Source organism: Glycomyces sp. NPDC050141 (assembly GCF_055586545.1).
On sequence record NZ_JBVJHZ010000042.1, the window covers coordinates 1 to 51,991 of the forward strand.

Annotated in this window: 42 protein-coding genes and 2 pseudogenes; 22 read left to right on the forward strand and 22 right to left on the reverse strand. The window is 70.3% G+C overall.

The genetic code is table 11. The features are described from left to right. Positions 1–317: 317 nt before the first annotated feature. Positions 318–2,315, forward strand: a complete 1,998-nt coding sequence (locus ACZ60M_RS21085) for a glycosyl hydrolase (protein WP_465420520.1) — start codon at positions 318–320, stop codon at positions 2,313–2,315. A 37-nt stretch (positions 2,316–2,352) separates the two neighbouring features. Here ACZ60M_RS21085 and ACZ60M_RS21090 read toward each other — a convergent pair whose 3' ends face one another. Continuing rightward, the gene (locus ACZ60M_RS21090; protein WP_465420522.1) at positions 2,353–3,624 is read right to left on the reverse strand and encodes an ROK family protein; all 1,272 of its coding nucleotides are present in this window, start codon (positions 3,622–3,624) and stop codon (positions 2,353–2,355) included. A 101-nt stretch (positions 3,625–3,725) separates the two neighbouring features. Between ACZ60M_RS21090 and ACZ60M_RS21095 the strand changes: the two genes are divergently transcribed. From ACZ60M_RS21095 to ACZ60M_RS21115, 5 genes are all read left to right on the forward strand, one after another. Beyond that, positions 3,726–5,396 (forward strand): glycoside hydrolase family 13 protein, encoded by a 1,671-nt coding sequence (locus ACZ60M_RS21095; protein ID WP_465420524.1) that lies wholly within the window; start codon positions 3,726–3,728, stop codon positions 5,394–5,396. Between the two features lie 227 nt (positions 5,397–5,623). Then, positions 5,624–6,781 (forward strand): L-rhamnose isomerase, encoded by a 1,158-nt coding sequence (rhaI, locus tag ACZ60M_RS21100; RefSeq protein ID WP_465420526.1) that lies wholly within the window; start codon positions 5,624–5,626, stop codon positions 6,779–6,781. Positions 6,782–6,796: 15 nt separating this feature from the next. After that, positions 6,797–8,818 carry a bifunctional aldolase/short-chain dehydrogenase gene (locus tag ACZ60M_RS21105; RefSeq protein WP_465420528.1) on the forward strand — a complete coding sequence of 674 codons (2,022 nt, stop codon included), beginning with the start codon at positions 6,797–6,799 and terminating at the stop codon, positions 8,816–8,818. Then, complete coding sequence (locus ACZ60M_RS21110; RefSeq protein WP_465420530.1) at positions 8,815–10,245, forward strand: rhamnulokinase; 1,431 nt, start codon at positions 8,815–8,817, stop codon at positions 10,243–10,245. Before ACZ60M_RS21105 ends, ACZ60M_RS21110 begins: the two co-directional genes overlap by 4 nt. Position 10,246: 1 nt before the next feature. Beyond that, positions 10,247–11,479, forward strand: a complete 1,233-nt coding sequence (locus ACZ60M_RS21115) for an alpha-hydroxy acid oxidase (RefSeq protein ID WP_465420532.1) — start codon at positions 10,247–10,249, stop codon at positions 11,477–11,479. A 44-nt stretch (positions 11,480–11,523) separates the two neighbouring features. Here ACZ60M_RS21115 and ACZ60M_RS21120 read toward each other — a convergent pair whose 3' ends face one another. Further along, entirely contained in the window at positions 11,524–12,996 is a 1,473-nt protein-coding gene (locus ACZ60M_RS21120; protein ID WP_465420534.1) for an RICIN domain-containing protein, read from the reverse strand. Positions 12,997–13,285: 289 nt separating this feature from the next. Between ACZ60M_RS21120 and ACZ60M_RS21125 the strand changes: the two genes are divergently transcribed. Continuing rightward, positions 13,286–13,759 (forward strand): hypothetical protein, encoded by a 474-nt coding sequence (locus ACZ60M_RS21125; protein WP_465420536.1) that lies wholly within the window; start codon positions 13,286–13,288, stop codon positions 13,757–13,759. On the opposite strand, the gene ACZ60M_RS21130 is transcribed toward ACZ60M_RS21125, so the two are convergent. From ACZ60M_RS21130 to uxaC, 10 genes and pseudogenes are all read right to left on the reverse strand, one after another. Continuing rightward, entirely contained in the window at positions 13,756–14,484 is a 729-nt protein-coding gene (locus ACZ60M_RS21130) for an HAD family hydrolase (RefSeq protein WP_465420537.1), read from the reverse strand. The genes ACZ60M_RS21125 and ACZ60M_RS21130 overlap by 4 nt on opposite strands. A 2-nt stretch (positions 14,485–14,486) precedes the next feature. Next, on the reverse strand, positions 14,487–17,102 hold the full coding sequence (locus tag ACZ60M_RS21135; protein ID WP_465420539.1) for a family 78 glycoside hydrolase catalytic domain: 2,616 nt from the start codon (positions 17,100–17,102) through the stop codon (positions 14,487–14,489). Positions 17,103–17,110: 8 nt separating this feature from the next. Next, positions 17,111–18,412, reverse strand: coding sequence for an MFS transporter (locus ACZ60M_RS21140; RefSeq protein ID WP_465420541.1), 1,302 nt, complete (start codon positions 18,410–18,412; stop codon positions 17,111–17,113). A gap of 97 nt (positions 18,413–18,509) precedes the next feature. Then, a complete protein-coding gene (locus ACZ60M_RS21145; protein WP_465420543.1) occupies positions 18,510–19,070 on the reverse strand; it encodes a gluconokinase in 561 nt (186 codons plus the stop codon). Continuing rightward, complete coding sequence (manD, locus tag ACZ60M_RS21150) at positions 19,067–20,305, reverse strand: D-mannonate dehydratase ManD (RefSeq protein WP_465420545.1); 1,239 nt, start codon at positions 20,303–20,305, stop codon at positions 19,067–19,069. The genes ACZ60M_RS21145 and manD overlap by 4 nt, the downstream gene beginning before the upstream one ends. A 9-nt stretch (positions 20,306–20,314) precedes the next feature. Next, entirely contained in the window at positions 20,315–22,108 is a 1,794-nt protein-coding gene (uidA, locus tag ACZ60M_RS21155; protein ID WP_465420546.1) for a beta-glucuronidase, read from the reverse strand. Positions 22,109–22,142: 34 nt separating this feature from the next. Next, on the reverse strand, positions 22,143–22,961 hold the full coding sequence (locus tag ACZ60M_RS21160) for an SDR family NAD(P)-dependent oxidoreductase (protein ID WP_465420548.1): 819 nt from the start codon (positions 22,959–22,961) through the stop codon (positions 22,143–22,145). Positions 22,962–22,970: 9 nt separating this feature from the next. After that, positions 22,971–24,179 carry a family 1 glycosylhydrolase gene (locus ACZ60M_RS21165; RefSeq protein WP_465420592.1) on the reverse strand — a complete coding sequence of 403 codons (1,209 nt, stop codon included), beginning with the start codon at positions 24,177–24,179 and terminating at the stop codon, positions 22,971–22,973. Positions 24,180–24,323: 144 nt separating this feature from the next. After that, positions 24,324–25,481, reverse strand: a pseudogene (locus tag ACZ60M_RS21170) (mannitol dehydrogenase family protein); the annotation flags it as partial. Further along, positions 25,478–26,872: a glucuronate isomerase gene (gene uxaC / locus ACZ60M_RS21175; protein WP_465420550.1), complete on the reverse strand. Its 1,395-nt coding sequence runs from the start codon at positions 26,870–26,872 to the stop codon at positions 25,478–25,480. The gene uxaC and the pseudogene ACZ60M_RS21170, both read right to left, overlap by 4 nt. 186 nt (positions 26,873–27,058) lie before the next feature. Here uxaC and ACZ60M_RS21180 point away from each other — a divergent pair, with 186 nt between their 5' ends. Further along, positions 27,059–28,081 (forward strand): LacI family DNA-binding transcriptional regulator, encoded by a 1,023-nt coding sequence (locus tag ACZ60M_RS21180; protein ID WP_465420552.1) that lies wholly within the window; start codon positions 27,059–27,061, stop codon positions 28,079–28,081. Here the strand turns inward: ACZ60M_RS21180 and ACZ60M_RS21185 are convergent. Continuing rightward, positions 28,078–28,971, reverse strand: a complete 894-nt coding sequence (locus ACZ60M_RS21185; protein ID WP_465420554.1) for a LysR family transcriptional regulator — start codon at positions 28,969–28,971, stop codon at positions 28,078–28,080. The genes ACZ60M_RS21180 and ACZ60M_RS21185 overlap by 4 nt on opposite strands. 99 nt (positions 28,972–29,070) lie before the next feature. Between ACZ60M_RS21185 and kdgD the strand changes: the two genes are divergently transcribed. The 6 genes from kdgD to ACZ60M_RS21215 all read left to right on the forward strand — a co-directional run bounded on the left by kdgD (position 29,071) and on the right by ACZ60M_RS21215 (position 35,742). After that, entirely contained in the window at positions 29,071–29,988 is a 918-nt protein-coding gene (kdgD, locus tag ACZ60M_RS21190) for a 5-dehydro-4-deoxyglucarate dehydratase (protein WP_465420556.1), read from the forward strand. A 59-nt stretch (positions 29,989–30,047) separates the two neighbouring features. Further along, positions 30,048–31,346, forward strand: coding sequence for an enolase C-terminal domain-like protein (locus ACZ60M_RS21195; RefSeq protein ID WP_465420557.1), 1,299 nt, complete (start codon positions 30,048–30,050; stop codon positions 31,344–31,346). A gap of 37 nt (positions 31,347–31,383) precedes the next feature. After that, entirely contained in the window at positions 31,384–32,382 is a 999-nt protein-coding gene (locus tag ACZ60M_RS21200; RefSeq protein WP_465420558.1) for a Bug family tripartite tricarboxylate transporter substrate binding protein, read from the forward strand. Between the two features lie 14 nt (positions 32,383–32,396). After that, the gene (locus ACZ60M_RS21205; RefSeq protein ID WP_465420560.1) at positions 32,397–32,897 is read left to right on the forward strand and encodes a tripartite tricarboxylate transporter TctB family protein; all 501 of its coding nucleotides are present in this window, start codon (positions 32,397–32,399) and stop codon (positions 32,895–32,897) included. A gap of 24 nt (positions 32,898–32,921) precedes the next feature. Continuing rightward, positions 32,922–34,439 carry a tripartite tricarboxylate transporter permease gene (locus tag ACZ60M_RS21210; protein WP_465420561.1) on the forward strand — a complete coding sequence of 506 codons (1,518 nt, stop codon included), beginning with the start codon at positions 32,922–32,924 and terminating at the stop codon, positions 34,437–34,439. A 259-nt stretch (positions 34,440–34,698) separates the two neighbouring features. Continuing rightward, the gene (locus ACZ60M_RS21215; protein ID WP_465420563.1) at positions 34,699–35,742 is read left to right on the forward strand and encodes an NAD(P)-dependent alcohol dehydrogenase; all 1,044 of its coding nucleotides are present in this window, start codon (positions 34,699–34,701) and stop codon (positions 35,740–35,742) included. Positions 35,743–35,790: 48 nt separating this feature from the next. On the opposite strand, the gene ACZ60M_RS21220 is transcribed toward ACZ60M_RS21215, so the two are convergent. Both ACZ60M_RS21220 and ACZ60M_RS21225 read right to left on the reverse strand, forming a co-directional pair. Beyond that, positions 35,791–36,669: a helix-turn-helix transcriptional regulator gene (locus tag ACZ60M_RS21220; RefSeq protein ID WP_465420564.1), complete on the reverse strand. Its 879-nt coding sequence runs from the start codon at positions 36,667–36,669 to the stop codon at positions 35,791–35,793. Continuing rightward, positions 36,666–37,430, reverse strand: coding sequence for a GbsR/MarR family transcriptional regulator (locus tag ACZ60M_RS21225; protein WP_465420566.1), 765 nt, complete (start codon positions 37,428–37,430; stop codon positions 36,666–36,668). The genes ACZ60M_RS21220 and ACZ60M_RS21225 overlap by 4 nt, the downstream gene beginning before the upstream one ends. Before the next feature lie 150 nt (positions 37,431–37,580). On the opposite strand from ACZ60M_RS21225, the gene ACZ60M_RS21230 reads away from it, so the two are divergent. Continuing rightward, on the forward strand, positions 37,581–38,759 hold the full coding sequence (locus tag ACZ60M_RS21230) for a cytochrome P450 (RefSeq protein WP_465420567.1): 1,179 nt from the start codon (positions 37,581–37,583) through the stop codon (positions 38,757–38,759). A gap of 5 nt (positions 38,760–38,764) precedes the next feature. Beyond that, positions 38,765–39,571: pseudogene (locus tag ACZ60M_RS21235) on the forward strand (oxidoreductase); the annotation flags it as partial. Between the two features lie 6 nt (positions 39,572–39,577). Here the strand turns inward: ACZ60M_RS21235 and ACZ60M_RS21240 are convergent. The 3 genes from ACZ60M_RS21240 to ACZ60M_RS21250 are packed head-to-tail and all read right to left on the reverse strand — an operon-like array spanning position 39,578 to position 42,674. Continuing rightward, positions 39,578–40,621: a type III polyketide synthase gene (locus tag ACZ60M_RS21240; RefSeq protein ID WP_465420569.1), complete on the reverse strand. Its 1,044-nt coding sequence runs from the start codon at positions 40,619–40,621 to the stop codon at positions 39,578–39,580. Beyond that, positions 40,615–41,802 (reverse strand): acyl-CoA dehydrogenase family protein, encoded by a 1,188-nt coding sequence (locus tag ACZ60M_RS21245; protein WP_465420571.1) that lies wholly within the window; start codon positions 41,800–41,802, stop codon positions 40,615–40,617. Before ACZ60M_RS21245 ends, ACZ60M_RS21240 begins: the two co-directional genes overlap by 7 nt. Before the next feature lie 47 nt (positions 41,803–41,849). Beyond that, entirely contained in the window at positions 41,850–42,674 is an 825-nt protein-coding gene (locus ACZ60M_RS21250) for a UbiA family prenyltransferase (RefSeq protein WP_465420573.1), read from the reverse strand. Between the two features lie 25 nt (positions 42,675–42,699). On the opposite strand from ACZ60M_RS21250, the gene ACZ60M_RS21255 reads away from it, so the two are divergent. The 4 genes from ACZ60M_RS21255 (at position 42,700) to ACZ60M_RS21270 (ending at position 47,079) form a co-directional block, all read left to right on the forward strand. After that, a complete protein-coding gene (locus ACZ60M_RS21255; protein ID WP_465420575.1) occupies positions 42,700–43,410 on the forward strand; it encodes a methyltransferase domain-containing protein in 711 nt (236 codons plus the stop codon). Between the two features lie 137 nt (positions 43,411–43,547). Further along, the gene (locus ACZ60M_RS21260) at positions 43,548–45,218 is read left to right on the forward strand and encodes an extracellular solute-binding protein (protein WP_465420577.1); all 1,671 of its coding nucleotides are present in this window, start codon (positions 43,548–43,550) and stop codon (positions 45,216–45,218) included. A 5-nt stretch (positions 45,219–45,223) separates the two neighbouring features. Beyond that, the gene (locus ACZ60M_RS21265) at positions 45,224–46,192 is read left to right on the forward strand and encodes an ABC transporter permease (protein WP_465420594.1); all 969 of its coding nucleotides are present in this window, start codon (positions 45,224–45,226) and stop codon (positions 46,190–46,192) included. Next, the gene (locus ACZ60M_RS21270) at positions 46,189–47,079 is read left to right on the forward strand and encodes a carbohydrate ABC transporter permease (protein ID WP_465420579.1); all 891 of its coding nucleotides are present in this window, start codon (positions 46,189–46,191) and stop codon (positions 47,077–47,079) included. Before ACZ60M_RS21265 ends, ACZ60M_RS21270 begins: the two co-directional genes overlap by 4 nt. An 18-nt stretch (positions 47,080–47,097) precedes the next feature. Here the strand turns inward: ACZ60M_RS21270 and ACZ60M_RS21275 are convergent, their stop codons facing one another. The 4 genes from ACZ60M_RS21275 to ACZ60M_RS21290 all read right to left on the reverse strand — a co-directional run bounded on the left by ACZ60M_RS21275 (position 47,098) and on the right by ACZ60M_RS21290 (position 49,638). Next, entirely contained in the window at positions 47,098–47,499 is a 402-nt protein-coding gene (locus ACZ60M_RS21275; protein ID WP_465420581.1) for an arsenate reductase ArsC, read from the reverse strand. Beyond that, complete coding sequence (arsB, locus tag ACZ60M_RS21280) at positions 47,492–48,553, reverse strand: ACR3 family arsenite efflux transporter (protein WP_465420583.1); 1,062 nt, start codon at positions 48,551–48,553, stop codon at positions 47,492–47,494. The genes ACZ60M_RS21275 and arsB overlap by 8 nt, the downstream gene beginning before the upstream one ends. Further along, entirely contained in the window at positions 48,550–48,915 is a 366-nt protein-coding gene (locus ACZ60M_RS21285) for an ArsR/SmtB family transcription factor (RefSeq protein ID WP_465420584.1), read from the reverse strand. The genes arsB and ACZ60M_RS21285 overlap by 4 nt, the downstream gene beginning before the upstream one ends. Positions 48,916–49,005: 90 nt before the next feature. Then, a complete protein-coding gene (locus ACZ60M_RS21290; RefSeq protein ID WP_465420586.1) occupies positions 49,006–49,638 on the reverse strand; it encodes a GTP cyclohydrolase II in 633 nt (210 codons plus the stop codon). 92 nt (positions 49,639–49,730) lie between these two features. Here ACZ60M_RS21290 and ACZ60M_RS21295 point away from each other — a divergent pair, with 92 nt between their 5' ends. Together ACZ60M_RS21295 and ACZ60M_RS21300 are read left to right on the forward strand one after the other, a co-directional pair. Continuing rightward, on the forward strand, positions 49,731–50,210 hold the full coding sequence (locus tag ACZ60M_RS21295; protein ID WP_465420588.1) for a MarR family winged helix-turn-helix transcriptional regulator: 480 nt from the start codon (positions 49,731–49,733) through the stop codon (positions 50,208–50,210). A 157-nt stretch (positions 50,211–50,367) separates the two neighbouring features. Beyond that, positions 50,368–51,882, forward strand: coding sequence for an alpha/beta fold hydrolase (locus ACZ60M_RS21300; protein ID WP_465420590.1), 1,515 nt, complete (start codon positions 50,368–50,370; stop codon positions 51,880–51,882). Positions 51,883–51,991: the final 109 nt, after the last annotated feature.

Genomic DNA, 51,991 nt, shown 5'->3' on the forward strand with positions numbered 1-51,991 from the left:
CCGGCAACCCCGCCGCAGCACACCCCCTCCCCCCCCCCCCCTCTCCCATCCCCCCCCCCCCCCCCCCCCCCCCCGCCCCCCCCAACCCCCCCCCCCCCCCCCCCCCCCCCCCCCCCCCCCCCCCCCCCGCTCGCGCGTCACGGACCCGATGCGCCCTGCCGAACCGATTCAGTGGCATCCGAGCCGTTGACATCGATGAATTCCTATGGATATCCTGTGGTCGGCTTAACCGATTCAGTTTCCGAAACCCCAGGTCAGAGCCGAATACCGGATCCAACCCCCTCCTGCGAGGGCCCTTCGTTCCAAAGGAGACGCAAGTGCCTTTCTCCGCATTCCGCGCGCCCCGGCGCGCCGTGATCACCTTGGGCGCCGCCGCCGTCGCGGCCGCCAGCATGCCGCTCGCCGCGAGCGCCGAGACCGCCCGGGCCGCCCGGGTGAAGATCGCCGACAGCTGCGCGACCCCCGAGACCCGCGCGCTCTTCCAGTACATGCTCGACCAGCAGGGCCAGGGCATCCTGTTCGGCCACGAGCACTCCCTCACCGACGGCTTCACCTTCAGCGAGTTCACCGAGACGACCTCCGATGTGGAGGCCACCACGGGCGACTACCCGGCCGTGTTCGGCTGGGACACCCTGGTGCTCGAAGGGTTCCAGAAGCCCGGCGTCTACGGCGGCACGATCGAGCAGAACATCGAGGCCATGAGCTGGGCCTTCGAGAAGTCCGACGCGCTCGGCGGCATCAACGTGCTCAGCGCGCACATGTCCAACTTCGTCACGGGCGGGAACTTCTGGGACACGGCGGGCCGCGTCGTCAGCCAGATCCTCCCCGGCGGCGCGAAGCACGCGGACTACAACGCGTTCCTCGACCGGATCGCGGCATCGGTGCTGGGCGCCAAGCGCGCCGACGGGACGCTCATCCCGGTGGTGTTCCGGCCGTTCCACGAGAACACCGGCGGCTGGTTCTGGTGGGGCGCAGGGCACTGCACCTCCGCCGAGTTCATCGAGATCTTCCGCTATACCGTGGAGTACCTGCGGGACACCAAGAAAGTGCACAACCTCCTGTACTCGTACTCGCCGAACTCCAGCTTCGGCGGCGACCCCGCGAACTACATGAAGACCTACCCGGGCGACGAGTTCGTGGACATCCTCGGCTACGACGCCTACGACAACTCGGCCGGTTCGGCGGAGTGGCTGGCGGGCACCATGAAGGACCTCGCGATGATCGTGGGCCTCGCCGAGGCGCGCGGGAAGGTCCCGGCGTTCACCGAGTTCGGCGAGTCCGGGGACGAGGGCCGGGACCTCACCTGGTTCACCGACCTCCTCGGCGCGCTCAAGGCCGACCCGGCTGCGAGCCGCGTGTCGCACATGCTCACCTGGGCGAACTTCGGCGGGAACAACCGCGCGTACGTCCCGTTCCCGGGGCACGCGATGGAACCGGACTTCGTGTCCTACTACGAGGACCCGTACTCGCTCTTCGCCTCCGACCTCGAGGACGTGTTCGACGCCGACACGTACGCGGTCCCGGCCGCGCCGTACCTGCACCTGGTGACCCCCACCGACCGCCAGCGCATCACGACGGCCGAGACCACGATCCGGCTGCGCCTGACGGGCGCCACCTCGCGGAAGGCGACGTACTCGGTCAACGGGGGCGCGCCGGTGACGCTGACGCGGGACGCGGCCGGGTTCTACTCGGGCAAGTGGGCGATCGATCCGTCCTGGTTGGACAACCGGACGGTGACGGTGGCGGTGAGCGCCAAGGTCGGCACGAAGACGATGACGGACTCGGCGCTGGTGTTCCTCGGCGAGGTCGAGCCGCTGCCTGCGGGGTGGATCGACGACTTCGAGGGGTACGCCGGAGACGACCTGACGTTGAGCGAGGCGTACAGCCACGTCAACGCCAACACGACCCAGCTTTCTGCGGAGCACAAGGCAACGGGCGCTTACGGTCTGGCGTACTCGTACGACTTCGCGAACGCCGGTTACACGGGCATCGGGAAGTCGGTGGGCGCGGACTGGACGGCGTTCGGGGCGTTGAAGCTGTGGCTCAAGGGTGACGGCTCGACGAACGGGATGACGATCCAGGTGGTGTCGAAGGGCGCGTACTTCGAGTACAACACGGGCCTGTCGAACACGGCGGGTGCCGAGGTCGTGGCGCCGTTCAGCGAGTTCAAGCCCGCGCCTTGGGATACGGGGCACGCGGACCAGCTGCTGGACGCCGAGCACCTGGCGGAGGTGTCGGCGTTCAACCTGTACCTGGGTTACGGCGGGTCGACGGCGAGCGGCACGGTCTATGTGGACGATATCCGCGCCGAATAGCCGCTAGTGGAGGGGCCGGGGCCGGTGCTCCGGCCCTTCAGTGCGCCAGGGGTTCTTCGGCCGTGGCGGGTTCGAGGGCGATGGCGTCGGCGCGCACGATCTGGAGGGCGCGGACGAGGGCGCCGGTGCTGACCACGCCGCCGTGGAGGGTGGAGGCTACGAGTTCGGGCGCGGGCGGGTGGGTCAGGTCGTCGAGGCGCTCGGCGGTGCGGGGCAGGAGCAGGCCGAGGGAGTCGGCGACGGCGCCGGTGAAGATGATGCGCTCGACGTCGAGGAGGCCGCCGAGGACGGCGCAGATGCGGGCGAGGCGTTCGGCCATGCGGTCGAGGAGCGTGAGCGCGGCCGGGTCACCGGATTCGGCGGCTTGGAAGACGAGTTCGGCGCCGAGTTTTGCTTTAGGGGTCTTCATGATCGGGCTGTCGGCGTCCACTGTGCCTGAGGTGCGGAGTTCGAGGGCCCAGGTGCGGAGGAGGGCCGCGATGCCGTGGGTGGAGCCGACGCCTTCGATGAGGGACAGGAGGCGCAGTTCGCCTGCCGCGCCGCGTTTGCCGCGTACGAGGTGGCCGTCGACGACGTAGCCCGCGCCGAAGCGCTCGCCGGACATGAGCGCGATGTAGGAGGAGGCGCCGACGCCCGCGCCGAGGGCGCCTTCGGCGAGGGCGGCGAGGTTGGCGTCGTTCTCGACCTCGGTGAGCCAGCCGCGCTCGCGACCCTGCTTCTGCTTCCGCTCGCGGCCCTGCTTCTGCTTCCGCTCGCGGAAGTGCGCGGCGAAGCCGGGGTTCATGCGGGACCAGAACTCGAACTCGCCTACGGGCGAGTTGCCGTCGAGGTCGGTGGGAGCGGGCACGCCGACGCTGACGCAGAGGACCTCGTTCGCTTGCACGCCTGCGTCTTCGAGGGCTTCGGCGATGACGGCGTCGGCGACGGCCGTGCGCGGTTCAGTGCCGTCGGGGTCGAGCGTTCTGTAGGCGCGGGCGAGTTCGCGGCCGCGCATGTCGGCGACGGCGGCGGTGAGGCAGTGCTCCCCGGCGTCGACGCCGACGACGACTCCGGCGCTCGATCGCAGCTCGTAGCGGCGGGCGGGGCGGCCCTTGCTGTACTCCCCCGCCGCGCGGGCGTTGGGGAGTTCGCAGAACCAGCCGCGGGCCACGAGGTCGTCGCACAGGGCGATGACGGTGGAGCGGGTCAGGCCGGTGGCACTGATCGCTTCGGTCGCGGTGAACGCGCCGGTGTCCCAGGCGTAGTCCAGCACGGCGGCGGCGTTGGCCCGCTTCTGCGAGTACGCCTGCTTCTCATCTTCTCGGGGCAAGTCCCTTGACACCTCGGCTCTCCGTGGTTCAGTATTGCAGAGCGAGTTGATTTTCAAACTAGATTTAATCAGGGTATCAATATTCCGAAGGGCGCAACTCAATGACCGAGCTGCTGACCAGCACCACCGACACCACACCGCCGCAGCGCCTCGACGCCGACTGGTGGCGCCAGGCCACCGTCTACCAGATCTACCCGCGCAGCTTCGCCGACGCGAACGGCGACGGCATCGGCGACCTCCCCGGCATCACCTCCCGCGTCGACTACCTCGCCCGGCTCGGCGTCGACGCCGTGTGGCTCAGCCCGTTCTACCCCTCCGAACTGGCCGACGGCGGCTACGACGTCGCCGACTACCGCAACGTCGACCCGCGCCTGGGCACCCTCGCCGACTTCGACGCCATGATCGCGGCCCTGCACGCGGCGGGCATCAAGCTCATCGTCGACATCGTCCCCAACCACTCCTCCGACCAGCACGAATGGTTCAAAGAGGCGCTGGCCGCGCCGAAGAGCTCGCCCGAACGGGACCGGTACGTCTTCCGCGACGGCCTCGGCGAGCACGGCGAACTGCCGCCCGCCGACTGGAAGTGCATGTTCGGCGGCCCCGCCTGGGACCCGGTCGGCGACGGACAGTGGTACCTGCACCTGTTCGCCCCCGAGCAGCCGGACTTCAACTGGCACAACGAAGACGTGCGCGCCGACTTCCTCAAGACCCTCCGCTTCTGGTCCGACCGGGGCGTGGACGGCTTCCGCGTCGACGTCGCCCACGCCCTCGCCAAGGACCTCCCCGCGCAGCTGCCTTCGGAGGCCGAACTCGCCCGGATGGACACCGCCACCGGCACCCACCTGCTGTGGGACCGCGACGAAGTGCACGAGATCTACGCCGCCTGGCGCGGCGTCTTCGACGAGTACGACCCGCCGCGCATCGCCGTCGCCGAGGCCTGGGTGAACCCGCCCTCGCGCCGCGCCCGCTACGCCAGCGCCGCCGGGCTCGGCCAGGCGTTCAACTTCGACCTGCTCGAAGCGGACTTCGACCCCGAGGCGTACCGGCGGATCATCGTCGACAACCTCGACCAGGCCGCGGCCTCCGGATCCTCCACGACCTGGGTGTTCTCCAACCACGACGTGGTGCGCCACGCGACCCGGTACGGCCTGCCGCCCAACGGGGACCGGCCGCGCCACTACAACCGGACGTGGCTGCTCTCGGGCGGCACCGAGCCCGCGGTCGACACGGCCGCCGGGCTGCGCCGGGCCCGGGCCGCGACGCTGTTCATGCTCGCGTTGCCCGGCAGCGCGTACCTCTACCAGGGCGAAGAGCTCGGTTTGGGCGAGGTCGCGGCGATCCCGGACGCGGCCCGGCAGGACCCGACGTTCTTCCGCAGCCCGGGTGTGGACGTCGGCCGCGACGGCTGCCGCGTCCCGCTCCCATGGAGCAAGGAAGGCTCGTCGTACGGGTTCGGCGACGCGAAAGCGCATCTGCCGCAACCGGAGTGGTTCGGCGCGGCCTCGGTCGAGGCGCAGTCGGAGGACCCGGCCTCGACGCTCAACCTGTACCGGGACGCGCTGGCGCTGCGGCGGGAGCTGCAGACCGGAGAGACCCTGACGTGGGCGCCCTCGGAGCCGCAGGTGCTGCACCTGCGCCGGGCGAACGGGTGGGAGGCCGTGGCGAACTTCGGCTCGACCGCCGTCCCGCTGCCCGCCGGTGAAGTGCTGCTCGCGAGCGGACCGATCGACGGTGAGCTGCCGCCCGAGACCACGGTCTGGGTGCGCAACTAGCAGCTCCCCTGCCTCCGGTGCGCGGGTGCCGGAGGCAGGGGCTGGTGCCTTCGCGGTGCTTGGGGTACGCTCATGCTCGGCAGTTGAATGAATCGATTCAATGAATGGTTCGGATTTCAAGTAACAATTGGCATCAGCAGGCTTTTCAAGGCCTGTTGAGAGTCGGTTTACTAGATTGAATCGTTCAAATCATCTCCGGTTCGGGCCGGAGGGAAGGAGCACGGGTCATGGACGCCCCGCAAGTGAAGGCAGCGCTGCGCGAGCTGAGCATCGAGGTGCCCTCTTGGGCCTACGGGAACTCGGGCACCCGCTTCAAGGTCTTCGGCCAGGCCGGCGTGCCGCGCGATCCGTTCGAGAAGCTCGCCGACGCCGCCGAGGTCCACCGCTACACCGGCGCGGCCTCTACGGTCTCTCTGCACATCCCCTGGGACAAGGTCGACGACTACACGGAGCTGGCCGCCCATGCCGCCGAGCGGGGCGTCGCCATCGGCGTCATCAACTCCAACACGTTCCAGGACGACGAGTACATGCTCGGCTCGGTCTGCCACCCCCAGGCCGCTGTGCGGCGCAAGGCGATCGACCACTTGCTGGAGTGCGTCGACATCATGGACGCCACCGGGTCGCAGGACCTGAAGCTCTGGTTCGCCGACGGTCTCAACTACCCCGGCCAGGACGACCTGCGCGCCCGCCAGGACCGCCTCGCCGAAGCGCTCGACGAGGTGTACGCCCGCCTCGGCGACGACCAGCGCATGATCTTGGAGTACAAGTTCTTCGAGCCCGCGTTCTACTCGACCGACGTGCCCGACTGGGGTACCGCGTACGCGCACACGCTTCGCCTGGGCCCCAAAGCAGCAGTGGTGGTCGACACCGGGCACCACGCCCCTGGTACGAACATCGAGTTCATCGTCGCGTTCCTGCTGCGTGAGGGCAAGCTCGGCGCGTTCGACTTCAACTCCCGGTTCTACGCCGACGACGACCTCATCGCCGGTGCCGCCGACCCGTTCCAGCTCTTCAGGATCATGCACGAGGTCGCGCGCGGCGGCGGCCTCGATGCTGGCGTCAACTTCATGCTCGACCAGTGCCACAACATCGAGCCGAAGATCCCCGGCCAGATCCGCTCCGTGATGAACGTGCAGGAAGCGACCGCGAAGGCGCTCCTGGTCGACACCGACGCGCTCGGCAAGGCGCAAGCCGACGGGGATGTCCTGGGCGCCAACGCGGTCCTCATGGACGCCTACAACACCGACGTGCGCCCGCTCCTCGCCGAGCTGCGCGAGGAGCAGGGCCTCGCGCCCGACCCGATGCGGGCGTTCGCCGCCTCCGGGTACGCCGAGAAGATTGCCGCCGAACGCGTCGGCGGCGCCCAGGCCGGTTGGGGGGCTTAAGGAATGGGAGACAGTATGAAAGACCTCATCGCGCGCTCGAACCGGCTCGGGGCCGACAAGCGCAACACCAACTACGCGGGCGGCAACACCTCCGCGAAGGGCACCGACACCGACCCGGTCACGGGCGAGCCGGTGGAGTTGCTGTGGGTCAAGGGCTCCGGCGGCGACCTTGGCACCCTGACTGAGGCCGGGCTCGCGGTGCTGCGGCTGGACCGCATGCGCGCCTTGGTGAAGACGTATCCGGGCGAGGAACGCGAAGACGAGATGGTCGCCGCGTTCGACTACTGCCTGCACGGTCGCGGCGGCGCCGCGCCGAGCATCGACACGGCGATGCACGGGCTCGTCGAGTCCGCTCATGTCGACCACCTCCACCCGGACGCCGGGATCGCGCTGGCGACCGCCGCCGACGGCGAGGCCCTGACCCGCGAATGCTTCGGCGACCGCGTCGTGTGGGTGCCATGGCGCAGGCCCGGGTTCCAACTGGGCCTTGACATCGCGGCCGTCAAAGCCGCAAACCCGCAGGCCATCGGCTGCATCCTCGGCGGCCACGGCATCACCGCGTGGGGCGAGACCTCCGAGGAGTGCGAGGCGAACTCGCTGGAGATCATCGCGAAGGCGCAGGCGTTCATCGAGGAGAGCGGCAACACCGAGCCCTTCGGCCCGGCGGTCGCAGCCCACGCGCCGCTGCCCGAGGGCGAACGGCGCGAACGCGCTGCTGCGCTCGCCCCGGTCATCCGGGGCTTGGCGTCCACCGACGCCCGGCAAGTCGGGCACTTCACCGACGATGCGGAGGTCTTGGACTTCCTCGCCTCGGAGCGGATGCCTGAACTCGCGGCCCTCGGCACCTCGTGCCCGGACCACTTCCTGCGCACCAAAGTACGGCCGATGGTCCTCGACCTCGCGCCGACCGCGTCCCTTGAGGACACCGTGGCGCGGTTGAAGGAGCTGCACGAGGCCTACCGAGCGGACTACCGGGCCTACTACGAGCGGTTCGCCACCGAGGACTCCCCCGCGATGCGCGGGGCCGACCCGGCGATCGTGCTCGTCTCGGGCGTCGGCATGTTCTCCTTCGGCAAGGACAAGCAGACCGCACGCGTCGCGGGCGAGTTCTACGTCAACGCCATCAACGTCATGCGCGGCGCGGAGTCGATCTCGACGTACGCGCCCATCGCGGAGTCGGAGAAGTTCCGCATCGAGTACTGGGCCCTTGAAGAGGCCAAGCTCCAGCGGATGCCGAAACCGAAGGCCCTGGCCACGCGGGTCGCGCTCGTCACCGGCGGCGGCTCCGGGATCGGCCGGGCCATCGCCCACCGCCTCGCCGCCGAAGGCGCGTGCGTCGTCGTCGCCGACCGCGACGCCGAAGCCGCCGCGAACGTGGCCGCCGAGCTCGGCTCGACCGACGTGGCCATACCGGTCACCGTGGACGTCACCGACGAAGCCGCGATCGCTGCTTCGATCAACCAGGCCGCCTTGGCGTTCGGCGGAGTGGACCTGATCGTCAACAACGCCGGCCTCTCACTCTCGAAGCCGCTCCTGGAGACCACGGCGGCGGACTGGGACCTCCAGCACGACGTCATGGCCAAAGGCTCCTTCCTCGTCTCCCGGGAAGCCGCACGGCTCATGATCGCCCAGGACATGGGCGGCGACATCATCTACATCGCCTCCAAGAACTCCGTGTTCGCCGGCCCCAACAACATCGCCTACTCCGCCACCAAAGCCGACCAGGCCCACCAAGTCCGCCTCCTCGCCGCCGAACTCGGCGAACACGGCATCCGCGTCAACGGCATCAACCCCGACGGCGTCGTCCGCGGCTCCGGCATCTTCGCCTCCGGCTGGGGCGCCAACCGCGCCGCCGTCTACGGCGTCGAGGAAGAGAAGCTCGGCGAGTTCTACGCGCAGCGGACCCTCCTCAAGCGCGAAGTGCTGCCCGACCACGTGGCCGACGCGGTCTTCGCGCTCACCAGCGGCGACCTCTCGCAGACCACCGGGCTCCACGTCCCCGTGGACGCCGGCGTCGCGGCGGCGTTCCTGCGATGAGCAGCAAGCGTTACGCCGCAGTCGACCTGGGCGCGTCCTCCGGGCGCGTCCTGGTCGGCGCGGTCACCGACACCACTGTGGAAGTCCAGGAGGTCCACCGGTTCGCGAACGAGCCCGTGCACCTCCCGGACGGCCTCCACTGGGACATACTCAGGCTCTATCGGAACATGCGGGAAGGCCTGGCGAAGGCCGGGCCCGTGGCCTCGGCCGGGATCGACTCGTGGGCCGTGGACTACGGGCTCCTCGACGAGCACGGCTCGCTCCTCGGCCTCCCGTTCCACTACCGGGACGAGCGAACCGTCGGCCTTCCCGACTGGCCCGACCCTGTGGGCCTGTGGCGGGCCACCGGCATCGCCCACCAGCCGTTCAACACCCTGCACCAGTTGCGGGCCGAACGGCGGCTCGGCGAGGCCGCGCACCTGCTCATGATCCCCGACCTCCTCGGCTACTGGCTCACCGGCGAGATCGGGGCCGAGCACACCAACGCCTCCACGACCCAGTTCTACGGGGTCGACGGCGGCTGGTCCTCCGAGCCAGCGATCGCTGCAGGGATTCCCCCGCGGATCCTGCCGCCGGTGCGACAGCCTGGGGACCTGATCGGCGAGACCGACCTCGGGATGCCGCTCGTGGCCGTGGCCTCGCACGATACGGCCAGCGCTATCGCGGCCGTGCCCGCAGAGCATGAGCGGTTCGCGTACATCTCTTGCGGCACTTGGTCATTGGTCGGACTGGAGTTGGATGCGCTGGTGCTGAGCGAGGACGCGCGGCTGGCCGGGTTCACCAATGAGGCCGGGGTCGACGGCACGGTCCGGTTCCTGCGCAACGTGATGGGCCTGTGGCTGCTGCAGGAGTGCCAGCGGTTCTGGGGCGCCGCTTCGGTGGAGCGGATGCTCGCCGAGGCGTCCGGCGCGAAGCCGTTCACGGCGCTGATCGACCCGCAGGACCCGGCGTGGCTGCCCCGCGGGGACGAGCCGGGCGGAATGCCCGCGCGGATCGCCGCGAAAGCCGATGGGCCGCTGGAGACTCGCGGTGCGGTCGTCCGGTGCGTGTTGGAGAGTCTGGCGCTGGGGCACCGGAACGCGGTCGCCGAGGCGGCCGCGCTCGCGGGACGCCCGGTCGAGGCGGTGCACCTGGTCGGCGGCGGCTCGCAGAACGCGCTGCTGTGCCAGTGGACGGCCGACGCGACCGGGCTGCCGGTGCTGGCCGGGCCGGTCGAGGCGACCGCGCTCGGGAACCTCCTGGTGCAGGCCCGCGCCGACGGTGTGGTCTCCGACCTCGCGCACCTGCGCGACCTGGTGCGCCGCACGCAGTCGGTCGTCCGGTACGAGCCGCGTGCGTCTGCCGAATGGGACGCGGCCGCGGCGCGGATCGCCGGGCAGGCCCGCTCATTACGATGCTCTCACCCATTACATATCGATAGGCCCTGATATGACTCAGCGACAATTTCCACGGCCCAAGGACCTGCTGCCCTTGGTGAAGTTCAAGAAGCCGGACTTCAACGCGAAGCGGCGGCGGCTCAAGGCCGCGCTCACGATCGAGGACCTGCGCCTGATCGCGAAGCGCCGCACCCCGCGCGCCGCGTTTGACTACACCGAGGGCGCGGCCGAGGCCGAGCTCTCGCTGGCGCGGGCGCGGCAGGCGTTCAAGGACATCGAGTTCCACCCGGCGATCCTGCGCGACGTCTCGCAGCTCGACACGGGCTGGGACGTGCTCGGACAGCGCACCGAGCTGCCGTTCGGCATCGCGCCCACCGGGTTCACGCGGATGATGCACACCGAGGGCGAGCGCGCCGGGGCCGGTGCGGCGGCGGCCGCGGGCATCCCGTTCGCGCTGTCCACGATGGGCACCACGCCGATCGAGGACGTGGCCGAGGCCGGTGGGCCGAACGGCCGCAACTGGTTCCAGCTGTACATGTGGAAGGACCGGGACCGCTCGATGGCCCTGGTCGACCGGGCGGCGGCGGCCGGGTTCGACACGCTGCTGGTCACTGTGGATGTGCCGGTCGCGGGCGCGCGGCTGCGCGACAAGCGCAACGGGTTCGCGATCCCGCCGGAGCTGACGGCGAAGACGTTCTTCGACATGGCGAAGCACCCGAACTGGTGGTTCGACATGCTCACGACCGAGCCGCTGTCGTTCGCTTCGCTGAGCCGCTGGTCGGGGACCGTGGCCGAGCTGCTGAACACGATGTTCGACCCGACGGTGGACTACGAGGACCTGGCCTGGATCAAGGAGCAGTGGCCCGGCAAGGTGGTCGTGAAGGGCGTCCAGACCGTCGCCGACGCGAAGCGCTTGGCGGGCATGGGCGTCGACGGCATCACGCTCTCCAACCACGGCGGCCGCCAGCTCGACCGGGCGCCGATCCCGTTCCACCTGCTGCCGGAGGTGGTGCGCGAGGTCGGCAAGGACACCGAGGTGCACGTCGACACGGGCATCATGTCGGGCGCGGACATCGTCGCTTCTATCGCGCTCGGCGCGCGGTTCACGATGATCGGCCGGGCGTACCTCTACGGGCTCATGGCGGGCGGGCGCGACGGCGTGGACCGCACGATCGCGATCCTCAAGGAGGAGGTCGAGCGCACGATGCGGCTGCTCGGCGTCGCCTCCCTCGAAGAGCTGGAGCCGGGCCACGTGACCCAGCTCCAGCGCCTCATCCCCCGCTAAGCGGTTTGCCTAGGAGCCCCTGACCTCGGTCGGGGGCTCTTTCGCTATACGCCGAGCCAGGACTGGGGCCCGGCGTAGGCGTCGAGGAGGTTCGGCACCGCACTGGCGGCGTCGAGGGTGTAGCCGTAGAAGTCGGACGGGTTGAAAGCGGTGCCCCGGGCGATCTGGTCGCCGGTGCAGTCGACGAGGATGCTGCCGCTCTGGCGCAGCTGCGCGGCCGCGTCGGGGTAGAACGGGTCGTTGACGCTGTCGAAGTAGGAGTTCTCCAGGACCATCTTCGTGGCGCCGCGCGCGTAGTTCCCGTAACCCGAGATGTCCTGCAGGTAGTTGTTGTACAGGTGGGCGTAGGCGACGTTGTCGGTGCTGGGGTTGCGCTGGTTCGTGCCGTGGATCCAGTTGTGGTGGATGGTCATCCGCGCGGTGACGTTCTCGGTCCAGCCGATGCCGAAGGACTTGTTGTTCGGGCCCAGCTCGTTCCAGGAGACCGTGAGGTTCGTGGTGTCCTTGCGGGAGTCGATGAGGCCGTCGTTCATGTTGTAGAGGCGGTTGTGGTCGATCCAGACGTTGCTGGCGGTGTCCATCTGGATCGCGTCGTAGTCGTACGCGTCGTCGCCGGGGTCGTCGTCGGCCATGAGCGTGTCGCGGATCGTCAGGTTCCGGATGATCACGTTGTTCGTGCCCGCGCCGAGGAAGAACCCGCCGCCGACGATCTGCCCGGCGGTGCCGACGCCGATGATCGTCTTGTTCGAGCCGACCTTGACCTCCTTGCCCTTGGGGCTGATGTTGATCGTGCCCGCGACCTTGATGATGTGGGAGCCGGAGGCCGCCGCATACTGCTCGAGTTCGGCCTGGGTGGTGACGGTGACGGTGGTGCCGCCCTGGCCGCCGGTGGTGCCGTTGCCGAAGCCCTCGAGGTCGTCCACGTGCGCGGGGCGGGTCGAGGTGCCGACCGGGACGAGCGCCCACTGCTGGTTGGTGCCGCCGGTCGCCGTGTACTGGGAGACCCTGCCGCCCTGGGCGGTCGACCACTCCCAGACGTCGAGGGCCTTGCCGGAGGCGCGGTTCACGAAGGTGGCGTAGCCGCCGCTCTCGGTGATCTTCCACTGCTGGTTGGTGGAGTTCGCGTCGCCCCACTGCTGCACTTTCGCGCCGTCGGCGGTGGAGCCGCTCTCGACGTCGAGGACCTTATTCGAGTGCCGGGCTTGAATACGGTAGTAGCCGCCGCCTGAGTCGACGAACCTGAACTGCTGGTCGTAGGAGCCGTTGGAGGCCCATTGGACGGCCTCGGCGCCGTTGTCGAGCGAGGCGGCGCGGATGCCGAGGACGAGGCCGGAGTGGCGGGACTGGAGGTTGTACCAGGTGCCGACCTCGAAGGCGTCGGCCTGCTGGGTGTGCCAGACGCTGATGCCGGTGGCGGCGAGGACGGCGCTGACGAGGACCGCGAGCGCCAGCGCCAGGCGCCTGCCTCGGGTCGCGGGTGCCCGCGGCGGTGCGCTCGCGGGCGTGGTGGTGGACATGGCGGTGCCTTTCGGTCGGAGGGGGCGGCGGCCCGATATCGATGACCGTCACATTTATTTTCATCAATTTACATAACCCGGCCGGGCTCTGGCAAGGACCCGGCTGGATTGAAGGCAGGGTTGAAGGCGGGGTTGAAAAGGCGGGGTTGAAAAGGCGGAGTCGAATGCGGACGGTGAGCACTGTCGGTCGCCGCGCTCCTGCGATACCGTTATCAAGCCCGTGTCACCATGGGCCCCACGCTCACCGCGGAACGGCACCGCTCAGCACGCTAGGACTGCCCAGCCCCACATGGAAGACCCCGCTCTCGGCGACCTGCCCGCCTCCACCCGCGCCGCCGTGCTCACCCTCGGCGGCCTCTGCGGCCTCGGCCTCCTCTGCGCCGCAGGCCTGTTCCTGGCCATCGTCAGCGTCGCGCACCTGCGCTCCTCGGGCGCGCCCGTGCCCGAAGGGGCCGCGCCTGCGCTCTACCGCTTCGCCGCCGGCACGGTCGCCGTGGCCGTCTGCCGGGGCGCGCTCGCGTCGATGGTCATGCGCCGCAGCGCGGTCGCCCGCCGCCTCGCCTGCCTGGTCGAGGCCGGGGTGATCGCGCTGGGCCTGCTCTCCTGGTACAACGGCCCCGGCTTCGAAGGCCCCCGCGCAGGCCAGACCGCCCTGACCGCCGACCTCGCCTCCTGGTTCGGCGCCACAGCGGGCATCGCCGTATCGTTCGCGATCGTCCTGCTCCTGTGGACCCGGGCCTCCGAAGCCTGGTGCGACCGCTAGGACAGGAAGTCGAGGACGTGGGCGAGGCCGCGTTCGCCGGTTCCGGGCCTGGCCGGGAGGATATAGGCCCGCGCGCCAATCGCGGCCGCGCCGCCGTCGCGGGCGGCGTTGTCCCCCACCATGAGCGTCGCCTTCGGGTCGGCACCGAGTTGCTCGCAGGCCAGCCCGAACAGCTCCGGGTCGGGCTTCTCCCTGCCGTGCTGGTAGGAGATGACATACGCCTGGACGAGGTCGCCCAGGCCGTGGTGGTCGAGGTGGACGCGCAGGTCCCAGGCGAAGTCGCTCACGATGCCGACCTTGATGCCCTTGGCGCGCAACGCCCTCAGCACGGGTTCGGTGTCGGGGAACGGGACCCACGAGTCCGGGGCCCGGAGGGTCGCGTAGGCCGCGTCCTCCTCGCCCCGGATGAACGCGACTTCCTTCCACCACGCGTAGATCGCCGCGCGGTGCTGCTCGGCCGAGAGGTCGCGGCCCGCCTGGGCCGCCACAACCTCGGGGAGGCGGTAGGCCTCGGTGAGGTCCCGGGCGATCGCCTCGAAGCCCAGGGCCTCAAGGCGATCGGTCCGGTCGGCGGCCTCGGCGAAGCGGCGCACCCACTCCTCCAGGTCGATCAGGCGGAAGATCGTGTTGCTGAAGTCGAACAGGACCGCCTCGACCCTTGGGACCGGCCCGATCGGCTCGGCGGGGCGGAGGAAGTCGGCTGCGCGGTCGTGGAGGCTGCTCACCTCTACACCTTAAGCGGGCGAACGAAACTGAACACCCCTTGCGTGACCGTGGACTCCTCGCCGTTCGGGAAGACGATGCGGCCCTTGGTCCCCGGCGGGACTTCGACGTCGAGGTGGAACTCGCCGCCTTCGGTCCGCCACTCGACGCTGATGCGGCCCTGCGGCGTCTCGTAGGAACCCTTCGCCCAGGTGAGGGAGGCGTGCGGAACGGGCGCGACGACAAAGGACTGCCAGCCGACGCCTTCGGCCTGCCGCAGGCCGAGGGTGTGGGTGTGCAGGAAGCGGACCACGCCGCCCTTGCTGTAGTGGTTGAGCGAGTCGTGGGCGTCGCCGCGCTCGTCGACGCCGTCCCAGTCCTCCCAGATCGTCGTCGCGCCCTGGTCGGTCATGCCGAGCCACGACGGCGACGTGCGCTGGAGGAGCAGGTCGTAGGCGACATCGGCGTGGCCGGAGTCGGCCAGGACCGGCAGGAGGTCTGCGGTGGAGAGGAACCCGGTCGCGAGGTGGTTCCCCTTCTCGCGGATGAGCTCCACGAGGCGGTCGGCGGCCTGCTCACGGAGGCTGTCCGGCATCAGGCCGAAGGTGAGTGCGCGGACGTAGCTCGCCTGGTCGTCGGACTGCGTGCGGCCGTCGGCATCGAGGTACTCGGTGCGCCAGGCGTCGCGCACCGCTTCGGCGGTGGCGTCGTAGCGGCGGGCGTCCTCCTCGCGGCCGAGGACGGCGGCGCCCTGCGCGAGGGTGGACACCGAGCGGTACAGGTAGGCGGTGCCGATCTCGCCCTTGTCCGCCATGAACCAGGCCATCGGGTTCGTCTTGATCGGGTCGATGAACGTGCCGTCGGCGGCCCGCTCCTTGGGTTCGCACCACTCTCCCCAGTGGAAAGAGCCGTCCCAGAGGTACTGCTCGTGCGCGGCCGGTTCGGGCGAGCGCTCGATGCGGGACTGGTGGCGAGCCGAGGCGGCGGTCTGGAGCTGCCACGAGACCCAGCGGACCATCGCGTCCCAGTTCTCTTCCAGCACTTGCACATCGCCGTAGGCCGTGAAGAGCTCCCACGGGACGGCGGTGATCGCGTCGCCCCAGCCGGCGGAGCCGGTCATCATCGCGAACTGGGTGTCGAGATGGGACTTGATCTGGCGGCCGTCCGGCGAGAAGTTCGCGATCCGGCCGTCCGGCAATTGGTCGTCGCGCACCGATCGCAGCCACTTGCGGCTGAAGCCGAGCACGTCGTACAAGCGCGTCGCGGTAGGCAGGAAGACCTGGTAGTCGCCGGTCCAGCCGAGGCGCTCGCGGGTCGGGCAGTCGGTCGGGACGTCGACCGCGTTGCCCTGGAAACTCCACTTCGCGACCTCGTGCAGGCGGTTCAGATCCTCGTCGCTGCAGGCGAACTCGCCCGCCGGGGCGAGGTCGGTGTTGACGACCTGCATGCGGAGGTCGCCGGGGTCGAGCGGGGCGTCGCGCTGGATGCGGGCGTACTGGAAGCCGTGCACGGTGTGGCGGGGCTCGAAGGCCGCACCGGACCCGTCGGAGACGACGACATCGCGCTGCACGAACGTGATCGGCGGTTCACCGGGTTTGAACGAGTCCAGATTGGAGGTCGAGAGGTCGCCGTCGGGGCCGACGTGCTCGCCGTAGTCGATCACCGTGCGGGTCCCGGCCGGGCCGAGGTCGGTGAGGGTGATCCAGCCGGAGGCGTTCTGTCCGAAGTCGGCGACCCACACGCCGTCCTTGACCTCGGAGACCTTGACGGCGGCGCGGGACTCGACGGTGCGGATCAGCGGCGCGGGCGACCAGTCGATCGCCGGACCGCTCACCTGGTCGACCAGGACCGGGACCGGTTCAGCCTGGGGCGCTTGAAGATCGAGGGTCTGGCCCTCCATGAGGTCGGCGCGCGTGATCGGGGACGGCGTGCTCGTCCACGAACCGTCGGTCCCGATCACCTCGCCCGTGCCGTCTTCGTATTCGAGGTGGAGTTCGGCGCGGGCACCGAGGACCGCGCCCCACTGGGCGGGCTCGCGGAACGCACCGACCTGGCCCCGGTACCAGCCGTCCGAGATGACGATCTCGATCCGGTTGCCGCCCGAACGGATCGCCTCGGTGACGTCGGCGGCCTGGGCGTACAGGGTCCGGTCGTAGGAGGTCGAGCCGGGCGAGAGTTCGGCCGTGCCCGCGCGCTCGCCGTTCACGAAGGCCTCGTAGACGCCGAGCGCGGTGGCGTAGAGCCGGGCCGAGCGGACCTCGCGGGCGTTGAAAGTAACCGCGAGGGTGTGGGCCCCGCGCTTGCCGTATCCGGGGTCCTCGGTCTCGACCGGAGAGATCCACCGGGCGGTCCAGTCGTCCTCGAGGAGACCGGATTGGAAGGCGTGCCGGGCGGACCAGTCGCCGCCCAGCGCGCGCACGCGCCATTCGACCCGCTGGGCGCTGGCGAGCGGGGCCCAGGGCCAGGCCACAAGGTGGTGGCCGCTGGCCTCGGCCGTGCGGGTCTCGCCGTCGACCACGGCTTCGAGTTCGTAGCCGGAGGCGTCCGCTGCGGGCTTCCAGGACAGACGCGGCGCGGGCCCGGAGACCGGGAACTGGTCGCCGCCGCCGTCGATACGCAGGTCGTAAGGCGCTGAGTGCATCGTCTTCCCTACCGGACCGATTTGATCTTGAACATGATGATGAGGCCGCCGATCATGGCCAGCGCCGCACCGGTGAGGTACAGCAGCGTGTAGTTCTTGTCGCCGCCGTCCGCGACGCCGAAGGTGATGATGAACGGCGCGATCAGCGGCGCGACGGCGCTCGGGATCTTCTGCGCGAATGCGACCACGGCCATGTAGCGCCCGGCCTGGGCCCGGTCGGGCAGGACCGCGAAGACGATCGCCTGGTCGACGGCGGCGAACACGGCGATGGCGAGCTGCATGAGCACCGCGCCGACGATCAGCTGCGGCATCGAGTACGCGAAGGCCTCTGCGATCGCACCGCCCATGAACAGGAGCGCGCCGATGAACGTGAACAGCTTGCGGCGCTGGAGCTTGTCCGAGAGGAACCCGCCCGCGATGGCCCCGGCGGTGGCCGCGACGATGCCGAGCATGCCGATGGTCGCCACGATCCCGGCGACCTCTTTGACGGGCATGTCGAGTCGCTGGGCGTAGAAGAAGGTGCCGAAGGCGGTGTTGAAGTACAGGCCCATGAAGAAGATGAACCGGCCCAGCCAGTTCCACCCGAAGTCGGGGTACTTGCGCGGGTTGAAGCCGTAGCTGGCGACCAGGCTCTTGACGGTGACGCGGTTGCCCTCGCCCACGAGCTCGCGGGAGTCGCCTTCGGGCTTGAAGATCGGGAACAGGACGAGCAGGACCGCGCCGACGAGGCCGGGCACGACGAACACCAGGAGGGTGCTGGAGGCGACGGCGTAGGCGATGCCGATGCCGAGCACGGGCGCGATCTGGGTGGAGACGTTCGCCAGCGCCGAGACCTTGCCGCGCTGCTCTTCCGGGACGCGGTCGGCCTGGAGGTTCTGGACGGCCTGTCCGGCGGTGGACCAGCCGATCATGCCGACGACCCAGGCGAGGCCGACGGTGAGGAGGCTCGGGGAGGCGGCGATGGCGACGAGGCCGATCATGCCGAGGGCGGTGCCGGCGAGCATGAAGGGCGTCCGGCGGCCGAGCTTGGAGCGGATGCGGTCGCTCCAGAGCCCGATGAGGGGGCTGATCACGAGGTACACGAACTGGGCGGAGCCGGTCACGTAGCCGAGAAGTTCTTCGCGGCCGGGGGCGAGCTCGTCGATCCGCACCGCGAGGGAGTACGAGATCGGGACCATGATGGCCATGGAGGCGCCGAAGCTGGCGAGCATGATCCAGGCCAGGTAGGCCTTGCTGACGCGCTCTAGTGGCGGGGCCGTGATCTGGCCTGCGGGCGGTTCGGGGGCCACCGCTTGGGTGTCTTGGGACATGTCGACTTCCTTGTCGCTTGAACTACGAGGGATACACCTGTTGCCAGGGGTATTGCCGGTGCTGATATCGATTTGTGAGCAAAACGGGCTGAACGGGCTAGTGGACGAACGGGTCGAGGTCGTTGGAACGTTTCAGAAGGGTGTGGATCGCCGTGACGATCTCCTGCGGGTCTCCCTCGATGCCGACGGTGAGGCCGGGTTCGTCGGGTTCGAGCGGTTCGAGCGTGGCGAACTGGGAGTCGAGGAGGCCCGGCGGCATGAAGTGCCCGGCGCGGGCGTTCATGCGGGCGGCGATGAGCTCGCGGGAGCCGTGGAGGTGGACGAAGCGGACTTCGGTCCCCGCGGCCTTCGCGATGGCTTCGCGGTAGGCGCGGCGCAGGGCCGAGCAGGCGACGACCGCCGGTGCTCCGGCCGCGAGGCGGGCGCGGATAGCGGCGCCGACCTCGTCCAGCCAGGGCCACCGGTCCTCGTCGGTGAGCGGGGTCCCCGAGGCCATCTTCTTGACGTTGGCCTCGGGGTGCAGGTCGTCGGCATCGACGAAGTTGCCGGGGGCGCAGTTGAGCGCGCCCCCGACCGCCGCGGCCAGCGCCGCGGCGATCGTGGACTTGCCGCAGCCGGAGACGCCCATGACGACGACTGCGATTTCCTGAGTACTCACCAGTCGTGGACCGTTCCGTCGGCGAGGCGGTTGTACGGCAGGTAGGCCTGCACGTACGGGTACTTGCCCGCCTCGTCGGTGTCGAGTTCGACGCCCAGGCCCGGCTTGGTACCGGGGTGGAGGAGCCCGTCGGTCCAGGTGAAGGACTGCTGGAAGACCTGGTCGGTCTTGGCGCCGTGCTTCATGTACTCCTGGATGCCGAAGTTGTGGATCGACAAGCCCAGGTGCATCGCGGCGGCCATGCCCACGGGGCTGATGTCGGTGGGGCCGTGCATACCTGACTTGATCTGGTACTGCGAGGCGTAGTCCAGGACCTTCTTCAGATGGCTGATGCCGCCGGTGTGCGTGACGGCGGAGCGGACGTAGTCGATGAGCTGCTCGCGGATGATCTGCTGGTAGTCCCACACGGTATTGAAGATCTCGCCGATGGCGAGCGGCGTGGTGGTGTGCTGGCGGACCAGGCGAAGGGCCTCCTGGTTCTCGGCGGGCGTGACGTCCTCGAGCCAGAACAGGTCATAGGGCTCAAGGCTTTTGCCGAGTTTCGCGGCCTGGATCGGGGTGAGCCGGTGGTGCGCGTCGTGGAGCAGCGGCAGCTCCGGGCCGAACTCGTTCCTGACCGCTTCGAAGACAGTGGGGACGTGGCGGAGGTAGGAGCGGGTGTCCCAGTCCTCCTCGTTCGGGAGGGCGCCGCGCTGGGCCGGTTCATGGTCGTAGCGGACGCCTTCCATCGCCTCGAAGGTGTCGTTCGAGGCGATCCCGTAGATCGACTTCAGGCCGGGCACGCCGGTCTGGACGCGGATGGCGCGGTAGCCCTGCTCCTGGTGGGAGCGGATGGAGTCGAACAGCTCCTGGGTGTCCTTGCCCGAGGCGTGGCCGTAGGCGAGGAGACCGGTCCGCGAGGCGCCGCCGAGGAGCTGGTAGACGGGCATCCCGGCGGCCTTGCCCTTGATGTCCCACAGCGCCATGTCGACCGCGGCGATCGCGGCCATCGTGACGGGACCGCGCCGCCAGTACGCGGAGCGGTACAGGAACTGCCAGGTGTCCTCGATGCGGTGGGCGTCCCGGCCCAGCAGCAGCGGGACGACGTGCTCGGAGAGGTAGGCGACGACGGCGAGTTCGCGGCCGTTCAAGGTCGCGTCGCCCAGGCCGGTGAGGCCGTCGTCGGTGGTGAGCTTGAGGGTCACGAAGTTCCGGTCGGGACTGGTGACGATCACTTCCGCTTTATCGATGATCACGGGAGGCTCCTAAGAGGATTGGCCGGGCTTGCGGCCGTCGAGGCCGGCCCAGCGGCGGCGCAGGGAGAACGCGGAGGACTTGGGCTTGCGGTCCCGAGTGAACACGCCCTTCTTGTTCCCGTCAACGCGGTGGATGCCGGGGCCGGTCTGGAAGTCGGCGAAGTTCCAGATCTGCTCGCCGATGAACTCCGGGATGCGGTCGAACACGCGGTGGTAGGTGGCGAGGAAGTCGGTCTGGTACTCCTCGCTCCACGGCGAGTCCCACACCGAGTGCAGGCCGGGCTGGGTGTCGGTGCCGTACTCGCTCATCATGATGGGCTTGCCGAAGCGCTGGACCCAGCCGCGCAGCTCCATCTCCAGGACCTGCTCGGTCTTGGCGAGGTCGCCGGTGAAGACGTACCAGCCGTAGTAGCGGTTGATGGAGAGCACGTCGAACAGGTCGCCGATCTGGTCGTTCGCGGGGGTCGCGAACATGACGGCGGCGTAAGTCAGCGGGCGGGTCGGGTCGAGCTCGCGGGCAAGCTTCACCAAGGGCTCGAAGTACTCGCGGGCGCCGTCCTCATTGGAGGCAGGCTCGTTCGCGATGCACCACATGACGACTGACGGGTGGTTCTTGTCGCGGTCGATGAGGTCGCGCAGGTGCTGCGCGTGGACCTCGCCCGTGACGCCGCCGAAGTTCTCGGGCGCGAAGGTCGGCGTCGGCGGGATACCCGTCAGGCCGCCCTGGACGCCGAGGTTGAGGCCGACGGCGGCGGTCTCGTCGATGACGACGAAGCCGTGCCGGTCGGCGTAGTCGAGGACTTCCTCGTCATACGGGTAGTGCGCGGTGCGGAAGGAGTTCGCGCCGGTCCACTGCAGGAGCTCGAAGTCGTGCACGAGGTAGGCCTGGTCGTGGCCCTTGCCGCGCACCGGGGTGTCCTCGTGCTTGCCGAAGCCGGTGAAGTAGAACGGCTTCCCGTTGATGAGGAACTCGGTGCCCCGGACTTCGACGGTGCGCACGCCGAACGGCTGCGCGTAGGAGTCGACCACAGTGCCTTCGGCGGTGAGTTCCACGACCAGGTCGTAGAGGTACGCCGCGCCCGGCTGCCACAGGTTGACGTCGGCGATGCGGAGCGTGCCCGTGGCGCCCTTAGCTTCCGCGACGGTGGTTCCGGACTCGTCGACGGCGCGCACCCGCACCTCGGCGTCGCCACTCGTCTCGACCCGGTAGTTCACCAAGCCGTCGGCACCGTCGACATCGGTGACCACGGTGACGTCGCTGACGTGGGTCCGAGGGGTGCTGTAGAGCCGCACCGAGCGGGCGATACCGGCATAGTTGTAGAAGTCGTGCAGGTACGACTGCGATTCGCGGCCGTCCTCGCCGACGGTGACCGTGCCCGGCGGGATCGTCTCGTTCGTGAGCCGGTTGTCGACGGCCACCGAGAGGCGGAACTCCTCGCCCGGAGCGACGACACCCGTCAGGTCGGCCTCGAACGGGAGGTAGCCCCCGGCGTGCTCGGCCACGAGCGTGTCGTTCGCGTACACCTTGGCGGCGTGGGTGACCGAGCCGAAGCGGAGCACGATCCGCTCCCCCGCCCAGCCGCGCGGGACCCGCACCTCGCGCTGGTACCAGGCGACCCCGACATGGCCTCGGATCTCGGGGTCGGTGAAGAGGTCGTTGTAGCTGGCCGGGACGGGCGCTTCGAGCTTGGTGTCCAGGCGTGCGGCCCAAGGGGTCTCGCCGACCTTGGTGTCGATGGCGAAGCGCCACAGGCCGTCGAGTCCCACGAGTTCGCGGGTCGGGCTGGTGCGGGTTGCGAGCATTGGTTCTCCTGCGCGTCGTTGCGATGGTCGGGTGCTAGATGGTGTCGCCCGCGTCGGCGAGCAGGGTGGAGCCGGTCATGAGGGCGGCGAGGTCGCTCGTGCAGAACAGCACGACGCGGGCGATGTCGTCCGGGACGCCGATGCGGCCGAGCAGGCCGGTGCCCATGGTCTTGGCGATCTGGGCGGCGTCGAGCTGCGCGCCCATCGCCTCGGCGGCGGCCACCGCGGCGGCCATATTGCCCTCGGTCGGAACGAAGCTCGGTGCGACGCCGAGGACGCGGATGCCCTTGGGCGCGAGCTCGAGTGCGAGCTGCTTGGTCAGGCCGCGCGCGGCGTGCTTGGAGCCGACGTAGGCGGCCAGGCCCGGCGCGGTGCCCTTGAAACCGGCGGTCGAGACGACGTTGACGATCACGCCGCCGCCGTCCATGCGGTTCGCAGCCTCCTTGGCGCCGAGGAAGACCCCGCGCGTGTTCACGGCGAACACCCGGTCCCAGGCCTCGACGCTCATCTCGGCCACGGGCACGCTCGGGAAGACCCCGGCGTTGTTGACCCAGATGTCGACGCCGCCGAGCTGCTCGGCGGCGAGTTCGCCTGCGGCGGCGACGCTCGCTTCCTCGGCCACGTCCATGACGGTGCCGATGGCTTTCACGTTGTGCTGCTTCGCGATGTCGGCGGCGGCGCTCTCGGCGAGAGCGCCGTCGATGTCGCCTATCAGGAAGTCGGCGCCGGCTTCGGCCAGTCGCAGCGCGATGGCCTTGCCGAGGCCGCGCCCGCCGCCGGTGACGACGGCGCGGCGTCCGGCAAGGGACACGAGTTCGTGGAGGGACTTGCCGGAGACGTCGGGAATCGTCATCGGGGGCTCCTAAACGATTCCGGCGCCGTTGGCACGGGCGATGCCGCCGAGCCAGGCGAGGCTGGGCTTGGGGGTGCGGACGAAGGTCTCACGGTCGACCTGGATGAGGCCGAAGGTGGGCGCCCAGTGGCCCCACTCGTAGTTGTCGAGGAGGCTCCAGTGCAGGTAGCCGCGGATGTCGATGCCGTCGCTGATGGCGGCGTGCAGGGCCTGGAGGGCGCCTTCGGTGTAGAGAATGCGGCGCTCGTCGTCGGAGGTGGCGATGCCGTTCTCGGTGATGAGGATCGGGACGCCGCCGGTGACCTCGCTGGTGTGGCGCACGGCGATCCCGATGGCGTCGGGGCGGAACGCGGTGCCGACGAGGGTGTTGTCCGGGTGGGGCGGGTAGGGCTCGATGCCGTCCGCGCCGACCCACTGCGCGGAGTAGGACTGGACGCCCACGAAGTCGTCGCCCTTCGCGGCTTCGAGGTAGAGGTCCTCCCAGATGTACTGGAGTTCCTGCATCTTGGCCTCGCCGCCGGGGCGGGCCTCGTAGGCGCGGTTGGCTACGGACCAGCCGACCTTCGCGCCGGTGCGTTCGCGGATGAGGTCGCGCACGGCGTGGTGGGCTTCGACGAAGCGCTTCCCGATCTCGGGTTCGGGAGCGGGGAGCGGCGGACGGGGGCCGTCATCCACAGTGGGGCTCTGCCATTCGACTCCGGCTGCGGCGGCCTGCTGCATCTTGATCGCGAGGCCGGTCATCATGGCGAGCATGTTGGGCTCGTTCATGGTCACGACCCACTCGACGCCGTCCAGGATGGACGTCGCGGTCTCGACGTACGCGCGGAAGCGGTCGATCGCGGTGGGGGCCATCCAGCCGCCTTCAGCGGCGAACCACGCCGGGTTCGTGAAGTGGTGCAGGGTGACCACGGGCTTGAGGCCGAGTTCGAGCGCGGTCTCGATCATGCGGCGGTAGTGGCCCAGCTCTGCCCGCGAGAACTCGCCCGGGACCGGCTCGATGCGGGCCCACTCGATGCCGAAGCGGTAGCTGTTGAAGCCGTTGTCCGCGAGGAGCTGCATGTCCTCGCGGTAGCGGTGGTAAGAGTCGCAGGCGTCGCCGCTGCGCTCCATGCCGGGCATGCGGCCCTCGTTCGCCCAGAAGTCGGAGTTGAGGTTGTTGCCTTCGATCTGGTGCGGCGCGGTGGAGGCGCCCCACAGGAAGCCGTTCGGGAAGCTCATCGGGACAGTCTCTGCTTTCTGACTCGTGGTGGTGGTCTGAATGGTCTGCGTGGCGCGGTCGGTTTCGGCGCGGAACGTCGTATCGGCCGCAAGCGCCGGTGCGATCTCGGCGAGGTCGGCGTTCTCGGCGAGGAGCCATGCGGCGATCGCGGTGGCGCAGCCGCGCGCCGGGCGACCGGCCGCGCGTTCGGCGAGGGCCACGGGCACGATCCGCAGCCGGATCTTGGTGCGCGAGTCCTCGTTGATCTGGGCGAGGCGGTGCTCCATGCGCGGGTTGGCGAAGCGTTCGACGAGCGCGGCCCGGTACTCGGCGAGGCCGAGGTCGGGCAGGTGCCGGGCGGCCTCGTCCCACAGGGCCTCGACCTGGGCCCGGCACACCGGGTCGGCGATGGCCTGGGCCACGGTGGTGTGTCCGCGGAGGGTGCCGGACGCGGCGAGGAGCGTGTGCGCGCCGTTGAGCAGCCAGAGTTTGCGCCGCTCCCAGGGTTCGATGTCGTCAACGAAGCGGGCCCCGGCGGTCTCCCAGGCGGGACGGCCCGAGGGGAACTCGCCGCTGAGGACCCAGTCGCTGAACGGTTCGGCGACCACGGGCGCCCGGTCGAGGCGGCCGGTGGCGCGGGCGACCAGGTCGATGTCGGCCTGGTCGGGGCGGGGTGTGATCCGGTCGACCGAAGTGGACACGAACGAGACGCCGTCGAGCAGACCGGGACGGCCGGTCGCGTCGGCGAGGAAGGTGAGCGCGCGTTCGACCAGGCCGCCGTTGTCGGGGAGGTTGTCGCACGGGACGACCGCGAGCGGCGGCGCGCCGTTGCGTTGGCGTACTTCGAGTCCGGCGAGGACGCGGCCGAGGGCGGTGCGCGGTGCCCCGGTGCGGTCGCGCAGGCGCTCGATGTCGGCGGCCGTTTCGGGGTCGGCGAGGTCCGGGTTGCCTTTCGCGTCGAGGCGGTACCCGGCCTCGGTGATCGTGAGGGTGAGGATCGCGACCGCCGGGTCGGCGAGCGTGGCGGTGAAGTCGTCCACGTCGTCGCCGGGCACGGCCCGCACGATGCTGCCCACCGGCTCACACCGGTCGTGGTCGGCGGCGCGCTCGATCAGCGTGTACACGCCGCCTTGGGCGGCAAGGGTCTCGGCGGCCTCGGGCGAGCGGCCGGAGTAGGCGGCGATGCCCCAGTTTGCGGCGTCGGCGGCTTTCGCGGTGTACCAGGCCTGGTGCGAGCGGTGGAACGCGCCGAGTCCGAGGTGGACGATGCGGACGGGGGGCCGGTGCGGCAGCACGTCGCGGCCGAGCAGTGGCGTTCTCACAGCTTGAACACCTGCTTCGGCTGGTCGGACACGAGCTCGCCGATGATCCGCTCGGCCGCGGGCAGCGCCACGCGGCCTTCGGTGACGAGCCGCGCGAGGAACGCGGCGTCGGCGCGGCGGGCCGTGTCGTGGCGGGCCGGGATCGACAGGAACGCGCGCGTGTCGTCGACGAAACCGGAGCCGCGGAAGAACCCGGCGGTCTCGGTCACCGCGGAACGGAACCGCCCGATCGCGTCCGGCGCGTCGAGGAACCACCAAGGGGCGCCGATGAACACGCTCGGGTAGAAGCCCGCCATCGGGGCGATCTCGCGCGAGAACACCGTTTCGTCCACAGTGAAGAGCACGAGGTGGAAACCTGCGGCGAGACCGTAGCGTTCGAGGAGCGGGCGCAGGCCGCGCACGTAATCGGTGCGGACCGGGAGGTCGTGGCCGGTATCGGGGCCGAACCGCTCGAACGCGGCGGTGCTGTGGTTGCGCAGGACCCCGGCGTGGAGGGTCATGACCAGGCCGTCCTCGACGCTCATGCGCGCCATCTGGACGAGCATGTGGCCCCGGAACTCGCGGCGCTCGGCGGCGTCGGCCGTCCCGGCGAGCACGAGCTTGAAGAGCCATTCGGCCTCGCTCGGTTCGAGGTCGGCGGTGTAGGGCTCCTCGACGCCGTGGTCGGTGGAGACCGCGCCGTGCGCGATGAAGTAGCGGCGGCGCTCCTCCAGGGCCGCAAGGTAACCGGCGAAGGTGGACGGCTCGCCGGTGGCGGCGAGGAGGCGGTGGACGTTCGCGGAAAAACCGGCGGCGTCGGGGTCGAGGTACCGGTCCGGGCGGAAGGTGGGGACGACGCGCCCGCCGAGGTCGGCGGCGCGGATCGCAGCGTGGTCGGCGAGGTCGTCGAGCGGGTCGTCGGTGGTCGCCAGGAACTCGATGTTGAAACGGCGGAACAGGGCCCGGGGCCGGAACGCGGGTTGGGCGAGGCGGGCGGCGATCGCGTCGTAGGCCGCGTCGGCGGTCCCGGCGTCCAGGGGCGCTTCGATCCCGAGGACCTGCGTCAGGGCCTCGTCGAGCCAGTAGCCCGAGGCCGTGCCCGCGAAGAGGTGCGTGCGGGCGGCGAAGATCCGCCAGGCCGCGCGGGGGTCGGCGGCGGCTAGCGCGCGGAAGTCGGCCAGGTCGACGCCGTCGGCGTGGAGCATCCGGGTGACGTAGTGGTCGTGGCGCACAAGGAGGTCGACGGGGTCCGGGAACGGCGTGTCGGTTGCCAGCCAGGAGGCGGGGACGTGGCCGTGCGGCGAGATGACCGGCGCGTCGGCGACCCGCTGGTACAGGTCCCTGGCGACGGCCCGGATCTGCGGATCGGCGGGGAGGAGCCGGTCGGGATCGCGGCGTTGCGGCTGGGTCATGCGGGCAATTCAAACACGTGACTTAGCAATTGTCAATCGATTGCCATCACGATTTGATCGCAGCCCTCGGCGCATCGAACATGGCCGCGCTCAGGTATGCTCGTTACGCCTCGTGTCCGAAACCGACAGCGCGGCACCAATCGATTGCCGGTTGACAACCCCGGCAACAAGCGCGAAAGGGGAGGCATGGAGCAGTCCGACGCCGCCACCCGTCCCCGCAACGGCGATCGCAAGGCGCCCCCGACGATCTACGACATCGCCCGGATGACGGGCGTCAGCCCCTCCACGGTGTCGCGGGCGCTGAACAAGCCCGGCCGCCTCAACGCGCAGACCGAGCGGCGCATCCGCGACGCCGCCAAGGAGCTCGGCTACCGGATCAACCCCATGGCCCGCGCGCTGCCGACCGGCAAGACCGGCACGCTCGGCCTGCTCGTCTCCGACATCACCAACCCCGCGTACTTCGACCTCGTGCGCGGGGCCGAGCGGGTGGCCTCCGAGTCCGGGATGACGATCGTCTTCGCCGACTCGCAGGAGTCCCCCGAGCTGGAGCGGGCCACCGCCGAGCGGCTGCAGACCTCTGTGGACGGTCTGCTGCTCGTCGGCTCGCGCCTCGAGGACGCGCAGATCCAGGAGCTCTCCTCCGTGAAGCCGCTCGTGGTGGTGAACCGGCTCGTGGACGGCATCCCGGCCGTCATCCCCGATGTGCGGCCGGGCATCACGACCGCGCTGGAGCGGCTGCGGGACGCCGGGCACCGGCGGATCGCCTACCTCGCCGGGCCCGAGGCCTCGTGGATGAACGGCCAGCGCTGGCAGCACGCGTTCGACATCGCGGTGGAATGGGACATGTCCATCGTGGAGATCAAGTCGAACGCGCCTACCCGCGAGGGCGGTGCGGAGGCGTTCGGCCGGGTCAAGGCCGCCGACGTGAGCGCCGTGCTCGCCTACAACGACCTGGTCGCGCTGGGACTCCTGCGGGAGTGCCGCGACCACGGCCTGGACGTGCCGGGCCGGCTGAGCATCGTCGGCTTCGACGACATCTTCGGGGCCGACCTGCCGACCCCGGCGCTGAGCACGATCCGGATGCCGCTGGCGGCACTCGGCGAGCACGGCATCAGGCGGCTCTTGATCGAGATCGACGGCGGCGCTTCGGAAGACGAGTCGGCGCTGCCGACGGAGTTCGTGGGCCGCGAGTCGATCGGGAACGCCTAGACGGCGTCCAGGAGGGCGTCCAAAGCGGGGTTGCCGTGGCGGTGGCGCCAGACGCCGTAGAGCTCCACGGTGTCCGGCGGCAGGTCCTCGATGTCGAGGAAGACCAGGTTCGAGAGGTTGAACGCGCTGGCCGAGGAGGGCACGAGCGCGACCCCGAGCCCGGCGTTGACCACGGACAGGACCGTGTGGACCTGGCTGATGTGCTGCACGTACCGGGGTTTGAGGTGCGCCTGCTGGAACGCGGCGACGACGAGCTCGTAGAAGTACCAGGCCTCTGAGGGCGAGTACGTGACGACGTCGTGCTCGGCGATGTCCTCCATTGTGGGCGTTCGCTCCAGGCGGGTCAGCGGGTGGTCGCGCGGGGCCGCGAGGATGAGCGAGTCCGTTGCCACGAGCCGGGAGTCGAGCAGGTCCGAGCGGGGCACCTGGCGGACCAGGCCGATCTCGATCTCCCCGGCGTGCAGTGCGTCGAGCTGCGCGTGCGTGACCATCTCGCTGAGGACGAGGTCGACGCCGGGCAGTTCCGCTGCAGCGACGGCGATCCAGCGGCCGAGGACGGTGAGGGCCGAGACCGCCGTGAAACCGATGCGGATGGTCCCGGCGGTTCCGGCGGCGACGCGGCGGGCGCGCAGCGGCGCGGTGTCGGCCGAGGACAGGAGCCTGCGGGCCTCTTCGAGGAAGATCCGCCCGGCCGGGGTGAGCTCGGCTCCGCGCTGGGTGCGCAGGAAGAGGTCGAAGCCGACAGAGCGTTCGAGGCGCTGGATCTGGCGGCTCAGCGGCGGCTGGGTCATGAGCAGGCGCTCGGCGGCCCTGCCGAAATGGGACTCCTCGGCGACCGCCACGAAGCACCTGAGTTGGTCGAGTGTGTACCCGATGTCGCCTGTGGCCATGCCCTGAAGGTATCAGTTGATGTCAATTCAGTGTTGGACCGGTATGACCGGAGGGGGTTACGGTACGGGCCAAATCCACGGAACAGGAGACTGCCGCATATGTCGCGATACACCCCCGCAGAGATCCAGCGTGCGCTGGGCGAGGGCCTGCTGTCCTTCCCCGTGACCCACTTCCAGAAGGACCTCTCCTTCGACGAGACCGGGTACCGGAAGCACTTGGGGCACTTGGCGTCCTTCCCTGCGGCGGGGCTGTTCGCAGCGGGCGGCACGGGCGAGTTCTTCTCGCTCACGCCCGAGGAGGTCGGCCGGGTCGTGCGCGTCGCGGTCGACGAGGCCGCCGGCGCCGTCCCGATCATCGCCCCGGCCGGGCAGGGCACCGCCCAGGCGGTCGCGTTCGCGAAGGACGCCGAGGCCGCCGGGGCCGACGCGGTGCTCCTGTTCCCGCCGTACCTGACCGAGGTCGGGCAGGACGGCCTCGCCGCGCACGTCCGCGCGGTGTGCGAGGCGACCTCGCTGGGCGTCATCGTCTACCACCGGTCCAACGCCGAGTACGGCGTCGCCACCATCGAGCGGCTCGCGGCCGAGTGCCCGAACCTGGTGGGGTTCAAGGACGGCGTGGGCGACATCGAGTTCATGACGCGCCTGTACGCGACCCTCGGCGAGCGGCTGCTGTACATCGGCGGGCTGCCCACGGCCGAGACCTTCGCGCTTCCCTACATTCAGCTCGGCGTCACCACGTATTCCTCGGCCATCTTCAACTTCGTGCCAGAGTTCGCGATCGAGTTCTACAACGCGGTCCGGGCCGGGGACCGCGACGGGGTGTACCGGCGGCTGCGCGAGTTCGTGCTGCCGTACCTCGACATCCGCAACGCCGGCAAGGGGTACGCGGTGTCGATCGTCAAGGCGGGCATGACGGCCGTGGGCCGCACGGCCGGGCCCGTGCGCCCGCCGCTCCACGACCTCGGCGAGGGCGAACTCGCCGCACTCAAGCGCCTCATCGAGCAGTCGGCCTCATGACCCGACTCGAACCGGCCGCTGGCCCAGCGGAACAGGCGACCACCCCGACAGTGACCGCAATGCGGGTCGTGCCCGTCGCCGGGCAGGACTCCATGCTGCTCAACCTCTCAGGTGCGCACGCGCCGTACTTCACGCGCAACCTCGTGATCCTCACCGACGAGTCCGGGAACACCGGCGTGGGCGAAGTGCCCGGCGGCGAGGCCATCGCGCAGACGCTCCGGGACGCCGCCGATCTCGTACTGGGGTCGTCGATCGGCGCGTACCGGACGGTCCTCGAAGCGGTGCGACACCGCTTCGCCGACCGCGACGCGGCCGGGCGTGGACGCCAGACGTTCGACCAGAGGGTCACCGTCCACGTCCGGACCGCGCTCGAAGCGGCCCTGCTCGACCTGCTCGGCAAGCACCTCGGCGTGCCCGTGGCGGAACTGCTCGGCGACGGGCCGCAGCGCGAGAGCGTCCCGGTCCTGGGGTACCTGTTCTTCGTCGGCGACAAGGGCCGCACCGATCTGCCGTACCGCGACGGGTCTACTGAGGACGACGCGTGGCTGCGGCTGCGCGACGAGGCCGCGATGACCCCTGAAGGCGTTGTGGCCCTTGCCGAGGCCGCAGAGGCGCGCTACGGGTTCCGGGACTTCAAGCTCAAGGGCGGCGTGCTGCCCGGCCGCGAGGAGGCCGCGGCCGTCAGGGCGCTCGCCGAGCGGTTCCCGGACGCGCGGATCACCTTGGACCCCAACGGCGCGTGGTCGCTCAGCGAAGCGATCGAGCTGTGCCGCGACCTCGACGGCGTGCTCGCGTACGCCGAGGACCCGTGCGGCGCCGAGAACGGCTACTCCGGGCGCGAAGTGCTCGCGGAGTTCAAGCGCGCCACCGGCATGCGCACGGCGACGAACATGATCGCGTGCGACTGGCGGGAGTTCGCGCACGCCGTGCGCACCGACGCCGTCGACATCCCGCTGGCCGACCCGCACTTCTGGACCATGGCCGGCTCGGTGCGCGTCGCCCAGGCTTGCGAGGCCTTCGGCCTCACGTGGGGCTCCCACTCCAACAACCACTTCGACGTCTCGCTGGCGATGTTCACCCATGTCGCCGCCGCCGCGCCCGGCCGGATCACCGCGATCGACACGCACTGGATCTGGCAGGACGGGCAGCGCCTCACCGCCAATCCACCGCGCATCGTGGACGGTGCGATCGAAGTGCCGAAAACGCCGGGACTCGGCGTCGATGTCGATGAGGCCCAAGTGGATGCAGCTCATGAGCAGTATTCGAGAAACGGGCTGGGCGCGCGCGACGACGCGGCCGCTATGCAATACCTTGTCCCCGGATGGAACTTCAACCCGAAACGCCCATCGCTGGGATGAATTCGTGGCTATTCGATCACTAAGAGGAGCAGACACAATGCAACACCCCCTCCCCCGACGCGGACTGCTCGCCGGTCTCGCCGCGGTGCCCTCGCTCGCCGCCCTCGCGGCCTGCCAGGTGCAGGGCGGCGCTGACGACACTGCGGCGGACTTCCCGACCCGCGCGGTCGACTTCTGGGTCCCCTTCGACGCCGGGGGCTCCGGCGACCTCATCAGCCGCGCGGTCGCCAAGGCCGCCGAAGAGCCGCTGGGCCAGTCCCTGCCGGTCACCAACAAGCCCGGCGCCAACGGCGCCGTCGGCCTCAAAGAACTACTGGCGGGCAAGGCGGACGGGTACACGATCTCCCTCGCCGTCAAGTCGCTGTTCGCCATCGGCCCGCTCGTCGTCGACGACCCTGACGCGGTCACCATCGACCAGCTGCGCATCATCACCACCCTCACGAACGAGGGCTACGTGCTCGTCGTCCACGCCGACTCTCCCTATCAGACCCTCGACGACCTGCTCAAGGCCGACGCGGTGAACTACGGGACCACCGGCGTGGGCACCGGCTCGCAGCTCTCGGCGGGCCTGCTGTTCGGCCTCGCCGGAGTCGCCGCCACCGACGTCCCCTTCGACGGCGGCGGCCCCACCGTCACCGCCCTGCTGGGCCAGGACATCGACGCGGCCTCGCTCTCGCTCGCGGAGACCATGCCGCACATCGAAGCCGGCGACATGCGGCCGCTGTGCGTGTTCTCCGAGGAGCGCAGCGTCTACCTCAACGACGTGCCGACCGCGCTGGAGGCGGGCCACAACATCCTCGTCGACCAGCGCCGGTTCATCGTCGTCCCCGCCGACACCCCCGACGACGTCGTGGGCGTGCTGACGCTGGCGTTCGAGGAGGCCCGCGAGGGCGGCGAGTACGGCCAGTTCCTCCAGGACAACTTCATGGAGCGCTGGGAGGTCGACGGCATCGAGGCGGAACTGCACCTGGCCGAGGCCACCGAGCAGTTCGCCGCGCAGATCGCCGACTCCGGCGTCGAACTCGGCAGCGCGTAATGGGTGAGGCGGTCATGGCCGATACCGAACCCGTTGCGGCCCAAGAGGAAGAGCCGGAAGGGCCGCGCGCCGGCGGCCGCGTCCAGTCGGTCGTCGCGGGCGCCGTGCCCGTGGCGCTCGGCGCCGTCGCGGCCTGGTTGAGCTTCGGACTGAACGTCGGGAGCCTCACCGATCCGGGCCCCGGGCTCTGGCCGCTGATCGTGGCCTGCCTGCTCGTGGCGTCCGGGATCGGGATCATCGCCGTGACCGCCAAGTCCCGCAGGGACACCGAGGCGTTCACGCGCGGGACGGTCGCGGTGCTCGCCGCCGCGGGCGGCCTGGCCGTGTACGCCTCGCTGTACGAGATCGTGGGCTTCGAGGTGCCGACCGTGCTGCTGCTGTTCGCGTGGCTGAAGTTCCTCAGCCGCGAGTCGTGGCTCATGAGCGCAGGTCTAGCGGTGGCCGTCACTGCGGCCGCGTACGCCCTGTTCATCATCGGGCTCAACGTGCCGCTCCCCCACATCATCGTCTTCTAGTCCGTCCCCACTGGAGTACTCAACGTGGACTTCTCCTCAGTGCTCTCCGGGTTCACGGTGGCGTTCGAGTGGCAGAACATTCTCTTCTGCCTGCTCGGCGTCACCGTGGGGATGCTCATCGGCGTGCTGCCGGGCCTCGGCCCGGCCGCGACGATCGCGATCCTGCTGCCCGTCACCTACAACCTGGAACCCACGGCGGCCGTCATCATGCTCGCCGGGATCTTCTACGGCGCGCAATACGGCGGCACCATCACCTCGGTGCTGCTGAAGCTGCCCGGTGAAGCATCCACAGTGGTCACCGCGCTCGACGGGCACGCGCTCGCGCGGCGCGGCGAGGCCGGTCCCGCGCTCGGGATCGCCGCGATCGCCTCCTTCATCGGCGGCACCGCGTCGATCATCCTGCTCTCGTTCATCGCCCCGGCCCTGGCGGGCGTGGCGCTGGCGTTCGGCCCGGCCGAGTACACCGTCCTGGCGCTCATCGGGATCTTCCTGGTCGGCACGCTCGGGAACGGCTCGGTCATCAAGAGCGCCGCCGCCGCGGCGGCCGGGCTCCTGCTGGCCACGGTCGGCCTCGACCCGCTCCTGGGCACGCCCCGGTTCACGTTCGGCACCGACCAGCTCGCCGACGGCATCGACTTCACGATCGTCGCCATGGGGCTCTTCGGGGTCGGCGAGATCCTGTACAACCTGGAGCACCGCAACCGGCCGCAGACCGCAGTGCCTTCGTTCGGGCGGGCGATCCCCAGCCGCCTGCACTGGCTCAAGTCGCGGATGGCGATCCTGCGCGGCTCGGTCACCGGGTTCGTCCTCGGCATCCTGCCGGGCGGCGGCGCGACGATGGCCTCGCTCGTGGCGTACGCGGTCGAGAAGCGCAGCGCGAAGGACCCGTCGCGGTTCGGCAAGGGCGCCGTCGAAGGCGTCGCCGGGCCGGAGTCGGCGAACAACGCGGCCGCGACCTCGTCGTTCATCCCGCTGCTGACGCTGGGCATCCCCGCGAACGCGACCATGGCGGTGCTGTTCGGCGCGCTTATGCTGCAGGGCATCACGCCGGGCCCGGCGCTCATGACCGACCACCCCGACGTGTTCTGGGGCGTCGTCAACTCGATGTACCTGGGCAACATCCTGCTGCTGGTCCTGAGCATCCCGCTCATCGGCCTGTTCGTGCGGATGCTGAAGGTGCGCCCGGGCATCCTGGCGCCGATCACCGTGGTGATCACGATGATCGGCACCTACTCGATCCGCAACAACGCCTTCGACATGCTGCTCGTGATCGGCCTGGGCCTGCTCGGCTACGGGATGCGCAAGCTCGGGTTCGAGCCGGGGCCGTTCGTCCTCGCGTTCGTGCTCGGCTCGCTCCTGGAGGCCTCGTTCCGCCGCTCCATGCGGATCTTCGGCGGCGACGTGAGCGAGTTCGTGCAGCGCCCGGTCTCCGGGACGCTCGTGGCGATCCTCGTGCTCACCGTCGTGATCGTGCCGCTCCTGCGCAAGGTCCGCACCCGCCAGACGGCGGTCGCGGAAGACGCCGGCGTCAAAGCCGACTAACGCTTTTCCTCTGGGGTCGAAGGGGCCGAAGGCGCATGCGCCTTCGGCCCCTTCGCTTTGCTAGAGAAGGCGGTGAGCAGGACCGCTACCGCCAGAGGGGCCCTGCTGTTCCCCCGCTGGCGCGCCCCGGTGAAGACCCGGTCATTGGCGGTTCCCCGAAACGGAGCGAGGATTCGGGTGGGCCGGAAACATGCGCGCATCGCAATCTGATGACTACGCTCACCCGTGACCCGCAACCGCCGAACGATCTGGAGCAACCGTGCTGACCGCCAACGCCTGGGCCGCGCCTTCCGCGACCGAACCGCTCGTCAAGACCACCGTCGAACGCCGCGACCTCGGCCCGCGCGACGTGCTCATCGAGATCAAGTACGCCGGGATCTGCCACTCCGACATCCACACCGTGCGCGGCGACTGGGGCCCGCAGCAGTACCCGCTCACCGTGGGCCACGAGATCGTCGGCATCGTCACCGAGGTCGGCGCCGAAGTCACCAAGCACGCCGTCGGCGACCGCGCCGGGATCGGCTGCCTCGTAGGCTCGTGCCGCGAATGCGTCCAGTGCCTCCAGGGCAACGAGCAGTACTGCCTCAAGGGCATGGTCGGCACCTACGGGTCGGTCGACGCCGACGGCACCATCACCCAGGGCGGCTACTCCACTCACATCGTCGTCGACGAGCACTTCGCGCTGCGCGTCCCCGAGGGCATCCCCTTCGAGGCCGCCGCGCCGCTGCTGTGCGCCGGGATCACCACGTACTCGCCGCTGCGCCACTGGAACGCGGGCCCCGGCAAGAAGGTCGCCATCGTCGGCCTCGGCGGGCTCGGCCACATGGGCGTCAAGTTCGCCCACGCACTCGGCGCCGAGGTCACGGTGCTCTCCCAGTCGCTCAAGAAGCAGGAGGACGGCCTCCGCCTGGGCGCCGACCACTACTTCGCGACCGGTGACCCGGCCACGTTCGAGACTCTCGCCGGCAGCTTCGACCTCATCATCAACACCGTCTCCGCGAAGATCGACATCGACGCGCACCTGCGACTCCTCGCGGTCGACGGCGCCCTCGTGAACGTCGGCGCTCCCGGCGAGCCGCTGCCCGTCGGCGTGTTCAACCTGCTCATGGGCCGCAAGACCTTCGCCGGTTCGGCAATCGGCGGCATCCCCGAGACCCAGGAGATGCTCGACTTCTGCGCCGAGCACGGCATCGCCTCCGAGGTCGAGGTCATCTCGGCCGACCAGATCAACGAGGCCTACGAGCGCGTGCTCGCCTCCGACGTGCGGTACCGCTTCGTCATCGACGTCGACACCATGAAGTAGCGCAAGCGAAGAGGAAAGCCGGGACGCGAGCGTCCCGGCTTTCGCCGTTCACACGGCCTCTACCGAATCCTCTACAGGGGACGCCATGTCGAGGAGCGCCAGCGCGTCGTCCCCGCCGCTGCCGGGCTCGGCGTAGTACACGACCATGCGCATCCCGGTCCCTCCGGCCAGCTCGAAACCCTGGTAGCCCAGGGTGATGTCGCCGATGAGCGGGTGGTGGAAGGACTTGCGGCCGGTCGTGTGGCCGCGCACTTCGTAACGGTCCCAGAGCTTCGCGAACGCCGGGCTCTTCACCGACAGCTCCCCCACGAGGCTCTGCAGGTCCGGCGCGTCCGGCTCCGTCCCCGCCAGCGCCCGCAGGCTCGCCACGCACCCGCGCACCTGGTTCTCCCAGTCGGCGATCGCGACCTGCGCGTTCGGGTGCAGGAACATGTAGCGGGCGACGTTCTGCTTGGTCGCGGGCCATTCCTCGATCCCCGGGAGCAGGCGCAGCCCGCCCGGGTTGGAGGCGAGCACGTCCATGCTGCGGCTCATCACGTACGCGGGGTTGGGGCGGAGGCGCTCGAGGATCTGCGCGATCCCGGGAGGCAGGGTGCGGCTCGGGGCCTTCGGGGTGTCGGCGGAGCGGCGGGCGGCGCTGGCGGCGAGGTCGCGCAGGTGCTCGTGCTCGGCGCCGTCGAGTCTGAGGGCGCGGGCGAGGGCCTCGACGACCTGCGGGCTCGGGCGGGTCTCCTTGCCGCGTTCGAGGCGCGTGTAGTAGTCGATGCTGACGCCCGCGAGGGTGGCGAGCTCTTCGCGGCGCAGGCCGGGGGTGCGGCGGATGCCGGGGCCGGTGGCGAGGCCGACCTCGGCCGGGGTGATCCCTTCGCGGCGGGCGCGCAGGAACCTGCCTAGTGCGGAGGCGGCGGGCGGCTGCGGTGTCGTCATGCCTCCAGTGTTCCACCGCCGCGACCTGGGCCGCCGCTCGTTGAGGGGCCGCGTTGCACCCCGGGAGGCGCGTCGGTCCCGGCGACGGTCTGGCGCCAGTGCTCGGCGGCTTCGGCCATGTCCCGGCGCAGGTATTCGAAGAAGCGGCTGGTGTCGCGCAGGCGGGCCCCGGCGGGCGTGGCGTCGCCGAAGAGGTCGGCGCCCTGCCCGGTGAGCTCGGCCCACGTGTCCATCCCGGCGATGCTGGCCCGCCAGGCGTGGTACCAGGACTGCGGGTCGAGCCGGTAGCGCAGGTGGCGGCCTTCGCGTTCGCGCGTGACGAAGCCGCGTCCGGTGAGCCAGGCGGCGGCTTTGGAGACCGACGCGGGGCTCACGTGGAGGGCGACGACGAGCTCGGCGGCGGTGCGTCCTCCGGAGTCGGTGGTGTACAGGCAGGTCAGGACCCTGGCGGCCATTGCGGGGACGCCGGTGCCGATCATCATCCGCGTGAACCGCTCCTCGAACTCGTGGAGGGCCGGGGCGTCTTCGGCCGTGTCGGGCCCGGCCGTCGGGTAGGGCTTGCGGCGGCGGGCTCTCCAGCGGGAGGCCTGCTCGGCGCGGTCGGCGCGGTAGCGGCGGTCGCCGCCGTTGCGGGCGACCTCGCGGCTGACGGTGGAGGCGGGGCGGCCGAGGCCGCGCGCGATCGCGGCGTGGCTGAGGCCCCGCGCGACGCCTGCGGCGATCCGCTCGCGTTCCTCGAAGGTCAGGCGCCCTCCGGGCATGGAGTCCTCCCCCTGTGCGTTCAGCTGCAGTGTCGTTGCAAAGAATCAAAGCCGGTGACCTGGAACAACAGTTCTTTCTTCTTGCTGCACTGCGAAATCCGAACCTAGCATTCGGCGCATAGGAACCGGAACCGACGCAAGGAGCAGGCCATGTTCCCGACCATGCCGACCACCCGCGAAGCCTCACGTCCGTTCGACCCGCCCGAAGGGCTCGCGGCGCTGCGCGAGGCCGCGCCGCTGTCGCGCCTGAGCTACCCCGACGGCCACACCGGGTGGATCGCCACCGGGCACGCGGTCGTGCGTGCCGTCCTCGGCGACGCGCGGTTCAGCGCCCGGACCGAGCTGCAGCACATGCCGATCCCGGGCGGGACGCTCGGGCAGCCGCCCGCGCCGGGCATGTTCATCGCGATGGACGCGCCCGAGCACTCCCGGTACCGGCGGCTGCTCACCGGCCAGTTCACGGTGCGGCGCATGCGGCTGCTGGCCGAACGCGTCGGCGAGATCGCCGACGAGCACCTGGACGCGATGGAGCGGCACGGCGGCCCGATCGACCTCGTGGCGGCCCTCGCCGAGCCGATCCCGGCGCAGATGATCTGCGAGCTGCTCGGCGTCCCGTACGCGGAGCGGGCCCGCTTCCAGGAGCAGGCGCTGTCGATGTCGCGGCTCGACGCGACGCCCGAGGAGCTGGGGGCGGCGTTCGCGGCGATCCTCGGCTTCCTCGCGGAACTGGTGGCGGCCAAGCGGTCCGAGCCGACCGACGACCTGCTCGGCGGGTTGGCCGCCAGCGAGCTCACCGACGAGGAGCTGGTCAACATCAGCTTCATGCTGCTCGCCGCCGGGCTCGACACGACCTCGAACATGCTGGCCACGGGCGTCTACGCGCTCCTGACCCACCCCGTGCAGCTCGCGGCGCTCCGCGCGGACCCGGGCCTGGCCGACCGCGCGGTGGAGGAGCTGTTCCGCTATCTCAGCGTCGTCCCGTTCCTGGTGCGCACGGCCCTCGAAGACGTTGTGCTGGAAGGCGAGACGATCAGGGCCGGGGAGACCGTGACGCTGTCGCTGCCCGCCGCGAACCGCGACCCGGTGAAGTTCGCCGAGCCTGACGTGCTCGACCTCCTGCGTTCCGCGACCGGCCACATGGGGCTCGGCCACGGCATCCACCAGTGCCTCGGACAGCAGCTCGCCCGCGTCGAACTGCAGGTCGCCATCCCGGCGCTGTTCGCGCGCTTCCCCGGCCTGCGCCTCGCCGTACCGCCCGAGGACATCGCGATGCGCACCGACATGGTCGTCTACGGCGTGCACTCGCTGCCCGTCGCCTGGAAGGAGTGACCGTCATGGACACGAAGGTCTGCCTCGTCACCGGGGCCTCGGCCGGGATCGGCCGCGCGACCGCGCTCGACCTGGCCGGCGCCGGGCATGTCGTCTACGGGGCCGCGCGGCGCGTGCACAAGATGCGCGACCTGGTCGCGGCGGGCGGCCGCGCGCTCGCGATGGACGCGCGGGACGGCGAGCAGCTCGACCGCGCCGTCGCCGCCGTCATCGAAGAGCAGGGGCGCATCGACGTCCTGGTCAACAACGCGGGCACCGTGGTCCACGGCTCCATAGAGGAGGTACCGCTGGCCGAGGCCCGCGACCAGTTCGAGGTCAACGTCATCGCCCCGGCCCGGCTCGTGCAGCTCGTGCTGCCCCACATGCGAAAGCAGGGCTCGGGCACGATCGTGAACGTCTCCTCGGTCGGCGGCGTGATCACCCTCCCGCTCGGGGCCTGGTACTACGCGTCGAAGCACGCCCTGGAGGCGTTCTCGGACACGCTGCGCATGGAGGTCGACCAGTTCGGGATCGACGTCGTCGTGGTCCAGCCCGGCATCATCGAGACCGGGTTCGAGGACCAGACCGCCGTGCAGCTGCGCGCCCACTCCGGCGCCGGGCCGTACCGGGTGATGGCCGAAGGCATGGCGCGCAGGGCGGAAGAGGGCCTGGGCGAGGACGCCTCCGACCCCGGCGTCGTCGCCGACACGGTGCGCGCGGCCGTCGAGGCCGAGGTCCCGCTCACGCGCTACGCGGTCGGGCACCTCGCCGACAAGCTCCTCGAGCTCCACCGCGACCTGCCCGACCGCGAATGGGACGCCCTCGCGACCCGCACCGCTTTAATCCCCGGGTTCGAGGAGGGCCGCGTAGAGGGTGAGGCCGGGGCCGAAGGCCAGGGCCACGACCGGGCCGTCCGGTGGACCGGCGGCCAGGATCTCATCCAGGACGAGGAGGACCGTGGCCGAGGAGCAGTTGCCGTGCTCCGCAAGCACATTGCGGGACCAGGAGAGTGCGGCCGGGTCGAGGCCGAGGCTTTCCTCGACGGCGTCGAGGATGCGCGGGCCGCCGGGGTGGACGGCCCAGGCCGCCACGTCTTTCACATCATGGCCGTGGCGGCCGAGGAGGTCCTTGACGAGCGGGCCGACGTGTTCGGCGAGCGCGTCGGGGACCTCCGGCGAGAGGCCCATGCGGAAGCCGAGATCGGTGATGTCCCAGGTCATCTGGTGGCGGCGGGCGGTGTCGGTGCGCGAGTCGACATCGACGACGCGCAGGCCGGGCGCGGCGTCGGGGCGCAGGACGACCGCGGCGGCGGCGTCGGCGAAGAGCGCGTGCGAGACCATCTGCTCGGGGTCGATCGTGGCGGGCTGCAGATGCAGTGACGTGAGTTCGAGGCAGAGCAGCACGGCCGGGCGGCCGCGGGCCGCGACGTAGTCGGCGGCGGTCGCCATCCCGGGGAGCGCGGCGTGGCAGCCGGTGTGTCCGATGAGGAGCCTGCGGGCGTCGGCGGGGAGCGGGAGCAGCCGCGCGAGTTCGATGTCGAGGCCGGGCGTGCGGTAGCCGGTGCAGGTGACGACGGTCAGGAGCCCGATCTCGTCGGGCCCGGTTCCGGCTGCGGCGAGCGCGTTCCGGACCGCTTCGAGTCCGAGCGGCGGCGCGGTCTCGCCGTAGCGGGCCATGCGTTCGGCGGTGGTCCACTCGGCGACGGCCTTGAACTCGGCCGGGTCGGTCGCGGAGTGGCGGGCGCGCACGTCGGAGGCGGTGAAGATGCGCTGGGCGACGCGGCTGCGGGAGAAGTGCCAGCGGAACACGTCCTCCCACAACTGCTCCTGGGTGTAGGCGGGCGGCAGGCCCGCGCCGATACCGGCGATGCGCGCGGTCACCATCGCGGGACCTCCGCGTCGTGCTCGGGGTCCTCGCCGAGCGCGGCGGTGCCGAGCCAGTCGGCGCACACGTCCGAAGTGGCCGGTTGGAGCGCGCCGCAGCGGGCGTCGCGGTAGAGCCGTTCGAGGGGGTGGCCGCGCCGGGACGCGGAGGCCCCGGCCGCTTCGAGCAGCGAGGAGGGGACCTGGACGGCGGTGTCCCCGGCGGTGAGCTTCGCGCGCCAGACCCACTCGTTTGTGGCGGGATCGCCTGGGGCGCGGTCGATCCGGGCGGCGGCCTCGGCGACGACGAGTTCGGCGGCGGCAACCGCGTTGTCGGCGCGGCCGAGCCTGGCCCGCGCGGCGGGGAGGCGGCCGAGACCGCGGGCCCGGAGGTGTTCGGCGGCGGCGTCCACGGCGGCGCGCGCGACGCCCGCATAGACGGCGGAGTAGGAGGCGACGAGCCACTGCGGCATGGCCTCGGCGATCATGAGCGTGAGGCCTTCGACGCCGCCGAGGAGGGCGCCCGGGTCCACTTCGACGTCGAAGTGGACATCGTGGCTTCCGGTGGCGCGCATGCCGAGTGCGTCCCAGGTCTCTTCGACGCGGATGCCGTCCCCGGCGGGGACGAGGAAGTAGGACACCTGCGGGTCCTCGGCGTCGGCTTTGCGGGCGGTCACGAGGTAGGCGTCCACGTGCCCGGCGCCGGAGCAGAAGGCCTTGCTGCCGGTGATGCGGTAGCCCGAGCCGGTGCGGCGGTACTCGGTCTTGGTCAGCGAGAGCCGCGAGCCGGTGCCGCGCTCGCTCATCGCGACGCCGTAGAGGGCGCCGCCCGCGGCGGCTTCGAGGGCCTTGTCGCGGGCTTCGAACGAGCTCTTCGGGGCGCCGAGGAGGCGCATGAGGTCGTCCGGGGTCTGCGCGAGCGCGCCGGTGACGGAGGCGTGCATGTTGAACACGAGGGCCGTGGAGCCCGCGCCGCGCGCGAGGGCGGCGGCCACGCGGGAGTACTCGCCGAACGAGGCGCCGAACCCGCCGAGCCGCTCGGGCACCATGAGGCCGTACAGGCCCGCCGCCTGCAGGTCGGCGAAGTCCGACTTCGGGAACCTGCCGCGCTCGTCGTGGGCGCCCGCGCGTGCCGCGAGGCCGGGCGCGAGTTCGCGGGCCAGCGCGAGGGCGCGTGCGCCGGGGCTCTCTGCTGCAGTCATGGGCATCAGTGTCCTCGGAACGCCGGGCCCGATCAACCCTCACGCGCTCAAGTCGCCGATATTCCAATATGGAGGAGCAGGGCGACGTCGATGAGGGCCACGAGCATGACGGCGCGGAACGCCGCCCGGGAGCGGGGGCGGTTGTCGAGGACGAAGCCGACGACGAGGATGCCCACCGCGGCCGGGACGGTGGCGAGCGCGAGCGGCGAGGGCGTGCCTTCCGGCCCGAAGACCAGGAGCGCCGAGGTGGCCAGGACGAGGGCGGCGGTCGCGAAGCGGCTCGCCTTGGGGCCGAGGCGGTGCGGGAGGCCGTGTACGCCGGTGGCGGCGTCGTCGGCGAGGTCGGGCAGCACGTTGACGAAATGGGCGGCCGAGCCGAGGGTCGCGGCGGCGGCGATGAGCCACGGCGGCGGGAACGGATCGCCGTTCGAGAGGAACACGGGCAGCAGTCCGAAGGAGAACGCGAACGGCGCCACTGAGAACGCGGTGGCTTTGAGTCCGAGGTCGTAGGCCCAGGCCGAGGCGAGGGCGGCGAGGTGCGCGGCGGCGGCGAGCGGGGCCGAGAAGAGCGTCAGGGCGATGGCGGCGGCGGCCGAGACGATGAACGCGGTCCGTACGGCCGCTGGCCGGATCTCCTTGGCGGCCAGGGGTTTGTCGGTGCGGCCGACCCGGGCGTCGCGGGGCGCGTCGACGAGGTCGTTGAGCCAGCCGACGGAGAGCTGCCCGGCGAAGACGGCCGCCGTCGCGAGCACGGCCGAGAGGACCGGGCGGTGGGAGCCGGTCGCCAGTCCCGCTGCGACGGCCGTGACCGCGACGGCGGGCAGCGGGTGGGAGGTCACCACCAGCGCGCGGCTCGCCGTCAACTGCTTCACGGCGCCAGTGTGCCACCCTGGCGGCATGAGCGGAAGCCCCGAAACACCGAACGACCCGGCCCTCTACGACCGGCTGGTGGACGAGTGGTGGCGGCCGCGGGGCGTGTTCGCGATGCTCCACTGGCTCGCGGCGGCACGGGCCGAGCTCGTTCCGGCCGCGCCGCGCGAAGGCGCGGTCCTGGTCGACCTCGGCTGCGGCGCGGGTCTGCTCGCGCCGCACCTGGAAGGCAAGGGGTACAGGCACATCGGCGTGGACCTCTCGCACGATTCACTGAAGCTCGCCGCCGCGCACGGGGTCCTCGCGATCCGGGGCTCGGTGCTCGCCGTACCCCTGCCGGACACCTGCGCGGACGTGGTCGTGGCGGGCGAGATCCTGGAGCACGTGCCGGACCTCCCCCGCGCGGTCGCGGAGGCGTGCCGGCTCCTCCGCCCGGGCGGGCTCCTGGTGATCGACACGCTCGCAGCGACCGCCCTCTGCCGCTTCCTCGCGATCGACCTGGCCGAACGCCTCCCGCGCATCGCCACTCGCGGCGTCCACGACCCCGCCCTCCTGGTCGACCGCAAGACCCTCGTCAACGAATGCGCGAAACACGGTGTGCCCCTGGAACTCCGCGGCATCCGCCCCGCACTGGCCGACTTCGCCCTGTGGCTCCTCCACCGCCGATCCGCAGTTCGCATGGTCCCCGTGGCATCGACCGCGGTCCTCTTCCAGGCCCGCGGCCGCAAACACCGCTGACCCCGGCCGTGGGCTGGACATACGTTGCCAATGGGAGGGGTGTTGCGTACGTCTCATCGAAGCAGTTATATTTGTTTGGTCATACCTTTAAAGCAAAGGCCCCCGGCAGCCTGCATCCCCCAACGAAAGGCATCGCCATGGGCGACACCTCAAGCAACGTCCCCGCGTTCCGAATCCAGCGCCGCGGTCTCTTCCAGGCGGGCGCGGCGGGCGCGGTCGCCGCCTCCCTCGCCGGATGCGCGGCCCTCGACGAAGGACCCGAGGGCACGGCGGCGGGATCGGACGAACTCGCCGACCTGCTCCCCACGTACACGCCGTACGACGGCGGCGTCGAGCCCGACCTGCCCGGCCAGCCCGACGGCACCGTCTCCCCCGGCTACCTCTCGCGCCCCGAAGCACCGGTCCAGGCCGTCACCGAGGCGCCCATGACCACCGGCGAGGAGATCACCGCGATCACTCCCCTGTGGAACCCGGCCCCGCCCGGCCTGCCCGACAACTCCTACTTCACCGCCGTCAACGAAGCCCTCGGCGGCACGGTCGTCTTCAACATCGCCGACGGCAACAACTACCTCGACAAGATCACCACGACCCTCGCCAGCGGCGACGTCCCGGACATGTTCCAGATCCCCGGCTGGGAGATCATCAAGCTCTCCGACTTCAGCGAGGCCGCGAACGAGCTGTTCGCCGACCTCTCCCCTTACGTCGCCGGAGACAAGGGCGCCGACTACCCGCTGCTCGCCTCCTACCCCACGGCCGCCTGGGCCATGGGCGTCTTCGGCGGCACCCTCCTCGGCGTCCCCTGGGAGCGGGCGCCCTACACGAACACCATGTTCGCGCGCCAGGACATCCTCGACGAGCTGGGCCTGGAGCACCCCCGCAACCTCGAAGAGCTGCTGGCCATCGCCGAAGAGGTCAACGACCCGTCCAAGAACCGCTGGGCGTTCGCCAGCCTCGACCAGACCGTCCAGGAGGCCATGGGCGTCCCCACCCTCTGGAAGGTCGAGGACGGCAAGCTGGTGCACAAGTTCGAGACCGAGGCCTTCGCCGCCGCGATCGAGTTCACCCGCACCGTGTTCGACAAGGGCCTCGTGCACCCCGACTACGTCGCCGACCGCCTCACCAACTCCAAGGAGATCATCGGCTCCGGCCAAGCGGTGTTCTATGAGGACGGCCTCGGCGCCTGGCACGAGATGCTCGGCACCTACAAGACCGTCGAGGGCTTCGACCTCCAGGCCGTGAACCCCATGGCCCGCGAAGCCGGAGGCACGCCCACCATCTGGCGCGACGACCCGGCCGGCATGTTCACCTTCATTCGCAAAGACCTCTCCGAGGACCGGATCAAGGAGTGCCTGCGCGTCGCCAACTGGTGCTCAGCCCCCTACGGCACCAAGGAATGGGACCTCGTCTGGGACGGCGTCGAAGGCGTCCACTTCACCGTCGACGCCGAAGGCGTGCCCCAGCGCACCGACCTCGGCCAGGCCGAAGTCGCCAACACCTACCTGTTCCTCTCCGGCCGCGCCAACGCGAACTTCAAGTTCCAGTACCCCGGCCTGGTCGAAGCCCAGCACGCGTGGGAGACCAACGCCGCCGCGTTCCTCGACGACCACCCGTTCCAGGGCCTGCGCATCGAGATGCCCTCCGACCTCTCCGCCGAGAACGAGCCCATGACCGACGCCCACCACGAGATCTACCGCGGCCAGCGCGAGGTCGCCGACTGGACGGGCCTGGTCGAGGACTGGCGCACCAAGGTCGGCGACTCGGCCCGCGAGTACTACACCAAGGTCGCAGAGGACAACGACCGCCTGTGAGCGCCTTGGCAACTGAAGCCCGCCCGACCGCGGACGCCCCGAAACGCAGGGCGAAGCCGAAGACGCACTGGCGGGAGCGGCTGCGCCGCGACTGGCCGCTGCTGCTCATGGCCGCGCCGATGATGCTGCTGGTGTGGGGGTTCTGGTGGATTCCCGCGCTGGGCAACGTGATCGCGTTCCAGGACTACAAGCCGTTCACCGGCGGGATCTTCGAGTCGCGCCTGGTCGGGTTCACGCACTTCCAGCTGCTGTTCGGCGACCCCGAGTTCCTGCGGGCCGTGGTGAACACGCTGTCGATCACCGCGTTCCAGCTGGTGTTCTACTTCCCGGTGCCGATCGCGCTGGCGCTGCTCATGCACTCGATCGCGTCCGGTCGGCTCCGCGCGATGCTGCAGAGCGTGGTGTACCTGCCGTACTTCTTCTCGTGGGTGCTCGTCGTCGCGATCTTCCAGCAGATGCTCGGCGGGGCGGGGCTGCTCTCGCAGGTGCTGCGCGCCAACGGGTTCGAGGGCGTGGACTGGATGACCGATCCGGACACGTTCATCCTGCTGGTCACGTCGCAGGCGATCTGGAAGGAGGCCGGGTTCGGAGCGATCATCTTCCTCGCGGCGCTGGCCGCGATCGACCCGAACCAGTACGAGGCGGCGGCCGTGGACGGGGCCGGGCGCTGGCGCAGGCTCTGGCACATCACGCTGCCGGGCATCCGGCCGGTGATCGTGCTGCTGCTGATCCTGCGGCTGGGCGACGCGCTGAACGTCGGGTTCGAGCAGTTCTTCCTGCAGCGCAGCGCTGTGGGGTCGCAGGCCTCGGAGGTCTTCGACACGTTCGTCTACTACAGCGGCATCCGCACCGGCGACTTCGACTACGGGGCCGCGGCGGGGCTGTTCAAGGGCGTGGTCGGGCTCGTACTGATCCTGGCCGCCAACAGGTTCGCCCACTTGCTGGGCGAGCGGGGGGTGTATTCGAAGTCATGAGTTCTCCGAAGCGTCCCGCTTGGGAAGAGCAGCCGACCGCCGCCGGGCTGGCCGCCAAGGGCGCGAGCATCGTGGTGATCGCGCTGCTGATCCTGTTCCCGCTGTATGCGATCGCCTTGACGAGCCTGTCGAGCGGCGAGACCGTGAACCGCGTGGGCGGGCTGGTGATCTGGCCGGGCGACGGGATCACGTTCAGCGCGTACGAGCAGATGTTCCGCAACCCGGTGGTGCTGCGGTCCCTTGTGGTCTCACTGGGGATCACGGCGGTCGGGACGGTCATCAGCGTGGTCGTCTCGGTCCTCGGCGCGTACTCGCTGTCGCGGCCGGGATCGTTCGGGCACAAGACGATCCTGTTCTCGGTGCTGCTGATGTTCGTGATCTTCCCGGGCCTCATCCCCGTGTACCTGTGGGTCAGTGCGATCGGGCTGCGCGACAACTACCTGGCGGTCATCCTGCCGATGGCGGTGTCCGCGTTCAACGTCGTGGTGCTGCGGGCGTTCTTCATGAGCATCCCGCAGGAGCTGTTCGACTCGGCGCGGATCGACGGCGCCGGGGAGTTCCGGGTGCTGTGGCAGATCGTGGCGCCGCTGTCGAAGGCGGTGATCGCCGTGGTCACGCTGTTCTACGCGGTCGCGTACTGGAACAACTGGTTCAACGCGTTCCTGTACCTGGACGACACCGCGAAGTGGCCGCTCGCGCTGGTGCTGCGCACGTACGTGGTGGAGTCGGCGCCGCTCCCGCAGGCCTCGGGCCTGCAGGACGCGCCGCCGACGCTGGCGGTGAAGATGGCGATCGTGATGATCGCGATCGTCCCGGCGCTGGTCATCTACCCGTTCGTGCAGAAGCACTTCAAGAAGGGCGTCATCATCGGCGCCGTCAAGGGCTAGGGGGTGCTGGCGCACCCCCTAGGGCAGCAGCTCCTTGATCAGGCCTTCGACGCGGGCCCTGATCTCGTCGCGGATGGCCCGGACGGGCGCGATGCCCTGCCCGGCCGGGTCGTCCAGCGTCCAGTCGAGGTAGCGCTTCCCGGGGAAGACGGGGCAGACGTCGCCGCAGCCCATGGTGATGCACACGTCGGAGGCCTCGACGGCGTCGACGGTGAGGACCTTCGGGCGCTGCGCGGCGATGTCGATGCCGACCTCCCGCATGGCCTCGACGGCGACCGGGTTGACGCTCTCGGCGGGGGCGGACCCGGCGGATCGGACCTCGATGCGGCCCTCCGAGAGGTGGGCGAGCCACCCGGCGGCCATCTGGGAGCGCCCGGCGTTGTGGACGCAGACGAAGAGCACGGACGGCTTGTCAGACATTGGCGGTGTTCCTTTGCGTTGCGGCGGTGAAGAAGCGGCGGGCCCACAGGCTGACGTAGACGAGGCCGACGAGCACGGGGACCTCGATGAGCGGGCCGACCACCCCGGCCAGGGCCTGGCCGGAGGCGGCACCGAACGTGGCGATGGCGACCGCGATGGCGAGTTCGAAGTTGTTGCCCGCGGCGGTGAACGCGAGCGTCGTCGTGCGTTCGTAGCCCAGGCCGATGCCCCTGCCGAGGGCGAAGGACCCGGCCCACATGAGCGCGAAGTAGACGAGCAGCGGTACCGCGATCCGGGCGGCGTCAAGCGGCCTCGCAATGATCGCCTCGCCTTGCAGCGCGAAGAGGACCACGATGGTGAACAGCAGGCCGTAGAGCGCGAACGGGCCGATCCGCGGCAGGAACCGGTCCTCGTACCAGGCGCGGCCCTTGCGGCGTTCGCCGAGCGTGCGGGTCAGGTACCCGGCCGCGAGCGGCACGCCGAGGAAGACGGCGACGTTGAGCGCGATCTCCCAGCCGGAGACGTCGAGGCCGGTGGCGTCGAGGCCGAGCCAGCGCGGGAGGGCGTCGAGGTAGAACCAGCCGAGGCCGCCGAAGGCCAGAACCTGGAACACCGAGTTGAGCGCGACCAGGACGGCGGCGGCTTCGCGGTCGCCGCACGCGAGGTCGTTCCAGATGACGACCATGGCGATGCAGCGGGCGAGGCCGACGATGATGAGGCCGGTGCGGAACTCGGGCAGGTCGGGCAGGAAGACCCAGGCGAGGGCGAACATGAGCGCGGGGCCGACGAGCCAGTTGAGGACCAGCGAGGAGACGAGCAGGCGCTTGTCGCCGGTGACGGAGTCGAGCCGGTCGTAGCGGACCTTCGCCAGGACCGGGTACATCATGACGAGCAGCCCGGCCGCGATCGGCAGGGAGATCCCGCCGATCTGGACCGCGTTGAGCGCCTTACCGACGGCGGGCGCGAACTGCCCGAGGGCGATCCCGGCGAGCATGGCCGCGCCGATCCAGACGGGCAGGTACCGGTCGAGGGTCGAGAGGCGCACGGGGCTCATGCGGCGGCCGGGGCGGCGAGGAGGCCCGAGAGCAGGTCGAGGGCGGTGCGTTCGGCGCGGTAGTAGACCCAGGTGCCGCGGCGTTCGGCCGTGACGAGGCCGGTGTCCTTGAGCACTTTGAGGTGGTGGGAGATGGTGGGCGCGGTGAGGTCGAACGCGTCGGTCAGGTCGCACACGCAGACCTCGCCGCCCGCGTGGGAGGCGATGAGCGAGAGCAGCCGCAGCCGCACCGGGTCGCCGAGGGCTTTGAAGGACGGGGCGAGCCGCTCGGCCTGGTCGGCGTTGAGCGGTTCGCTCACGAGGGGCACGCGGCAGTCGTCCAGATCGCCGCGCATGGCGAGGTGAACAGGTTGCTTCGACATGCGCCTATTTTGGCAGACGTCTAATCAAGCGGCCAGTCGGGTAGCGAAAGGGCCCCGCACCGATGCGATGCGGGGCCCTTTCGGCGGTCGTCAGGCGGCGAGGCCTGCCAGAGCGATCGTGTGGCCGGTGTGCTGGACCTTGGCGCTGAGGTAGCGCACGTTGCTGTCGGTCGCGAACACGCCCGTAGGGACCGTGGCGGTCACGTCGGCGCCGAGGTCGCGGAGCTGGCGGGCCTTGTCCGGGTTGTTGGTCAGGAGCTCGAACGGGCCGGTGCCGAGCGCTTCGAGCATCTGGGCGGCGGCGGTGTAGTCGCGGCCGTCCTCGGGCAGGCCCAGGGCGGCGTTGGCCTCGTAGGTGTCGAGGCCGTCGTCCTGCAGGGCGTAGGCGTCGAGCTTGTTGTACAGGCCGATGCCGCGGCCTTCCTGCCGCAGGTAGAGGAGGACGCCGCCGCGCTCGCTGATGCGCTCGGCGGCCTCGCGCAGCTGGGGGCCGCAGTCGCAGCGGGCGGAGCCGAAGACGTCGCCGGTGAGGCACTCGGAGTGGAGCCGCACGAGCGGCGCGTCGCCGGGGGCGGGGTGGCCGAAGACCATCGCGACGTGCTCCTGGCCGTCGGCGAGGCCCTTGAAGGTGACGGCTTCGGCGGTGGTCTGGTAGCCGTCGGCGAAGGTCAGCGGGATGGTGACGCGGGTGCGGACCGCGGCGGTCGCGTGAACGTGTTCCATGTCGTCTCCGATACTCCTGGCGTTTCAAATTTGAACCGCCTCGACTAAGGTACAGTTGAGTTCAAATTTGAACAAGGAGGTAGGCTGGAGGCATGGGTCACACCAATTGGTTGAACGACGAGGAGATGCGAGCGTGGATCGCGTTCGTGTCCTCGGCGACGCTCGTGGACCGCGAGCTCGACCAGCAGCTCAAGGAGGACATGGGTCTCTCGCACCTCCAGTACCAGATCCTCATGGCCCTGAACGGCGCCGAGGCGGGCGCGATGCGCATGACCGAGCTGGCCGAGCGGCTCATCAACTCCAAGAGCGGCCTGACCTACCAGATCGGGCAGATGGAGAAGGCCGGGCTCGTCACCCGCCGCCAGTGCGAGTGGAGCAAGAGCGGGGTCCTCGCCGAGATCACCCCCGAGGGCCGCGCGACGCTCGAACGCGCCGCCCCAGGGCACGTCGAGGCCGTGCGCGAGATCCTCATCGACGTGCTCACGCCCGAGGAACGCCAAGCCCTCGCCAGCGGCCTCGGCCGGGTCCGCGACCGCATCGCCGAACGCAAGCAGGGCGGCACCTGCTGGTAGCAGCGGGGCGGGCGATCCTTAAGCGGCGCAGTTGAACGAAAGGGACAAGTCTCGGGAACCCTAGTGGACCAAGACTTTTCATAGAATCACGGGTGGAAACGAACGCCCGGCACGCGTCCGCGCGGGCCGGGTTCACTTCAGCTGGAAGGCATCCAGTATGAGACCGTCCACCCGCCATCTGACCGCCGCCGCATCGGCGGCGGTCCTCGCGATCACCCTCCTTGCGGCCGCCCCGGCGTCCGCGGGCCCCTCGCACCACGGCATCGACTGGCAGCCGTGCCCCGACGTGGACCCGGCCGAAGCAGTCGACTGCGCCCAAATCTCCGTCCCCCTCGACTACGACCGCCCCTGGGGCGAGAAGATCGAGATCGGCCTCGCCCGCAGGCAGGCCGCGAACCCGGACGAGAAGATCGGCACGATCCTCATGGACCCCGGCGGGCCCGGCGGCTCAGGCGTCGACGCCGTCAAGGGCTTCAACCCGCTCACCGGGGAGGCCGCCGAGCGCTTCGACCTCGTCGGCTTCGACCCGCGCGGCGTCAACACCAGCACGCGGGTGCTCTGCGGCGCTGAGGCACTGGACGCGGTGAACGCCGTGGGCATCCCGACCGACCAGGAGTCCTTCGAAGCGCTCGAAGCCGCCAACGCGGCCCTCACCGAGGACTGCCGCGAACGCACCGGGAAGCTCTTCGACCACGTCTCGAACCTCGAGACCGTGGAGGACATGGAGCGCATCCGCCGCGCGCTCGGCGAGGGCAAGCTCAACTTCCTCGGCTACTCGTACGGGACCCTCATGGGCCAGCAGTACGCCGAGCAGTACCCGCGCCGCGTCCGCACGATGGTCCTCGACGGGAACATGGACCACAGCCTGGAGTCCGCATGGGACTTCATGAGTACGGAGACCGAAGCGGTCGAGGAGAACTTCACCGCGTTCGCCGACTGGTGCGAGGCCGAGGCCGAGTGCGCGCTCCACGGCGAGGACGTCGAGACCGTCCACGCCGAGCTCAAGGCGCGCGCCCGCGAGGGGACGCTCACCGACCCGTACTTCGGCGAGCCGATCGACTTCTTCGTCCTCACGGAGGGCTTCACGTTCACCGCCAACTTCCCGCAGTTCTGGCCCGGCCTCGCCGCCGAGTACGAGGCGATGCTGAACGGCGAGATCCTGCCCGAACCCTCGGCGCTCCAGGAGGAAGAGGAGTTCGAGAACCTCTACTACCCGGCATGGTGCCAGGACTTCGGGTTCGCGATCGAGGACTACGCCGAGTTCGAAGACCTGCTCGGCGGGCTCGCCGAGGAGTACCCGAACGTCGAGTGGACGCCGTACAACTCGAACGCGCTCGCGTGCGTCGGCTCCGGTATCGAGCAGAGCAACGAGCGGGAGGAGCTGGACGTCGACCACGCGCCGCCGATCGTCTTCATCGGCAACGAGCACGACTTCGCGACGGTCTACGACTGGTCCCTGACCTCCTCGGAGCAGGCCGACGGGCACCTCATCACCTATGAGGGGTACTGGCACACCGTCTACGGCGGGATCTCGGAGTGCATCGACGAGTCCGTGAACGCGTACTTCGTGGACAGGACCGTCCCGGAGGAGGGCCTGAGCTGCCCGAACCTGGACTTCCCGGGGGTCGGGGCGCTCTCCGGGCCCCGGATGCCGCGCACCGGTCCCTACTAGGGCATGAATACAGCGGCGGGGGGGGGGGGGGGTGGTTGGGCGCGTTTTTCTTTCTCCCCCTTTGAGCCGCGGGAGAACCCTCCCCCCCCCCGCCCGCCCCTTGAAATCC

What these genes read in the sequence shown, in the direction of transcription:
- ACZ60M_RS21245 (WP_465420571.1), bottom strand. Translation starts at nt 41,802, where the DNA reads ATGACTGCAGCAGAGAGCCCCGGCGCACGCGCCCTCGCGCTGGCCCGC.
- ACZ60M_RS21110 (WP_465420530.1), top strand. Translation starts at nt 8,815, where the DNA reads ATGAGCAGCAAGCGTTACGCCGCAGTCGACCTGGGCGCGTCCTCCGGG.
- ACZ60M_RS21220 (WP_465420564.1), bottom strand. Translation starts at nt 36,669, where the DNA reads ATGACGACACCGCAGCCGCCCGCCGCCTCCGCACTAGGCAGGTTCCTG.
- ACZ60M_RS21225 (WP_465420566.1), bottom strand. Translation starts at nt 37,430, where the DNA reads ATGCCCGGAGGGCGCCTGACCTTCGAGGAACGCGAGCGGATCGCCGCA.
- ACZ60M_RS21275 (WP_465420581.1), bottom strand. Translation starts at nt 47,499, where the DNA reads ATGTCTGACAAGCCGTCCGTGCTCTTCGTCTGCGTCCACAACGCCGGG.
- ACZ60M_RS21135 (WP_465420539.1), bottom strand. Translation starts at nt 17,102, where the DNA reads ATGCACTCAGCGCCTTACGACCTGCGTATCGACGGCGGCGGCGACCAG.
- ACZ60M_RS21115 (WP_465420532.1), top strand. Translation starts at nt 10,247, where the DNA reads ATGACTCAGCGACAATTTCCACGGCCCAAGGACCTGCTGCCCTTGGTG.
- ACZ60M_RS21165 (WP_465420592.1), bottom strand. Translation starts at nt 24,179, where the DNA reads ATGAGCTTCCCGAACGGCTTCCTGTGGGGCGCCTCCACCGCGCCGCAC.
- uidA (WP_465420546.1), bottom strand. Translation starts at nt 22,108, where the DNA reads ATGCTCGCAACCCGCACCAGCCCGACCCGCGAACTCGTGGGACTCGAC.
- ACZ60M_RS21140 (WP_465420541.1), bottom strand. Translation starts at nt 18,412, where the DNA reads ATGTCCCAAGACACCCAAGCGGTGGCCCCCGAACCGCCCGCAGGCCAG.
- ACZ60M_RS21285 (WP_465420584.1), bottom strand. Translation starts at nt 48,915, where the DNA reads ATGTCGAAGCAACCTGTTCACCTCGCCATGCGCGGCGATCTGGACGAC.
- ACZ60M_RS21160 (WP_465420548.1), bottom strand. Translation starts at nt 22,961, where the DNA reads ATGACGATTCCCGACGTCTCCGGCAAGTCCCTCCACGAACTCGTGTCC.
- ACZ60M_RS21255 (WP_465420575.1), top strand. Translation starts at nt 42,700, where the DNA reads ATGAGCGGAAGCCCCGAAACACCGAACGACCCGGCCCTCTACGACCGG.
- rhaI (WP_465420526.1), top strand. Translation starts at nt 5,624, where the DNA reads ATGGACGCCCCGCAAGTGAAGGCAGCGCTGCGCGAGCTGAGCATCGAG.
- ACZ60M_RS21295 (WP_465420588.1), top strand. Translation starts at nt 49,731, where the DNA reads ATGGGTCACACCAATTGGTTGAACGACGAGGAGATGCGAGCGTGGATC.
- ACZ60M_RS21200 (WP_465420558.1), top strand. Translation starts at nt 31,384, where the DNA reads ATGCAACACCCCCTCCCCCGACGCGGACTGCTCGCCGGTCTCGCCGCG.
- ACZ60M_RS21205 (WP_465420560.1), top strand. Translation starts at nt 32,397, where the DNA reads ATGGCCGATACCGAACCCGTTGCGGCCCAAGAGGAAGAGCCGGAAGGG.
- ACZ60M_RS21270 (WP_465420579.1), top strand. Translation starts at nt 46,189, where the DNA reads ATGAGTTCTCCGAAGCGTCCCGCTTGGGAAGAGCAGCCGACCGCCGCC.
- ACZ60M_RS21185 (WP_465420554.1), bottom strand. Translation starts at nt 28,971, where the DNA reads ATGGCCACAGGCGACATCGGGTACACACTCGACCAACTCAGGTGCTTC.
- ACZ60M_RS21195 (WP_465420557.1), top strand. Translation starts at nt 30,048, where the DNA reads ATGCGGGTCGTGCCCGTCGCCGGGCAGGACTCCATGCTGCTCAACCTC.
- ACZ60M_RS21300 (WP_465420590.1), top strand. Translation starts at nt 50,368, where the DNA reads ATGAGACCGTCCACCCGCCATCTGACCGCCGCCGCATCGGCGGCGGTC.
- ACZ60M_RS21260 (WP_465420577.1), top strand. Translation starts at nt 43,548, where the DNA reads ATGGGCGACACCTCAAGCAACGTCCCCGCGTTCCGAATCCAGCGCCGC.
- ACZ60M_RS21125 (WP_465420536.1), top strand. Translation starts at nt 13,286, where the DNA reads ATGGAAGACCCCGCTCTCGGCGACCTGCCCGCCTCCACCCGCGCCGCC.
- uxaC (WP_465420550.1), bottom strand. Translation starts at nt 26,872, where the DNA reads ATGACCCAGCCGCAACGCCGCGATCCCGACCGGCTCCTCCCCGCCGAT.
- ACZ60M_RS21095 (WP_465420524.1), top strand. Translation starts at nt 3,726, where the DNA reads ATGACCGAGCTGCTGACCAGCACCACCGACACCACACCGCCGCAGCGC.
- ACZ60M_RS21105 (WP_465420528.1), top strand. Translation starts at nt 6,797, where the DNA reads ATGAAAGACCTCATCGCGCGCTCGAACCGGCTCGGGGCCGACAAGCGC.
- arsB (WP_465420583.1), bottom strand. Translation starts at nt 48,553, where the DNA reads ATGAGCCCCGTGCGCCTCTCGACCCTCGACCGGTACCTGCCCGTCTGG.
- ACZ60M_RS21240 (WP_465420569.1), bottom strand. Translation starts at nt 40,621, where the DNA reads ATGGTGACCGCGCGCATCGCCGGTATCGGCGCGGGCCTGCCGCCCGCC.
- ACZ60M_RS21230 (WP_465420567.1), top strand. Translation starts at nt 37,581, where the DNA reads ATGTTCCCGACCATGCCGACCACCCGCGAAGCCTCACGTCCGTTCGAC.
- ACZ60M_RS21290 (WP_465420586.1), bottom strand. Translation starts at nt 49,638, where the DNA reads ATGGAACACGTTCACGCGACCGCCGCGGTCCGCACCCGCGTCACCATC.
- kdgD (WP_465420556.1), top strand. Translation starts at nt 29,071, where the DNA reads ATGTCGCGATACACCCCCGCAGAGATCCAGCGTGCGCTGGGCGAGGGC.
- ACZ60M_RS21180 (WP_465420552.1), top strand. Translation starts at nt 27,059, where the DNA reads ATGGAGCAGTCCGACGCCGCCACCCGTCCCCGCAACGGCGATCGCAAG.
- ACZ60M_RS21120 (WP_465420534.1), bottom strand. Translation starts at nt 12,996, where the DNA reads ATGTCCACCACCACGCCCGCGAGCGCACCGCCGCGGGCACCCGCGACC.